Genomic DNA, 55895 nt, shown 5'->3' on the forward strand with positions numbered 1-55895 from the left:
AGCGCGGGGACGCAAGCGCGGGGACGCAAGCGCGGGGACGCAAGCGCGGGGACGCAAGCGCGGGGACGCAAGCGCGGGGACGCAAGCGCGGGGACGCAAGCGCGGGGACGGGGGGTAGCCGAGCGCGAAAGACGCGAGGTAGGCGAGCGCGTAGGACGCGAGGTGGGTGAGCAGGATCGGTCCGCGGCAAGTGGGCGCGGGAGCCGGGGTGGGAGCCCTAAGATCGTGGATGTGTCCGCTCCCGAGCCGATTCCCGGTGCTCGGCTGCTGTTCTCGCACGACGCAGCCGTCGCGCACCTGAACCACGGCGCCTTCGGGATGGTGCCGGTCGCGGTGCAACGGGCTCAGCAGCGGGTACGCGAGGAGATGGAAGCCAACCCGCACCGGTTCTTCGCCGTCGGGCTCGAGGAGCGCATCGCCCACGTGCGGCGCCATCTCGCCGCGTTCGTCGGGGCCGACCCCGAGGGCACGGCGCTGGTCGAGAACGCCTCCACCGCAACGTCGATCGTGCTCGGGAGCCTTGATCTCGGTACCGAGGACGAAATCGTGACGACCGATCACGGCTATGGTGCCGTTGACCTGGCGATCGCCGCGACGTGCCGGCGCACCGGCGCGGTGCATCGAGTCGCGCGGGTGCCGCTGGAGGCCGGCGACACGGCGGTCACGGCGGCGGTGCTGGAGGCGACCACGCCCCGGACCCGGCTGGTGATCGTCGACCACATCACCGCCGCGACCGCGCGCGTGTTCCCGGTGCGGCGCATCGTCGAGGCGGTGCGGGAGCGCTGGGGTGAGCAGGTGGCGGTGCACGTCGACGCCGCGCACGTGCCGGGCATCATCGACCCGCGGGTGAGCGACCTCGGGGCCGACTTCTGGGCCGGGAACCTGCACAAGTGGGCGTACGCGCCGCGCGGCACCGCGCTGCTCGCCGTCGCGCCCGCGCGGAGGGCACGCATCCGGCCGCTGGTCCTGTCGTGGTCCACCGAGGCCGGCTTCCCCGCGAACCTGGAGTGGCTCGGGTCGCACGACTACACGCCCTGGCTGGCCGCGACCACGGGACTGTTCGTGCTGCGCTCGCTGGGGATCGAGGCGGTGCGGCGGCACAACGCGGCGCTGGCGGACTACGGGCAGCACGTGGTCGCGGAGGCGCTCGGGGCCGAGGTGCCGGCGGCGACCGGGCTCCCGATGACGTTGATCCCGCTGCGCCCGGGCGTGGCGAGCGACCCGGAGGCGGCGGCCGCGCTGCGCCGGCGGATCTCGGACGAGCTCTCGGCCGAGGTCGGGCTGGCGGCGTGGCGCGGGCGGGGGTATCTGCGGTTGTCCGGCCAGATCTACAACCGGGCCGAGGACTATCAGCGGCTGGCGGCGGGGCTGCCGAAGCTTCTCGCATGAGGCGCTCGAACGAGGCGAAGGAGCCCGGGTCAGCGCAGCGGTAGGAGGCGCACGCGCGCGGGGCGGAGCAGTGTCATCGGGTCGAGGTACACGCTGCCGTCGGTTCTCAGGCCCCAATGCAGGCACGCCGCCACCGGGCAGTTGGGGTGGCCCGGTCTCAGCGTGCCGAGGGGCGTTCCGCGCGAGACCACCTGGCCCCGGACCACGGTCGCGGAGACCGGCTCGTACGTGGTACGCACGCCGCCCGGATGCTCCACGCTCACCACCGGCCGGCCGCCCACCATTCCGGCGAAGACGACCGTGCCCTCCCCGGCGCTGCGCACGGTCTGGCCGGGGGCGCCCGCGAGGTCCACGCCCCGGTGGCCCGCGGCATAGCGGTCCGAGGGCGGCTCGAAGCCTCTCGTCACGGTCACCGGGCCGTCGAGCGGCGCCTGGAACACGCCGTCCGCCGGAGTCTCGGCCGGCGCCTCGGCAACGCCGGCCGCGAAGGAGGAGGCCGCGGCACGTCTGGGCGTGGACAGGACCGAGGCAGCGGCGGCGATGGCCGTCGAGGCGGCGGCGACGGCGGTGGCGGCGAGGACGAGGAGCCCGATGCGGGAGAGGTTCTTCAACATGGCCGCGAGCGTCGCGGATTCCGGCCGCCGGGGCAAACGCGATCTTGCTGCCTGTGGATAACTGGACCCGGCCTGCACAGGGACTGACAGGCCGGGTCGCGGTGTGCTAACGCACCCGCCGCAGACGCATCAGCCGCCGAAGCCGTTGTCGGGCAGCGAGATGTCGGGCTTCTCGAGCTCCTCGACGTTGACGTCCTTGAAGGTCATCACGCGGACGTTCTTCACGAAGCGAGCCGGCCGGTACATGTCCCAGACCCAGGCGTCGTGCATCTCGACCTCGAAGTAGACCTCGCCGTCCGAGTTGCGCACGTGCAGGTCGACCTGGTTGGCCAGGTAGAACCGGCGCTCGGTCTCCACCACGTAGGAGAACTGGCGGACGATGTCGCGGTACTCCCGGTAGAGCTGGAGCTCCATCTCGGTTTCGTACTTCTCGAGATCTTCGGCGCTCATCGCGGTCCGCCTTCCATAGCCACATTGTCGCCCACTTGCGCCGGAACCCGTGCGGCCTCGCCGGGCGCCACGCCGACGTTACCGCGCCGTGAGCCCGGCCGCCCCACCGCCGCCACGTTCGCGTAGGAGAAACGGTGCTCGGGGCATGGCCCGTGGGCCAGCAGCGCCGCGCCGTGCACCGGAGTCGCGTAGCCTTTGTGCTCGTCGAAGCCGTATTGCGGGTACGTCTCGTGCAGTTGCTCCATGATCCGGTCCCGCGTGACCTTCGCCACGACGCTCGCGGCCGCGACGCACGCGGCGACCTGGTCACCCTTCCAGACCGCGAGGCCGGGGATGCCCAGGCCGTCGACCTTGAAGCCGTCGGTGAGCGCGTACTCCGGCCGCACCGACAGGCTCGCGAGGGCGCGCCGCATGCCGGCCAGGTTGCACACGTGCAGCCCGCGGCGGTCGATGTCGCCGGGTGGAATCACGATCGCGGTCCACGCCTCCGCGCGCCGGATCACCTGTTCGTAGACGCGCTCCCGCGCGGCCGCCGTCAGCAGCTTGGAGTCGTTGAGTTCCTCGATCTCGCCGCGGCGGCCCTGCGGCAGGATGACGGCGCCCACGACGAGGGGCCCCGCGCAGGCCCCACGGCCCGCCTCGTCGGCGCCGGCGACCCGGTTGAACCCGCGCCGCTGCAGGGCCCGCTCGAGGGCCCACAGGCCCGCGGCGCGATGCACGACGGTGCGCGGAGGCGCGAGCATCTCAGGCCACCTCCCGCAGGAGGCCGGGGAGGTCGGCGGGGTAGAAGCGCTCCGACGTCGCGGCGAGCTCGTCCGCCGACCACCACCTGGTGCTGTCGACGGTGGTCGCCTCGTAGTCGGCGAGGTGGGAGAGGTCCGCGGTGAACGCCTCCGAGCGCACGACGAAGAACGTCTGCTCCTGCGAGTACCAACGGCCATCGAAGGGGAACTCGACCCGATCGGTGCGGACGGGCCCGAGCAGGTCGGACCCGGTGATGCGCAGCCCGGTCTCCTCGTAGACCTCGCGCACGGCCGCGTCGGCGAGCGACTCCCCCGCCTCCAGGCCGCCGCCCACGGTGAACCAGTAGCGGTGCTCGGGCCGCGCCGGGTCGCATCCGCGCATGAGCAGGACGCGCCCGGACGGGTCGAGCAGCAGCACCCGCGCCGCCCGGCGGTCGATGTCTGCCGCGGCCTCCGTCATACCGACGAGACTACGACGCAATCACTTGGAGGTCGGATCCGGCACCTTGTCGAAGGTGTCGGGGACGCTGAGCCACTTGGCCCGGTTGAAGGGCCAGAAGACCACGAAGGCGCGGCCGATCACGGCGTCCTCGGGGATCGTGGCCTGGTTGGGATCCTTGGTGCGGATGAAGTTGTACCGCGAGTCGCCCGAGCGGGACCGGTGGTCGCCCATCACCCAGAGGCGGTCCTTGGGCACCGTGACGTCGAACTGCTCCTCGCTCGGGAGGTCCTGCAGCCCGTCGGCGTTGGCGTAGATGTAGGACTCGTCCAGCGGCGTGCCGTTGATCGTGATGCGCTGCTTGTCGTCGCAGCACACGACGTGGTCGCCCCCGACGGCGATCACGCGCTTGATGAAGTCCTCTTCGGACGGGTCGTTGCGCCACGAATCCGGCGCCGTGAAGACGATGACCTCGCCGCGATGCGGGGAGCGGAAGTCGTACACCAGCTTGTTGACGAGCACGCGATCCTTGATGAGCAGCGTGTTCTCCATCGACTCGGACGGGATGAAGAACGTCTGCAGGACGAAGGCGCGTACGACGACGGCGACGATGATCGCCACGCCCAGCAACACCGGCAGTTCGCGCCAGAAGCTACTGGGTTTCTTGGTCTGCTCGTCAATCACGCCCTGAAGGGTACGTGCTCGTCACCATCGGCGACGCCTCAACCGCTCCTGACGCGCCGAACGGGTCGAAAGCGAGAACGAGACAGCGATCGGTACAAGTACCATATCCGGGACCAACGGACTGTTGTGCGCACGCGTGACGTGCGGCCCAGGTGGTGCCAAAGCCGCTGGTTTCGGGACGTTCTTGAATGTGTCGGGCACGGGTAGCCAGCCCCAGCGACTGCTCGGCCAGAGGATCACGAACGCGCGGCCGATGACGTTGTCGATCGGCACCTGGCCCTGGCAGCGCGAGTCCTGGGAGACGCCGCGGTGGTCGCCCATCACGAACATCTGCCCGGCCTGGACCTTGATCGGCCCGAACCGGCGCGCCGTGCACTGCTTCGGGTTCGGGGCGGCGTCCAGCGGGGAGTTGTCGTAGAGGTACGCCGACTCGTCGAGCGGATAACCGTTGACCGTGACGCGCCCGTCGACGTCGCAGCAGGCGACGGTGTCGCCCGGGAGCCCGATCACCCGTTTGATGAAGTCCTTCTCGCCGGGCTGGCCGAACCCGACGAGGTCGCCGACGGTCTTGCCGAGCTCGGCGAAGAAGCCGGCGTCATTGTCGACATGGTTCTCGGGCACCCACGTGTCCGGGCCGGTGAACACGACGACCTCGCCGCGCTCGGGCTCCCGCACGTCGTACAGCACCTTGTTGACCAGCACCCGGTCGCCGACGAGGAGGGTCTCCTCCATCGAGCCCGACGGGATGAAGAACGCCTGCACCAGGAACGTGCGGATGAGCACGGCCAGGCAGAACGCGACGATCAGCAGCAGCGGCAGCTCCTGCCACAGCGGCATGTTCTTGCGCTTGCGGCGGACCTTGCTGCGCCAGGTGGACACCGAGTCGTCCTCGAGCGGGACACCCCGGCGGGGCCGGGCACCCGAGCCCGTCGAGCGCTCGCCACGGTCATAGCTGCGTTCGTACCGCTCCGCGCGCTCCCGCTCGCGACGTTCCCGCGGATCGTCGTACCCGGGCTCGTCGTAGCCGCGGTCGCGCTCGAACGCGCGGTCGCGCACCATCGGCGGCTCGTCGCGGTCCCATTGGCCGCGCCGAGAGCCGTACGGATCGTCGTCCCAGGAGCGCCCGCGGTTCCAGTCGCCCTGATCGCCCCGGCCGCCGCGATCGTCGCCACGGCTCCAGCCGCGCTCCGGTTCGCGACCCCAGTCGCCCCGGCCGCCGCCGCCCGAGTTCCAGTCGTCGTCGCGCTGGTGGCCACCCCGGCCCGGAGCGGGGTCGCGCCCGGGCTCCACGTCACGACGACCGGGCACGACGTCGCGGCCGGGCGGCGCCTCGCCACGCCCGTAGGCGTCGCGATCGTCGCGCGGCCAGCCGCCGTCGTAGGCGCGCTGCCCCTCTTCGGCGTCCGAGCGTCCCGAGGTCGACCAGTAGTCGTGGCCCGGGTAGTTGACGCCGCCGAAGGGTTGCTGCTGCCCGCGCTGTCCGCCCGCCTGATCCAGGGGGCGATCGCGCGGGCGTTGGTCGTCGGCGCGATCGTCGTAACCATCGCGGCCGTAGGGGTCACTTGCCATCGGCGTCAGCCTAGATGCACAAGACCACTTTGGGGAGACCGGCTCCAGATGACCGAAAGATCCGATCCCGGACGCGACGCAGGGAGGGTGCGCACCGCGCCCCTCCCCGTCGGCGATCCAGCGAAGCGCGAGGTCAGCTGCTGACCTTGGTCTCGCGCTTCTCCTTGATCTTGGCCTTCTTGCCCCGCAGGTCACGCAGGTAGTAGAGCTTCGCGCGGCGCACGTCGCCGCGGGTCACGACCTCGATCCGGTCGACGGCCGGGCTGTTCACCGGGTAGGTGCGCTCGACGCCAACGCCGAAGCTCACCTTCCGGACCGAGAAGGTCTCCCGCAGGCCGGCGCCCTGGCGACGGATCACGACGCCCTGGAAGACCTGGACCCGGGACCGGTTGCCCTCGACGACCCGGGCGTGCACCTTGACGGTGTCACCGGCGCGGAAGCTCGGGATATCGGTCCGCTGCGACTGTGCGTCCAGCGCGTCCAGCGTGTTCATCGCGGCTGTTCCTCGTCACTCAAGGCACGCCCGATCTCCGCGGCGCGCGAGGGTTTGTGATCATGGTGCCGGACACGTCAGGCCGCGGCAACCTCACCACTTTGCCACATCGACGCGCCGAACCTGAAATCAGGCCCCTTGATCACCGTCGGCGGCCCGCCGTTCGAGGGCGGCGATGAGGTCCGGGCGGCGCTCGGCGGTGCGCTGCAGGGCCTGCTCACGGCGCCACCGCGCGATGCGGCCGTGGTCGCCCGAGCGGAGGATGTCGGGCACGTCCAGGCCGCGCCAGCTGGGCGGCTTGGTGTACATCGGCGCCTCGAGGACCCCGTCGGCGTGCGACTCCTCCAGCAGCGAGTCGGCGTTGCCCAGCACGCCCGGAAGCAGCCGGGTGACCGCCTCGAGCACCACGAGGACCGCGACCTCGCCCCCGAAGAGCACATAGTCGCCGAGGGAGACCTCGCTCACGCGCATCCGCGCGGCGGCGTGGTCGAAGACGCGCTGGTCGATGCCCTCGTAGCGGCCGCACGCGAACATCAGGTGCTCCTCGCCCGCCAGGGCGCGCGCGGTCGCCTGGGTGAACGGAGCGCCGGCCGGGCTCGGCACGATCAGATGGGTCTCGGGGCCGGCCAGCGCGTCGAGAGCCTGGCCCCACGGCTCGGGCCGCATCACCATGCCGGGGCCGCCGCCGTACGGCGTGTCGTCCACGGTGCGATGGACGTCATGCGTCCATTTCCGCAGATCGTGTACCGCCAGCCGGAGCGTCCCGTTCGCGCGCGCCTTGCCGATCAGGGACAGGTCGAGCGGCGCGAGGTACTCCGGAAAGATCGTGACGACGTCGACCCTCATAGGTCGAAGAGGCCTTCCGGCGGGGTGATCACGATGCGCCGCCCGGGCACGTCGACCTCGGGAACGATCTCGCGCACGAACGGCACCAGGCCGTTGCGCCCGTCGGCGAGCCGCACGACGAGCAGGTCATGCGCGGGCGCGTGGTCGATGCGCAGCAGCTCGCCCACGTGCTCCCCCGCGGCGTCGACGACGTCGAGCCCGACCAGCTCGTGGTCGTTGAACTCGTCCGGGTCGTCGCTCGGCGGGATCGTGGCGCTGTCCACGCACAGCAGGACGCCGCGCATGTCCTCGGCGAGGTTGCGGTCGTAGATGCCCTCGAAGACCACCAGGAGGCGGCCCTGGTGCGGGCGGACCGTTTCGACGGTGAGCGTCGGCGGCGGCCGCCACGCGCCCGCAGGGACGGTCTGCAGATGCCGCACCGCCGTCGAGTCGGTCTCGAGGACCGACCCGACGGCGAAACGCTCAGCTGGCGCGTCCGTGCGCACGTCCACGACGACTTCGCCGCGGACGCCGTGCGCGCGGAAGACCTGACCGACGACGAGCAGCATGCGTCAGTACGCGTCGACGATCTCGACGCGCACGCCGCGGCCGCCGATCGACGTGATGACCTGCCGCAGCGCCTTGGCCGTGCGGCCGCCGCGCCCGATCACGGTGCCGAGGTCCTCCGGGTTGACCCGGACCTCCAGCCGCTGACCGCGGCGGGAGTCGACCATCCGCACCCGGACATCGTCGGGGTTGTCGACGATGCCCTTGACCAGGTGCTCGAGCGCCGGGCGCAGCACGTCAGGCCTCCGCGCCGGCGCCGGCACCGGACTGCTCCTCCGCCTGCGCGGCCGGAGCCTCGGCCTCGGCCTTCTTCTTCGGTTCGGCGGCCTTCTTCGCCTTCGGCGCGTCGGCGAGACCGGCGGCGGCCTGCGCCTCGGCCTCGTAGGCGGCCTTGCGGTCGGGAGCCGCGGCACGGACCTTCAGCGGCTCGGTCGGGGCCGGCAGACCCTTGAACTTCTGCCAGTCGCCGGTCTTGGACAGGATGGCCTGCACGGCCTCGCTCGGCTGCGCGCCGACGGAGAGCCAGTGCTGGACGCGGTCGGAGTTGACCTCGATACGCGAGGGCTCCTCCTTCGGGTGGTACAGCCCGACGAACTCGATCGCCCGACCATCACGCTTGGTGCGCGAGTCGGCGACGACGATGCGGTACTGCGGGTTGCGGATCTTGCCCATCCGCAGGAGCCGGATCTTGACGGCCACTTGGTTGCTCGCTCCTGGATCTGTTGGAAGCCGAGCGACCGCCCGGACACCGTGGGGATGGCGCCGTCGGCTGCTCTGTTGGACTGGCGCGACGCCGGGTTAGAGGGCTCGGACGCACACCGGATACCAGCAGACCATTGTGCCAGACCCGCTACCGTGCGCAAAAACGACCCCGCGTGAGCCCATCCTCTCCCGCGGCGCGGCCACTTTTTCCATTTTCGGACCTTTTCGCCGGTACCACCGATGCAGCCCGCCGCCCCTCACCCGAATTCGGCCGCCCGACACCCTCGGCCATGAACGTTTCACGGCTGATCTCACGCGCGGACGCGCTCGGCTACCGCTCGGGGCTGCGTGCCGGCCGCCGGCTCACCCGGGTCGCTCAGACGCCCCGCTCGCTCGGACGCCCAGTAGCCCGGGCGCGCGGATCGCTCGGGTGGGAGGGTCGCTTGGCCGCCTCGCTCGCTCCGACGCCCAGTGGCTCGGGCGCGCGGGTCGCTCGGACGCCCGGGTCACTCGGATGGGCGATTCGCTCGGAGGCCCGGTTGCTCGGACGCGCCCGGCCGGGCGTCAGCGCAGCGGGGGCCGATCCCAGCCGGCTTCGAGGCCGGGTAGCTCCCACCCGGGCGGCGGCATGAAGTCGGTCCAGGTGCCGTCGAACGGAAAGCCCCCGGCCTCGATCTCCTTGACGACCCGCAGGCCTTCCTCGCGCACCGCCGCCTCGTCCGCGACCCAGTAGTGCTCCGGCAGCGCGAGCCGCTCGAGGAACTCCTCCTCGTCCTTCCACTCCCACGTACGGTCCGGCGCCACGAGGATGTCGAGGTCCTCGTCGGTCACGTCGACGCCGGACGCGGCACCCGGATCGCACCAGCGGATCGCCGGGCGCTCCAGGTTGACGTACCACCCGGTGAACTCGTCCACATCGTTGCGAAACCACCACACCGAGTGCGCGGGATCACCGGGCCGGTGCAGCTTCAGCACTCCCGGCCCGTTCCAGGTGCCCTGCTTGAGCGAGGTCCCGCGCGTGACGTAGTCGGCGAAGGGCATCGTCCGCATCCCGTACCCGTCGCCGGACACCTCGTTCACCACGGGCGTGTGCCGCGCGATCCACAGCAGCAACCCGCGCTCGTCGTCGGACACGACGCGAGCGGGCCGCACCCATCCGATCCGTCCCCGCCGCACATTGCGGTGCATGATCACCTGGCCGGGCGTGAAGACGACGCTCAACCGCGCTCCCTGGGTAGGCCCCGCCCCGCGGGGTTCCGGTGACACCTGCATTTCACTCGCGCTCGGGAGCGGTCACGCGCGCTGCCCGGGCCGGTCCCAGCCCCGGTCACCGCTGGCGGGGCCGGTCCCAGCCGTCAGTCACCGCTGCCGGGGCCGGTCCCAGCCCTCGACAACGGGCTCCGGGATCGTCCACTCGTCCGGCGGCCGGAAGTCGGTCCACGTGCCGTCGAAGGGCCACTCCCCCGCCTCGATCATCGGGACGATCGCGTGGCCTTGGGCCCAGACGGCCTCGGGGTCACTCACCCAGTACGCGTCCGGGTGCGCCAGCCGCTCCTCGAACTCGTCCTCGTCCTTCCAGCCCCAGCGCCGGTCGGGCCAGATCCACATGTCGAGGTCCTGGTCGGTGAGGTCGACCCCCGCGACCTGGCCGTCGTCCCAGGTGACCCCCGGCTCCTCGAGGTTCACGTACCACGCGCGGAAGCGCAGCTCGGGGTCGAACAGCCACCACACCGAGTACGCGGCCCCGCGCGGGTGGAACTTCAGCGTGCTCGGCCCGCGGTACACGTCATGGATGATCTTCTTCGGCTCGGCGATCCACCGCTCGAACGGCATCCCGCGCGGCCCGTCGCCGTCCTCGTTGACCTGCCGGATGACGGGGCTGCCGGTCGCGAGCCAGAGGCTGGTGCCCTGCTCGTCGTCGGAGACCACGCGCGTCAGCGGCGCCCAGACCAGCGTGTCATGGGTGAAATGCCGGTGCAGGACCGGTCTTCCGGGACGCAACGGCACGCGGTCAGTGTATCGGCTTCGCGCTCCCGAGCCCGCTCCGGACGGCCGCCCAGCAGGTCACACCGGGCGGCGGCCGGCAGGTGGCGCTCCGCCGCTCGGACGCGCTCCTGCAGCCCGACGGGGCCGGTCGCCACACCGGGTCCGCGGCACCCAGATCGTCTCGCAGACCTGGCTGAGGATCACCTCAATGAGGGACGACCGGCGGAACGCGGACGCGCGGGCGCATCGCCCGGTCGGCGCGCGGAGGGCTCAGCGGACCACTCGACCGCACAGCACGAAGCGGCGAGGCCGGGGCATGGCGGGTCAGTTGGTCCCAGCACGTCGGCCGCCGGTGCTCGAATGCCCAGCAGACCGCTCGGGCGCGGGGGCGCGTCGCCCGGCCAGGCGCGCGGAGGGCTCAGCGGACCACTCGGCCGCGCAGCACGATGCGGCGGGGCCGGAGCAGGGTGGTCAGGTCGGTGCGGGGGTCCTCGGCGTACACGACGAGGTCGGCCAGGCCGCCCTCGACCAGGCCCGGGAAGCCCAGCCACTCGCGGGCGCCCCACGAGCCCGCGCGCAGCACGGCCTCGGCCGGCAGGCCCGCCTCGCGGTGCAGCAGGATCATCTCCTCGGCGGCCAGGCCGTGGTCGATGCCGCCGCCCGCATCGCTGCCGACGTAGATCGGGACGCCGGCCTCGTGGGCGGCGCGCACGATCGACGGGAAGCGGTCGCGGAGGGCGAGCATGTGCTGGGCGTACGTCGGGAACTTGTCCTCGGCCTGGGCCGCGATGCCCCCGAACGTCGCGATGTTGATCATCGTGGGCACGAGGGCCGTGTTGCGGCGGGCCATCTCGTCGATGTCGGACTCGTTCAGGCCGGTACCGTGCTCGACGGAGTCCACGCCCGCGCGGACCAGCGCGGCGACCGACTCCTCGGCGAAGGTGTGGACCGCGACCCGTGCGCCGGCGGCGTGCGCGGCCTCGATCGCGCCGGCCATCGCGGCGACGTCCCACGCGGGCGCGAGGTCGCCGACGCCGCGGTCGATCCAGTCGCCCACGAGCTTGACCCAGCCGCTGCCGAGGCCGGCCTGGCGGGTGATCTCGCCGGGCAGGTCCGCCTCGCCGACCTCGACGCCGATGTCCCGCAGGTACCGCTTCGGGGGCGCGACGTGCCGCCCGGCGCGCACGAGGCGGGGGACGTCGGGGTCGTCGTCGAGGGAGGCGTACGGGATCGGAGACCCGGCGTCACGAATCGCGAGGACGCCCGCGTCGCGATCCACGACCGCGAGCGACCGCGCCTGGTCGATTCCCTCGGACGGTCGGCCGCCGGGCTGGATGCCCAGGTGGCAGTGGGCGTCCACGAGCCCGGGCAGGATGTAGCCCTCGTCCGCGATCGTGAGCGCACCCGCGACCGGTGTGAAGGTCACGCGGTCGCCGACCAGCCAGAGATCGCGCCGCTCGCCGGAGGGCAGCAGCGTCCCCCGCACGTGGAGCGCCGGACCGCCGTCGTTCCCGCGCGCGGACGCGTCGCGGGATGCACGCGCGGATGCGCTGCGGGCGGCGGGCACGGGCGCGTTGGCATTGCCAGTCGCGGACGCGCTGCCGGCGGCGCGCACGGACGCGCTAGCAGTGTCGGTCGCGGACGCGCTGCCGACGCCATGCTCGGACGCGTCGCGGGAAGCGAGCGTGGACGCACTGCCAGCGGCGGGCACGGACGCGCTGCCGGCGCCAGTCGCAGACGCGCTGCCGACGCCTCGCTCGGACGCGTCGCGGGAAGCGAACGCCGACGCGCTGTCTCCGCTGGTCGCCGACCCGGCGCCCGCATCGCGGGCGGGCACGCCCGAGGAGTCGCCGCCGCGCGCGGGTGGCGCGTCGGGGCTGTCGGTGGGGCGGGGGCTGGAGCCGGATGCGGGCAGCGGGTCAGGAGTCCTTGTCACGCTTCTGCAGCTTCGAGAAGTCGATCTTCGGGAGGCGGAAGCCCGGGGGCATGCCCGCGGCGTTGGGGTCCATGGCGGCCGGGTCGAAGCCCGGCGGGAGCTGCGGCATGCCGCCGGCGCCGAGGCGGGGCTGGCGCATGCCGGAGTTGCCGCCCTTGGTGCCCTTGCGCTTGTTCTTCGGGCTCTTGGTCGCCTTCCGGCGGCCGCCGGGCAAGCCCATCATGCCGCCCATCTGCTTCATCATCTTCTGCGCGTCGGCGAAGCGGGTGAGCAGCTGGTTGACGTCGGTGACCGAGACGCCGGAGCCGTTGGCGATGCGCACGCGGCGGGAGGCGTTGAGGATCTTCGGGTTGGTGCGCTCCTTCGGGGTCATCGAGCGGATGATCGCGGTGACCCGGTCGAAGTGCTTGTCGTCGATCTCGGCCAGCTGGTCCTTCATCTGGTTCATGCCCGGCATCATGGCGAGCACGTTGGCGATGGGGCCCATGCGGCGGACCGCCTGGAGCTGCTCGAGGAAGTCCTCGAGGGTGAAGTCCTGGCCGCCCATGAGCTTGGCGGCCATCCGCTCCTTCTCGTCGTCGGCGAAGGCCTGCTCGGCCTGCTCGATAAGGGTGAGCACGTCGCCCATGCCGAGGATGCGCGAGGCCATCCGGTCGGGGTGGAAGACGTCGAAGTCCTCGAGCTTCTCGCCGGTGGACGCGAACATGATCGGCTGGCCGGTGACGTGGCGCACGGAGAGCGCGGCACCACCGCGGGCGTCGCCGTCGAGCTTGGAGAGCACGACGCCGGTGATGCCGACGCCGTCGCGGAACGCCTCGGCGGTGGTGACCGCGTCCTGGCCGACCATGGCGTCGATGACGAACAGGACCTCGTCGGGGTCGACGGCGTCGCGGATGTCGGCGGCCTGCTGCATCATCTCGGCGTCGATGCCGAGGCGGCCGGCGGTGTCGACGATGACGATGTCGCGCATCTGGCGCTTCGCGTGCTCGATGGAGTCGCGGGCGACCTGGACGGGGTTGCCGGTGCCGTTGCCGGGCTCGGGCGCGTAGACCTCGACGCCCGCGCGGCCGCCGAGGACCTGGAGCTGGTTGACGGCGTTGGGGCGCTGGAGGTCGGCGGCGACCAGCAGCGGCTGGTGGCCCTGGCCCTTGAGCCAGCGGGCGAGCTTGCCGGCGAGCGTGGTCTTTCCGGAACCCTGCAGACCGGCGAGCATGATCACGGTCGGCGGGTTCTTGGCGAACTGCAGCCGGCGGGCCTCGCCACCGAGCGTCGCCACGAGCTCCTCGTGAACGATCTTGATGACCTGCTGGGCCGGGTTGAGCGCCTGCGACACCTCGACGCCCCGCGCGCGCTCCTTGAGCCGGGCGATGAACGCCTTGACCACGGGCAGCGCGACGTCGGCCTCGAGCAGCGCCAGGCGGATCTCCCGCGCGGTCGCGTCGACGTCGGCGTCGGTGAGCCGCCCCTTGCTCCGCAGCTTCGAGAAGATGCCGGATAGGCGGTCACTCAAGGTGTCAAACACGACGGATCCGTCCTCGGTGTAGGAGTCCCTTGAAGGGTACGCGACCGCGGACAGTGCGTCGCGGCCCGCGGCGCAGCGCGGTGGCGGAGCGTAAAGGGACGGAGGGCCACAAAGCGAAAGAGGGCGTCAGCCGAAGCGCGGGAGCAGGAGGCGCGGAGCCAGGGTCCGGGAGCAGGAGGCGCGGGGCGGCAGGGTCCGAGGGCAGAAGGCGCGGGGCGGCAGGGTGCAAGGGCAGGAGGCGCGGAAGGCAGAGTCCGGGAGCAGGAGGCCCGGGGCAGGAGATGCGAAGGCTAGGAAGGCGTGGCGGCCGCGAGGACGGCTGACTCCACGCGCAGGCGCGCGGGCGCGTCCCACTCGCCCTCCAGGTAGAAGGCGTCCACCACCTCGCCGCCGAGGGTGGAGATGCGCGCCGAGCGTACGTCGGCGCCGACATCCTCCAGCGCGCTCGCCACCCGGAACAGCAGCCCCGGCGTGTCCGTGGCGCGCAGTTCCAGCACCGTCGCGTCCGTGGCCGCCGTCGGGGGCTGCCACACCACGCGCGGGGGCGCGGACGCGGTGCTCCGGCGGGCCGAGCGTTCGCGGGCGGCCAGGCGCTCGGCTACCGGCAGGTCGCCGGTCACGGCGCGGCGCAAGTCGGACACGACGGCGTCGCGGTCGATCTCGCCGTAGCGGGGCTGGACGGCGCAGACCATGCGGGCGAGGCCGTCGACCGTCACGGTGTCGGCGGTCACCACGTCGAGGCGGTGCAGCGAGAGGCAGCCGGCGACGGCCGCCAGCAGGCCGCGGCGGTCGGGGGCGGTCACGGAGACGGAGTCGGTGTCGAGCAGGACCGCCGGGAGCCGGGCCGGGACCGCGAGCTGGGCGGCGGGCGAGGGCGGCGGGGCCACGACGCCGGTGTCCAGGGCGCGCTCGACGTGGCGCACGAGCTCGGCGATGAGCCGGCCCTTCCAGTCCGACCAGGCGGCCGGGCCGGTCGCGGCCGCGTCCGCGCGGGCGAGGGCGTGCAGCAGGGAGAGGGTGGAGGCCTCGCCCACGGCGCCGGCGACGGTGGCGATGGTCTGCGGGTCGGACAGGTCGCGGCGCGTGGCGGTGTCGGGGATGAGCAGGTGGAGGCGCACCACCTTCTCGATCTGCGCCACGTCGGCGGGGCTGAGGCCCAGGCGCTCGGCCGCGGCGGCGGCGATCGGGGCCCCGACGATGCTGTGGTCGCCGGGCAGGCCCTTGCCGATGTCGTGCAGGAGGGCGGCGAGGACCAGCAGGTCGGGGCGGTCGACGTCGCGGGTGAGGCGGGCGGCCTCGCGGGCGGTCTCGACCAGGTGGCGGTCGACGGTGAAGAGGTGGACCGGGTTGTGCTGGGGCAGGCTGCGCACCCGCGCCCACTCGGGGAGCCAGTTGACGACGAGGCCGTACCGGTCGCAGGCCTCCCAGACCGAGATCATCGCGGGGCCGCTGCCCAGCAGGGTGAGCAGGGCGTCGCGCGCGGGGGCGGGCCACGGGTTCGGCATGGGGCCGGCGAAGCCGCCGAGCCACTCCAGGGTGGCGTGGGCGATCGGCAGGTCCGCGCGGGCGGCGGCCGCGGCGACGCGCAGGGGCAGGGCCGGGTCCGGGCGCGGGGTGACGGCGGCGCGGGCGAGCACCACCTCGCCGCGCTGCTCGACCACGTCGCGGGCGAGGGGGCGGCGCTCGGTGTGGCCGCGGGTGCTCGGGGCGGCCCAGCGCTCCACGGCGCGCCAGGCGTCGTCGCTGGCGTAGGCGATGGTGCGCGCGGACTCGGCGATGCGGCGCAGGACGTCGTCGCGGTCGCCGTAGCCCAGCATCTCGGCGACCTCGTCGCGGTCCTGGGCGAGGAGGCGGTCGACGCGGCGTCCGCGCACCGTGTGGAGGGCGTCGCGCACGTCGAGGAGGGTCCGATGGGCGCCGCGGACGGCGGGGCGCGGGCCGTCGGCGACCCCGGCGAAGCCGATGCCGCGCAGCACGCCGAAGTCGCGCAGGCCTCCGCGCGACTCCTTGACGTCGCCCTCCAGGAGGAACGCCAGCTCGCCGTGGGCCTTCCAGCGGTCCTGGGTGAGGGTGCGCAGGGACGGCAGCAGGTGACGGGCCTCTCGGCGCCACTGGGCGACGGCGTCGGCGTGCAGCGTGGCGAGCATCTGCGGGTCGCCGGCGATCAGGCGGGCGTCGAGCAGGCCGAGCGCCACCTTGAGGTCCTGGCGGGCCAGGTCGAGGGCCTGGCCGGGGCGGCGGGTGGAGTGGTCGAGGGCGAACTTGGCGTCCCAGATCTGGTACCAGATGAGGCTGCCGAGCTCGTCGGCCGCCGCCTCGTCGCCGGGGCCGCCCGGGTGCAGCAGCACCAGGTCGAGGTCGCTGCGCGGGGCGCATTCGCGACGGCCCAGGCCGCCTACGGCGACGAGCGAGGCATTGGAGGTACAACCGCCGGCTTTTTGAAAGATCTCGACGAGCCACTCGTCGATCGCGTCCGAGCGCTCGGCTCGCGCGTCGGCGCCCGCCCCGGCGGAAAGGACCGGTGCGGGCGCCGACGGTTGTGTCATGTGATGAGGATAGAGATCAGCAGCGGCTTAGAGCGCGTCGAGCCCGCGCTCGCCGGTGCGGACCCGGACCACCTCGTCGACCGAGGTGACCCATACCTTGCCGTCACCGATCTTGCCGGTGCGGGCGGCGGTCACGATGGCGTCCACGACCTTCTCGAAGTCGAGCTCGTCGGTGACGATCTCGACCCGGATCTTGGGGACGAACTCCACCGTGTACTCCGCACCGCGGTAGACCTCGGTGTGGCCCTTCTGACGGCCGTAGCCCTGAACCTCGCTCACGGTGAGGCCCGCCACGCCGAGCGCGTGGAGCGCCTCCTTCACCGCGTCGAGCTGATACGGCTTGATGACCGCGGTCACCAGCTTCATGCCCATTCCCTCCGACATCCCTCGACGCTATCCGGCAACCTTTTCCGACGCCGGGGCTTCCGCCGCCGGCGCGGGGGCCTTGCTCGTGCCAACGCCCGCCATCGCGAACGCACCCGTACCGCCACCGCTGCCGGTGCCCGGAGTCAGGTCGTAGGCGCTCTCCGCGTGCTCCGCGATGTCGATGCCCTCGACCTCGGCCTCGGTGTTGACCCGGAAGCCGACCGTCTTCTGGATGATGAAGGCGAGCGCGAAGGCGATGACGAACGAGTAGATCGTGACGATAGCGCTCGCGCCCGCCTGGGCGCCGAGCTGGCCCACGCCGCCGCCCATGAACAGGCCGTTCTTGGCCCCGAGGCCGCCGCTGATGGCCGAGTTGAGCTTGTCGTTGGCGAAGAAGCCCAGCCACAGGGAGCCGATCCACCCGCCGACGAAGTGCACGCCGACCACGTCGAGCGAGTCGTCGAAGCCGAAGCGGTACTTGAGGCTGACCGCCAGGGCGCAGACGAGGCCCGCGACGAGGCCGAGGAGCACGGCCGCCCACGAGTCGATGAAGCCACAGGCGGGGGTGATCGCGACGAGGCCCGCGACCGCGCCGGACGAGGCGCCGACGAGGGTGGGCTTGCGGTCGCGAATCCACTCGACGATGACCCAGCCGAGGACGGCGGCGGCGGTGGCGACCTGGGTGTTGACGAAGGCGAGGCCGGTGACGCCGTCGACGGTCAGCTCGGAGCCGGCGTTGAAGCCGAACCAGCCGAACCACAGCAGACCGGCGCCGAGGGCGACGAAGGGCACGTTGTGCGGCTTCATGCTCTCCCGCGGCCAGCCGACGCGCTTGCCGAGGACCAGGGCGACACCGAGCGCGGCCGCGCCGGCGTTGATGTGCACGGCGGTACCACCGGCGAAGTCGAGCGGGTGCAGGTGCTGGGCGATCCAGCCGCCGCCCCACACGTTGTGGGCGACGGGGAAGTAGACCAGGGTGGCCCAGCCGAACGCGAACAGCAGCCAGCCGCCGAACTTGGCGCGGTCGGAGATCGCGCCGCTGATGAGCGCGACGGTGATCACGGCGAACGTCATCTGGAAGACCATGAAGACGTACGTCGGGATGCCGATCCCGCTCGCGTTGTCGGCGGTCGCGCCCCACATCTGGTCGATATAGGTCTTGCTGCCGAAGTACTGCCCGAGGTCACCGAACAGCCCACCGGCCGTGTCGGAGCCGAACGAGGCGCTGAAGCCGTAGAACAGCCAGAGGACGCTGACGAGCCCGATCGTCGAGAAGCTCATCATCATCATGTTGAGGACGCCCTTGGAGCGGTTCAGGCCACCGTAGAACAGTGCCAGACCCGGCGTCATGAGCAGCACGAGAGCGGTCGACACGAGCAGCCATGCGGTATGGCCGGTATCGATGGTCGCTTCAGGCACGCTGGCCTCCTAGTAGTCGAGATCCTCCCTCCCGACCTTCGAGGCAGCATTGCCCTTCAGCCGGTTGCGCGAGAGCTTCGCGGGCTCAGGTTTCGCGCACCGGCGCTGCGCGGTTTCTACCGCGTCACGTCATGTTTCCAGCGTGTGAAGAAGGGCTCACACTCTGAAAACGTCCTATCGAAGCGCGTACTCCAGCGTGTGCCGCTCATAGTCGATGAGCCGCAGGTCACGCACGGGACGCCGGAGATGCCCCTTGTGCACGATGCGCACGAAAGCCGGGTCGCCCGCGGCCGCCATCCGTCGAATGCCCTCGATGTGATCGACGATGCGTTTCCGGATGACGCGCACGAGGCGGTGCCGGTCGCGCGGGGTCAGGCCGTAGGCGTCGGCGAACATGCGCAGCCGGCGCGGGCGGTTCGGGCGCTTCCAGCCCAGGGTGTAGGAGTCGCGGTCGGAGAACAGCGGCACCCAGGTCCAGGCGGCATACGCGACGTCGTAGATCCGCGCGCCGGGCGAGGCGAGGTCGAAGTCGATCAGCGACAGGGTCCCGTCCGGGCGCCAGATGACGTTGTGCGGGGCCGCGTCGTGGTGGCAGATGACCTCGGTGTCCGGCGGCGGGGGGCCGAACGAGCGCCAGACGGCGGTCGGGGGCGGCCGGAAGCCCGCCTGGGCGTCGTGGAACATCCGCAGCATGGTCGCGACGGTGACCATCGCCTCGTCGGTCACCCAGTGCGGGGCCAGCGGGTATTCGCCGCACTCCCCCTCGAGGTACTGCAGCACCTCGCGCCCGCGCTCGTCGATGCCGAAGGCGCGCGGGGCGCCGGTGAAGCCGACGTATTCCAGGTGGCGCAGCAGCGCGTGCACCGCGGGCGTCCACGGCCCCGCGTTGCGGCGCACGGTGTCGCCCGAGCGCACCACGACGGAGGTGTTCCCGCCGTGGAGCGGGATCTCCTGCTGCGTCACGTCTTCGTCCTTCGCTGACCTGACCGGGGAACCGAGCTGTCCTGCCTTGCACCGGCCGCCTGAAGTGCGCGGCCGGGCCTTACCGTCCCAAGGTACCGTCCGAGGTTACGCGTCCGCGCCAACGAGGGCGTCCACGAACTGTCGGGCATCGAACGGAGCCAGGTCGTCGGGGCCCTCGCCCAGGCCGACCAGCTTCACCGGAATACCCAGTTTGCGCTGAACCGCGATGACGATGCCACCCTTCGCGGTCCCGTCGAGCTTGGTCAGCACGACGCCGGTCACATCGACCACCTCGGTGAACACCCGCGCCTGCTCCAGGCCGTTCTGCCCGGTCGTGGCGTCGAGGATGAGCAGCGTCTCGTCCACGGGCCCGTGCTTCTCCACGACCCGCTTGACCTTGCCGAGCTCGTCCATCAGGCCGACCTTGTTCTGCAGCCGGCCGGCCGTGTCGATGAGCACCGTGTCCACACCCGCGTCAATACCCCGTTTGACCGCGTCGAACGCGACCGAGGCGGGATCCGCCCCTTCGGGGCCCCGCACGACGTCGGCGCCGACCCGCCCGGCCCAGGTGGCCAGCTGCTCGGCCGCGGCCGCGCGGAAGGTGTCGGCGGCGCCGAGGACCACGCTGTGGCCGTCGGCGACGAGCACCCGGGCGATCTTGCCGCAGGTGGTGGTCTTGCCGGCGCCGTTGACGCCCACGACGAGCAGCACCGCGGGGCGGCCGTCGCGCGGGGTGGCGGCCAGGGAGCGGTCCAGGTCCGGCTGCAGGGCCGCGACGAGCTCGTCGGTGAGCATCGTGCGCAGGTCGGCCGCGGTGGCGGTGCCGTGGACGCGGGCCCGCTCGCGCAGCTTGGCGACGATGTCCGTGGTCGCCTGGACGCCGACGTCGGCGCCGATCAGCGTCTCCTCGATCTCGTCCCAGGTGTCGTCGTCGAGCTTGTCGCGCGACAGCAGGGCGAGCAGGCCCTTGCCGAGGACGTTCTGCGAGCGGCTCAGGCGCGCGCGGAGGCGAACGAGGCGGCCGGCGGTGGGCTCGGGCCGCTCGATCTCGACGACCGGCGGGGCTTCGACGACCGGAGGAGCCTCTTCGGCCGGCGGGGCCTCGATGACCGGAGGAGCCTCGATGACCGGAGGAGCCTCGGCGACCGGAGGCTCCTTGACCACCACCGGGGCGGAAGGCTCCTTGGGCGGGGCCGACGGCGGCAGCGTCGGGGGCTTGCGGAAACGGGGCGCGATCAGCGCCAGTGTGGCCCCGACAATGACGACGAGCAGCACCAGGCCGAAGACGATGTACGACTCCATGGCACGAATCCTCCCAGACGCGGCCCGCGGTGGCCTGCGGTGGCGCCGAGACGGGCCGGGCAGGATCATTCGGGATGCAGTCCGGATCACCCCGCAACGCCCCGGAGGTCGCAACAGCATGTCCGAAACCGAGCTCGACAACGACCGCGGTCCGCTCGTACTCGGCCCCGTGCTGCGACGCGTCGAGGGCGACCGGGCGACGGTCTGGGTGGAGACGGCGCGTGCGGCGACCGTCGAGATCGACGCCGGACCCGCGGGCGGGGCGGCCCGGACGTTCAGCGTGCACGGGCACCACTACGCCCTGGTCGTGGTCGCCGGGCTGCCGGAGGGCGCGGTCACGCCGTACCGCGTCAAGATCGACGGCGCCGAGGTGTGGCCGCTGCCGGACGACCCGTGCCCACCCCCGGTGATCCGCACCCGCCGCGCGGGGGCGCCCGTGCGGCTGGTGTTCGGTTCGTGCCGCGAGGCGAGTCCGCTCAGCGTGACCCGCTACCCCCCGGACGCTCTCGACGCCTACGCGGGACGACTGATCGAGTCCATCCGCTCGGACGCACCCACCGAGTGGCCCGATCTCATGGTCCTGCTCGGTGACCAAGTTTACGCCGACGAGACCCCCGAGAAGATCCAGCGCTGGCTCAAGCGGCGCCGCAAGGAGCGCCGCGCGGACGCGCCCACGACGCAGGTGGTGGACTTCCACGAGTACACGAAGCTGTACCTCGACTCGTGGGGCGACCCCGAGATCCGCTGGCTGCTGTCGACCGTCCCGAGCGTGATGATCTTCGACGACCACGAGATCATCGACGACTGGAACACGTCGCAGCGGTGGCGCGAGCAGATGTCGGACCTGAGCTGGTGGCCGCAGCGCATCCAGGCGGGGCTGGCGTCGTACTGGGTGTATCAGCACATGGGCAACCTGGCCCCGAGCGCTCTGGCCGAGTGCTCCGTCTACGCGGCCGTGAGCTCGGCCGGGGACGCGACCGAGATCCTCGACGACTTCGGCGCGCGGGCGGATCGCGACCGCGCGGTGGCGTACCGATGGAGCTATGCCCTCGACATCGACCGCACGCGCCTCGTCGTGGTCGACAACCGGGCCGCGCGGGAGCTCGAGCAGGGCCGGCGCGCGATGCTGCCGGACAGCGAGTGGGCCTGGCTCGCCAAGCAGCTCCCGGGCGACTACGACCACCTGCTCATCGGCTCCTCGCTGCCGTGGCTGCTGCCGCCGGCCATCCACCACCTGGAGGCCGCGACCGAGCGCCTGGCCGAGTCCCCGCGGGGCTGGGTGGGCCGGTTCGGCGAGAAGCTGCGCCAGGCCGTGGACCTGGAGCACTGGGCCGCGTTCGGGCGCTCCTTCGACGCGCTGAGCGCCCTGCTGACCCAGATCGGCGCCGGGCACGGCGGCGTGTCACCCGCGCCCGCCACGATCAGCGTCCTGTCGGGTGACGTTCACCACTCCTACGCCGCGCGGGCCGACCTCGGGCCGGAGGTCGAGAGCGCGGTCCACCAGCTCACCTGCTCGCCGGTGCACAACGACATGCCGAAGCTCGTCCGGCCGGCGATGAAGTTCGGCTGGAACCCGCCGGCGGCCCGGATGATGCGCTCCCTGGCGCGCACGGTGGGACTGCGCAAGCCGGTCGTGCGGTGGAAGAAGACCGCGGGCCCGTACTTCGGCAACGCCGTCGGCCTGCTGCTGATCGAGGGCCGGTCGGCGCACGTGTCGATCGAGGGCACCCGGCCGGACAAGACCCTGGGCGAGGTGGCGTCGCTCAAGCTGAGCTGACGTGCGGGTGCGTCACCGCCGGCTCGTTGAGGTCGGTCCACGTCCACAGCGTCGCCACCCGGGCCCGGCCGGTGAGATACGCCACAGCCGGCTCCCGGATCGGGGCGAACCACATGCGGCTCAGGCGGTCCACGGCCTCGGGCAGGGGCACCCACGCGCCCGAGCCGTCGTGCGGCCCGACGCCGGTCACCTCGAAGCCCAGCATCTCGTACTCCACCCCGCCCGCGGGGTAGCGCGCGACCCATAGCAGCCGCTCAGCGAGCACGGATGCGTAGCCCGCCTCCTGACCGACCCGGGCCAGCAGCGGCTCCCCCGCCTCCACGGCGCCGCCCGGGAGCGCCCAGTCCGGCGGGTCGCTGATCAGCAGGACGTCCTTGCCACGGCGCAGCACGGCGCCGACCGCGAGTTGGTGACCGGTCACGCTTCACCCTAGGCCCCGCGCGGTGCGGCATACGATCACACGCATGAGCTTTTATGACGTCGAAATCGCCGATCTGCAGGGCAAGCCCCTCGATCTCGGCCAGTTCCGCGGGCGGCCGGTCCTCGTGGTCAACGTCGCGTCCCGGTGCGGGCTGACGCCCCAGTACGCCGACCTCGAGGCGCTGCACAAGGAGTACGAGGGCCGCGGCTTCTCGGTGCTGGGCGTGCCCTGCAACCAGTTCGCCGGGCAGGAGCCGGGCACCTCCGAGGAGATCGCCGAGTTCTGCAGCACCACCTACGGTGTGACGTTCCCCATGACCGAGAAGATCGAGGTCAACGGCGAGGGGCGGCACCCGCTCTACGACCTGCTGACCCCGGTGCCGGACGCCGAGGGGCACACCGGCGACATCCGGTGGAACTTCGAGAAGTTCCTGGTCGCGTCCGACGGCACCGTCGCCGGCCGCTTCGGCCCGCGCACGGAGCCGAAGTCGGCCGAGGTCGTCCAGGCCGTCGAGGCCGGCCTCTGACGGGCTACAGGCCCAGCGCCCGGCGCGGATAGGTGAGATCGTCGCCGGGCGTGTAGCGGTACGCCGAGAGGCCCGCCGCCCGTGCGCCGCGGATCATGCGGTCGGTGTCGTCGACCAGCAGGCAGCGCGGCGGCGGGGTGCCGATGAGGGCACAGGCGGCCTGGAAGTACTCCTTGGCGGGCTTGTGCACCCCGAGCTCGGCCGAGAGCGCGACCGCGTCGAACTCGTCGGTGAGGCCGAACGAGGCGAGCACGTCGGGGAACTCGATCGTCGAGTTGGTCGCAAGGCACACGGGCAGGCCGGCGGCGCGCACGTCGCGGACGAAGGCCAGGACGTCCGCCGCGACGTCGCCCGGGTAGACCTGCCACTCCGCCATCAGCTCGGTGGCGCGCTCCGGGCCGCCGACCCGCGGTGCGAGGTCCGCGGCCACGGTCGCGAGCCACTCGGCGCGCGTCATGCGGCCCGTGATGGCCGGCAGCAGGCGATCCCACTCGAGGGCGGTGTCGAGGACCGTCCCGGGCTCCAGACCGTACCGTTGCTCGATCTTGGCGTTTGTCGAGGGGTCGAACGTGCGCAGGACCCCGTCGAAGTCGATGAGCAGGGCCGTGGGCCGTTGGATCACGCTGCCTCTTCCGTCCGCAGGCGCTGGGAGATGACCTCCGTGACGCCGGATCGCATGGTGACGCCGTAGAGGGCGTCGGCGACCTCCATCGTGCGCTTCTGGTGGGTGATGATGATCAGCTGGCTGCGCTCGCGCAACTGCTCGAAGAGGGTGATGAGGCGGCCCAGGTTGACGTCGTCCAGGGCGGCCTCGACCTCGTCCATGATGTAGAACGGGCTGGGGCGGGCGCGGAAGATCGCGCACAGCAGGGCGACGGCGGTCAGCGAGCGCTCGCCGCCGGACAGCAGCGAGAGGCGCTTGATCTTCTTGCCGGGCGGCCGCGCCTCGACCTCGATGCCGGTCGTGAGCATGTCCTCCGGGTCGGTGAGCACGAGGCGGCCCTCGCCGCCCGGGAACAGCACCGAGAAGACCTGCTCGAACTCGCGCGCGGTGTCGTGGTAGGCGCTGGTGAACACCTCGAGGATGCGGTCGTCGACGTCCTTGACCACGGTGAGCAGGTCGCGGCGCGTGGCCTTGAGGTCCTCGAGCTGGTCGGAGAGGAACTTGTAGCGCTCCTCCATCGCCGCGAACTCCTCCAGCGCCAGCGGGTTGACCTTGCCGAGCAGGTTCAGCTCGCGCTCGGCCTTGGCGGCGCGCTTCTCCTGGGTGGCGCGGTCGAAGGGGACCGGCTCGGGCACGGGCCGCTTGTCGGCCTCGGCCGCGGCGACCTCGGGCGCGGTCGGCGGGACGGGCAGGTGGGGGCCGTACTCGGCGACGAGGGTGTCGGCGTCGAGGCCGAACTCCTCGGCCGAGCGGCTCTCGAGCTGCTCGATGCGCATGCGCTGCTCGGCCCGGGCCACCTCGTCGCGGTGCACGGCGTTGGTGAGCCGGTCGAGCTCGGCGTTGAGGTGCTTGGCGCGCCCGCGCACGTCGGTGAGGGCGGACTCGCGCTCGGCGCGCGTGGCGGCGAGGGTGTCGCGGGTCTCCTGCGCCTCGGCGATCGAGTCGACGAGCCGCTCCAGGGCGAACGCGGCACCGTCGGCCACGGCCTCGGCGATGCGGGCGCCCCGGGCGCGGGTGGCCTTGCGGGCGGCGGCGCGCTCCCGGGCGGCCCGCTCGGCGGCGGCCTGGCGCAGCAGCGCGTCCGCGCGGCCGGCGAGAGCGCCGACGCGCTCCTCGGCGGTGCGCACCGCGAGGCGGACCTCCATCTCCTGCTGCCGCGCGACCGGCACCTCGCCGGCGAGGTCGTCGCGCTCCTGCGTGGAGGGGTCGTCGTCGATCGGGGTCTCCTCGGCCAGCGCCAGGCGCTCCTCGAGGTCGGCGAGGCTGGCGCGGCCGGACTCCCGGGCCGCCTCCGCCTTGGCCTTCGCCGCGGCGTGGCGCTCGACCTCGGCCCGGGCCGACTTCGCGGCCGCGCCCAGCTCGGCGAGGCGGCGCGCGGCCGCGTTGCGGACGGTGTCGGCCTCCTTCTTGGCCGCGGCGGTCTCGGCGACGACCTGCTTGGCCGCGGCGGCCGCGCCGCGGGCCAGGCCCAGCAGCTCCCGCGCCTCGGCGACGCGGCGCTCGGCGTCGACCTTCTGCTGGCGGGCCTCCTCGACGGCCGCCTGGACCTCGATGAAGCTGTGCTGCTTGCCGGAGCCGCCGGCCGCGGCGTAGGCGCCGATGACGTCGCCCTCGGGCGTGACGGCGCGCAGCGCGGGCGCGTAGGACACGATGCGGCGCGCGGTCGCGAGGTCGGGGGCGAACACCACGTCGCCGAGGGCGCGCTCCAGGGCCGGGCGCAGCTCCTCGGGGGCGCGCACCAGGTCCATCGCCCACGCCGCGCCCGGGGGCAGCGGCACCCGCTCGACCGGCGGGGCGTCGAGCATGGGCGCGGAGGCGATGAGCAGCGCGGCGCGGCCGGCGTCGTCCTGCTTGAGCATCTCGACCGCGGCGACCGCGCCCTCGACGCCGGAGACGGCGACGGCATCGGCCAGGACGCCCAGCGCGGCGGCGAGGGCCGCCTCGTGGCCCGCCTCGACCGACAGCAGGGCGGCGACGCTGCCGAGCAGGCCGGGCACGCGGTCGGAGCGGGCCAGCAGGGTGCCGGCGCCGTCCTTGCGGCGCAGGCCCATGGCGAGCGCCTCCTCGCGGGCCTTCCACTGCGCGGCGTCCTTCTCCGCGGCGCGCTCGGCGTCGTTGTGCTGGCGCACCTCGTTGTTGATCGAGTCGAGCTCGCGGGTCGCCTCCTGGTGGCGCATCTCCAGGTCGGCGCCCGCGTTGTCGGCGACCGACGCGCCCGCGCTCGCCTCGTCGTAGAGGCCCTGGGCCGCCTCCGAGCGCGCCTCGGCCTCGGCGAGCTGGACGGCGAGCCGCTCGATCTCGTCGCCGGCGGCGTTCGCGCGGGAGCGGGCGGACTCGACCTGGCCGGTGAGCTTGGCCAGGCCCTCGCGGCGGTCGGCGATGGCCTTGTGGGCCGCGACGATGGCCTTCTCGGCGAAGGCGAGGCGGCGCTCGAGGTCCTGGCGGCGCTCCACGGCCTCGGCGAGGCGCTCCTGGCTCGCCTCCAGCGCGGCGCGCAGCTCCTCCTCCTGCTCGCGGACCTTGTCGGCCTCGGCGGTGAGCTGGTCGGGGTCGCGCCCGGGGCGCTCGTCGACGGGGGCGGCGGCGAGGTTGCGGTGGCGCTCGGCGGCGAGCTGGTGCAGGGAGCGGTACCGCTCCTGCAGCGTCGACAGCTGATACCACGTGTCCTGGGCCGCGGCCAGGGCCGGGGCGTCGGCGGCGTGCTCGGCCTCGAGGGTGCTCAGGCGCTCGCTGATCGCCTCGACCTCGGCCTCGACCTCCTCGCGCCGCGCGCGCAGGGCCGTCTCGTCGGCGATCTCGCGGTCGAGGGTCTCGCGCAGCGTGTGCAGGTCGTCGGCGAGCAGCCGCAGCCGGGCGTCGCGCAGGTCGGCCTGGATGCCCGCGGCGCGCCGGGCGACCTCGGCCTGGCGCCCGAGCGGCTTGAGCTGGCGGCGCAGCTCGGTGGTGAGGTCACCGAGGCGGTTGAGGTTGGCCGCCATCGCCTCGAGCTTGCGGATGGCCTTCTCTTTGCGCTTGCGGTGCTTGAGGACGCCGGCCGCCTCCTCGATGAAGGCGCGGCGGTCCTCGGGCCGGGCGTGCAGGACGCCGTCGAGGCGGTTCTGGCCGACGATCACGTGCATCTCGCGGCCGATGCCGGAGTCGGAGAGCAGCTCCTGGATGTCGAGCAGGCGGCAGGAGTTGCCGTTGATCTCGTACTCGCTCTCACCCGAGCGGAACATGCGGCGGGTGATCGACACCTCGGTGTAGTCGATCGGCAGCGCACCGTCGTTGTTGTCGATCGTGAGGGTGACCTCGGCGCGTCCCAGGGGGGCACGGCTCGCGGTCCCGGCGAAGATGACGTCTTCCATCTTGCCGCCGCGCAGCGCCTTCGCGCCCTGCTCGCCGAGCACCCAGGCGATGGCGTCGACCACGTTGGACTTGCCGGAGCCGTTCGGCCCGACGACACAGGTGATGCCCGGCTCGAGCTTCAGCGTGGTGGTCGACGCGAAGGACTTGAAGCCCTTGGCCGTCAGGGTCTTGAGGTGCACGGATCTCCACGGTGGTCGAGGTGTGTTACCGGGCAGGCTACCGCCGGGACACTACCCTCCCCTGCAGCACCGCACACCATAATGCGCGTGTCGTGCTCACACCGCCCACTCGGGCCACTCAAACCACGTGCGCAACCAACCGGACGATCGGATCGTTACATGACTGCGCGCCGAGACCCAGAGGATGTCGGCGCGCGGGTTTACTGTGCAGTTCTGCGCAGGCTGCGGTGACCTGAAAAAAATCAGGCCATCGCCGGCTCGGCGAGACGGACCAGGTGGTCCGCTTCCGATGCCGCCGCGGCGAGCCGGTCGTTTTCGGCGCGGAGCCGAACGACCTCGAACTCGAGCGCCCGAAGCTTGGCACGCAGTTGGGTGACCTCGTCGACGAGGCGCCGGTCGGGCGCGCTGCCTACGTGGCCGTAGAGGGCCTTAGCCATATCGTCTCCTTGTTAAGCGCAGCCGGTCGACTCCGGCAAACGCGCGCCCAGCACCCGCGACCGAAGCACAAGGGCATGAATGGGCGCGACTGGCGACCTCTCTATGTTCCTTCCGGGGCGCGACTTAGTCAAGCGCAGAGGCACGCCAAACGTGCTGGCCAGGGTGTTCTCACTCACCCGGGTGCGTGATCATCACGCCGCGCCGATCGTGGCAGTGTGCCACCGGTTGCCCCGCGGCGCCACTGCAAAGTAGCGTCATGTCCGGGAATTCTGGGGACAACGGGCCGGGAGAGTGCGATGACGGGTCTCACGGCGAGACTCGGTCCGACCGGAATCGCCGCGATCGTCACCGCCGTTCTCATCGTCTTCGGCCTCGGCGCCGTGATCATCCCGTCGCTCAGCGGCGGCGGCGACGCGTCGGCCCCGCACGCGGCCGGTCCCCCGCCCGACGTCGCGCCCCCGAGCGCCGCCGACACGAACAGCGCGCCCGCGCCCGCGCCGACCACCGAGACCCCGACGCCGACCACGGCCCAGACCACGCTCGTGGCCGCGAACTTCAACGCCGGCTACGAGGACCGCGTCGTGCAGCAGATCAACGGCGAGCGGCGCAAGCACAAGTGCGACGCGTTGCAGGTCGACGGCAAGCTGCGCACCGCCGCGCGGGGGCACGCGGCGGACATGGCGGCCCGGGACTTCACCGGCACCCAGGGCAGCGACGGCAGCAGCCCGCAGGACCGGATCAGCGCGGCCGGCTTCAGCGGTGGGTTCGCCGACGAGCTGACCGCCAAGGGCGGCGACGCCGGCGACGTCGTCAAGCGCTGGATGCACGACGACGACACGAAGGACATGCTGCTCGACTGCGACATCACATCGATCGGTGTCGGGGCCGCCATGCGCGGCCGCACGGCCTACTGGACCGTGGACACCGGCCGTGCTTGAGGGGGCCCAGCATCGTTAGTCCGGTCGTGGACCGGGTTCCGACGCTCCTGCCACTGCGGGCGCATCCGCTCGCCCGGCCACACGCATGGGAGATCGTCGCGGGACACGGTCCGGCGTTCACCGTCGTCGTCGACGTCGCGAGCGGGCCCGGCAGCGGCCGGGACCCGGTCTGGACCGCGGCCATGAGCCGCCTGGCCGCGGCGGGCGTCCGGCTGCTCGGCTACGTGGACGTCGACTACGGCACGCGCCCGGTCGCGCAGATCCGCGCGGACGTGTACCGCTGGAGCGGGTACCCGGTGCGCGGCGTGTTCCTCGACCGCACGCCGGTCAGCCCGTACGCGATCGGCCCGGTCGCGGTCGTCGCGCAGTCCGCCGCCCGTGCCGACCTGCCCGACGTGGTGCTGAACCCGGGTGAGCCGCCGGACGAGGCGTACCGCGACCTCGGCCTGCCGGTGTGCGTGTTCGACGGCAGCTGGCGGGAGTACCGGCGCTGGTCCGGCGAGGGCGCGCGCCCGGGCGACGGGCACCTGGTGCACGCCGTGCCGCCGTGGGAGCTCGACGAGGCCGCGCGGATGCAGGTGAGCCGCGGGGCCGGCTTCGGGCTCGTCACCGACCTCGGCGCGCCCGACCCCTACGCGGACCTGCCCGCCTGGTGCGGCCTCGTGCCCGGCCTGGCGGAGCTCGGCGCCGAGCGCGACCGGCCCACCCCGGCGCCCCGGCGCCCGCGCCCCTACCGCGCGCTCAGCGTGGTGCGAGACGGGGCCGCGGCTGGCAGCGCGGGCAGGAGTACGAGGACCGGTTCATGAACGCCTCCCGCCGGATCGGGCTGCCGCACCGGTTGCAGGGCAGGCCCTCGCGGCCGTAGGCGTTCAGGGAGCGCTCGAAGTAGCCGCTCTCGCCGTTGACGTTCACGTACAGCGCGTCGAAGCTCGTCCCGCCCTGCCCGATGGCCTCGTTGAGCACGTCGCGGACGTGGGCGAGCAGGCGGCGTACGACGGGCCGGGACAGCTGCGACGTGTCGCGCGCGCCGTGCAGCCGGGCCCGCCACAGCGCCTCGTCCGCGTAGATGTTGCCCACGCCCGAGATGAGCGTCTGGTCGAGCAGCGCCCGCTTGACCTCGGTGCGCCGCTTGCGCAGTCGCTCCACGAACGCGTCGTCGGCGAACAGCGGGTCGACCGGGTCGAGCGCGATGTGCGCGAGCTCGCCCGGCAGCACGGCGCCCCCGAGCGAGACGCTCAGGCCGCCGAACGTGCGCTGGTCGACGAAGCGCAGCTCGGGCCCGTCGTCGTCGAAGGTGAGCCGCACCCGCAGGTGGATCTCGGCCGCGGCCTCGACGGGCTGCATGAGCAGCTGGCCGGACATGCCGAGGTGGCCGACGAGGGCGTCCTCGTCGTCGAGGGGCAGCCAGAGGTACTTGCCCCGGCGCATCACCGAGCCCACGCGCCGGCCCGCGAGGATGCCCGCGAAGTGCTCGGGCCCGGGGACGTGGCGGCGGATCGCGCGCGGATGCAGCACCTCGACCGTGGCGATGCGCCGGCCGGACACCCACTTGTCGAGGCCGCGGCGGACGGTCTCGACCTCGGGCAGCTCAGGCATGGAGGCCCCTCTAGATCGCGTAGTGCCAGACGGTGATCAGGTACGAGCCGTACCACAGCCCGAACGCACCGCAGGCGGCCAACACTAGCGCCGCGGTGCGCGGCCGCGCGCGTCCGAGCGCCACCGCGGGCGGCACCAGGATCAGCAGCGCGGGCACGAGCAGGCGCGGCTTGGAGTGGTAGTACCCGGCCTGGCCGAGCACCAGGACGAGCACGATCAGGCCATACACGGCCAGCGGCGGCCAGACCCGCCGGACCAGCGCGACGACGGCCAGGATCACAACGCCGATGAGCATCCACGCGATGCTGACCTGGATCCAGCCGTCGCCGGCCTTGAACGCGTCGCGCAGGAACGTCAGCGTCGAGTCGCCGTAGTCGAACGTCGTGCCCCAGCCCGCGGTCTGGATGTCGAACCACGCGCGCAGGTCCCCCACCCGCAGCCCGACCCACAGCAGGTAGGCCGGCACGCCCGCGAGCGCGACGACGGCGCCCAGAATCGGTTTCCAGACCCCGTCCCCCGCGGCCGCGCGGCGCTTGTTGACGATGGCGATCACCGCGGCCACGGCGAGCGCGATCGCCGCGGCCGCGCCCGTGGGCCGGGTCAGCCCCGCCGCGAGCCCGAGGACGCCGGCGAGGAGCCAGGCGCCCCGGTGCGCGCACAGCAGCATGCCCACGACGAACGCGGTGAACAGCGCCTCGGAGTACCCCATCGACAGCGCCATCGACATCGGCTGCACGCAGAACAGCGCGGTGAGGGCCAGGCCGGTCCGCTCGTCGTAGAGCCGCGTGCCGAGCGCGCACAGCAGTACGGCCGCGACCCCGCCCGCGATCCAGGACACCGTGATCGCGGCGGTGCCGTAGTCCAGGCGGGTGATGAGGTGCACGAGGCGGACCGTCATCGGGTAGCCGGGGAAGAACGCCAGGCCGTTGCCGGTCAGGTGGCCCTCGCCGTCGTAGCTGTACCCGGTCGGGTAACCCTCCTCGGCGACGCGGACGAAGTGCCCGCCGTCCCAGGCGAGGAGGCGGTCGCGGATCTTGTCGTCGGGCGACATCCACCACAGCAGCGCCAGCTGCACCAGGCGGCTCAGCGCATAGATGCCCAGCGGGAATGCGATGAGCGTGGTGCGGACGCGCTGGGTGATCTCATTGACCGGCGTCATCGTCGTCATCGGGGCGCGGTTCCTCGGCGGTGTCGGTCTCGGTGATGTCCGCGTTCGTGTGCTTGATCTTGCTGCCCTTGCTGACCTTGTGCGTGTCACCGGCTGCCTCGGCGATGGCGTAGGCGGCGGACTCCGGCTGGACCCCGGACAGCTCCCGCCAGGCCGCCTCGGCCGCGCGCTGCTCGGCCTCCTTCTTGCTGCCGCCCTGCGACCCGCCGTAGCGCTTCCCCGCGACGATCACCCAGGCGGTGAACCGCTTGGCGTGGTCGGGGCCCTCCTCGTCGATGCGGTACTCGGGCACCCCGAGCCCGCGCCCGGCGGTCAGCTCCTGCAGGCTGGTCTTCCAGTCGAGACCGGCCCCGCGCATCGCCGCCTCGGCCATCAGCCCGTCGAAGAGCTTGTGGATCACCTGGGCGGTGGTGTCCAGGCCGTACTGCAGGTAGATGGCGCCGATCAGCGCCTCCAGCGTATCCGCGAGGATGCTGGCCTTGTCGCGGCCGCCCGTCGCCTCCTCGCCGCGGCCGAGCAGCAGGAACGGCCCGATGCCACCGGGTCCGAGCCGCCGCGCGACGTCCGCGAGGGCGCGCATGTTCACGACGCTGGCGCGCAGCTTCGCGAGCTGGCCCTCGGCGAGCTTCGGGTGGTTCTGGAACAGGGCGGTCGTGATGACCACCCCGAGCACCGCGTCGCCGAGGAACTCCAGCCGCTCGTTGGTGGGCAGACCCCCGTTCTCGTACGCGTACGAGCGGTGGGTCAGCGCCCGCTTGAGCATGTCCGGATCGAAGTCGACGCCGAAGGCGGCCTCGAGGCTGTTCTGGTTCTTCACGAGCGCTCTCCCAGTGCGTCACGGATGGTGAGGCCGCCGGCCGAGGAGAGTTCGGTCAGCAGATCGTCGGCGAGTCCCGCGACCGCGGGGGTGATGCGGTCGCGGTGTAGGCGTGCGGCGAGGGCGATACCGTCGGCGATCTCCGCGCCGGCGGCCGAGCCGTGGCAGACGACGACGTCGCCCGCCACTCCGAGCAGTACGGCCGCGGCCTCGTGCCGCGCGGGCGCGTCGGGGGTGCTGTGCGCCGCGCCGTCGGGGGACCCGTCGGCCGCGGCCGAGCGCTGCGCCGGCGCGAACGCCGGGCGAGTCACGGCCATCGCGCCCTCGAGCCCCTTGAGCAGGACGTTTCCGGTGAATCCGTCGGTCACGACGACGTCGGCGGGGCCTCCGCGCGGTACGTCGAAACCCTCGACGAGACCGACGTAGCGTCCGCCTGCGGGCAACGGGATGTCCGACAGCGCGATCGACACCGCGCGGCGCAGCCGGTCGCCCTTGCCCGGCTCGCTGCCGATGGACAGCAGCCCGACGCGCGGGCGCGCAATGCCCAGGCCCACGGACGCGTAGGCGGTGCCGAGGACGGCGTGCTGGACGAGCTCGAGCATGGTCGCGTCGAGGGTCACCCCGACGTCGATCAGGAGCACGGGCCCACGGGCGGTGGGCAGCTGCGCGGCGAGCCCGGGGCGGCGCACGCCGCGCATGCGCCCGAGCACGTGCGCGGACGCGGCGACGGCGGCGCCGCTGGAGCCCGCGGAGACCATCGCGTCCGCGCGGCCGGTGTAGACCGCCTCCGCGGCCGCGCGCACCGATGTGGAGCGGCGGATGTTGCGCAGCGGCGAGTCGGCCATGCCGATGGCGGCGTCGATGACGCTGACACTGACGCGCTCGCGGTCAGCGACCGGGAGCGCGCCGATGACCTCGTCGGCCACATCCCGTGGGCCGGCGAGGAGAAGGTGGAGGTCTGGATCGGCGCTGCATGCGCGCAGAGCGCCGTCAACCACGACGGCGGGAGCCCCGTCCCCGCCGAGGAGGTCGACGGCGATCCGCGCGACGCCGGACGGGATTTCCCCGCCGTGCGGCGATCGGTCGGATCGCGTCACCCGGATCCGGTAATCAGACCTCGATGACCTGGCGGCCGTTGTACGTGCCGCAGACCGAGCACGCCGCGTGAGGCAGCTTGGGCGAGCGGCACTGCGGGCACGGCTGAGTGGAGACCGCGACCGCTTTCCACTGGCTCCGGCGCGACCGGGTGTTGCTGCGCGACATCTTCCGCTTGGGAACAGCCACTGGACCTTACTCCTCTGACGTCTTGATCTGGGACAGGGCGGCCCAGCGCGGGTCGATCTGCTCGTGGGTGTGGCCCTCGGGCAGTTCGTCGATCGGTGTCCCGCATTCGGGGCACAGACCTGGGCAGTCTTCACGGCACACGGGATTGGCGGCCAGGGAGAGCACCACCGCGTCCCGCAGTGCCGGCTCCAGGTCGATCAGGTCGCCCTGTAGCCGTCCGACCTCGTCCTCATCGGTCGTCTCGTCCGTCGTGCTGTGCTCGTAGGCATAGAACTCTTGGATCGGGACGTCCAGCGTGTCGCTGATCGGGCGTAGGCAGCGCCCGCACTCGCCGGTCAGCGGGCCGGTGACGGTGCCGGAGACGAGCACGCCTTCGGACACCGACTCCATTCGCAGCTGGAGGTCGAGTTCGGCGCCATGGGGCACGCCGATCAGCTCCAGGCCGAGGTCCTTGGGCGCCGGCACGCTCCGCTGCACCGCATGCAGAGCTCCCGGTCGGCGTGGGAGGTCTCTCGTCTCGAGGACCAGCGGCGACCGGGGATCCAGGTGCGGGTGCTGTGGTTGATGTGGCATCTTCAGACTCCGGCCAGGTAGGGCCGACGGACTAGGGTACCCGAGCGGCAGATCTCGCGTCGAATCGCCCCCAACGGTACCGCGCCCGTCAGAACGGCAACGGCCGGTCGTCTTCACCGTGCGGGGTGAACGAGCCGATCTCCCGCAGCGCGTGCATCTTGTCGCGCCCGCGCTCGATCGAGGCCAGCGACCGGGTGAGGAACTGCTCGAAGTTGGCCAGCGCCGTGTCGACGTAGTCGTCGACCTCGTCACGCAGCCGCTGCGTCTCCGCGCGGGCCTCGTTGATCATTCGCGACGCCTCGTGCTCGGCCGAGACCACGATCTCGTTGATCGACACCAGACGCGTGTGCTCGGCCTCGGCCTCGGCAATGATGCGCTCCGCCTCGCGCCGCCCGGCGTCGACGATCTTGTCCCGCTCGTCGAGCAGCGCACTCGCGCGCCGCAGCTCACCCGGCAGGTCGGCACGCAGCTGGTCGAGCAGGTTGATCATGTCGGCGCGATCGAACACGAAGTTGCTCCGCGACATCGGCGCCGACCGTGCACTCTCGACCATCGCGATGATCTGGTCGATGCTCTCGAGCGGGTCCACCTGCGGTCACTCCTGTTCCAATGTCGAACGACGTAACCATCATGCGGCCCGGAACCCCGGGCCGCTTCCATCGCCACTCGGGTTTCGCAGTTAGTTTCGGACCGATGCGAATCGTTCACGCAGGCGATTCGCCACGAGATCGGGTACATGCGGCGAAACGTCGCCGCCCCACTTGGCGACCTCTTTGATGAGGCTCGACGAAACGAAGGAGTACTTCGGATTGGTCGGCATGAACAGCGTCTCGATGCCGCCCAGGCCGTAGTTCATCTGGGCCATCTGCAGTTCGTAGTCGAAGTCCCCGGCCACGCGTACGCCCTTGACGATGGCGCCGATGTCGTTGGCGTGGCAGAAGTCGACCAGCAGCCCCTGGAAGGCATCGACCCGGACATTGGCGTACGGCGCGGTCACCGTCGCGAGCATCTCCAGCCGCTCGTCGACCGTGAACAGCCCCGCCTTGCTCTGATTGATCAGCACCGCAACGACGACCTCATCGAACATCTGCGATGCCCGACCCACGATGTCCAGGTGCCCGTTCGTGACCGGATCGAACGAACCCGGACAGACCGCGCGCCTCATTGCACCAGCCCAAGCCTCATGAGCGGGGACCGTACCAAAGGTTCGCTTAACTCGTGCGCGAGCCGTCCTGATCAAGTCGGGCGTACCACAGGGCCGTCTCCCCGTAGCGCCGCTCCGCGACCGGGCGCAGCCCGTCCGGCCAGGCCATCGGCGCGCCGCGGCTGGAGCGCTCGACCACCACGACGGCGTCCGGGGCGAGCCAGCGCGCGGCCAGCGCCTCGAGCACCGCGCGGACACGCTCGTCGGTCACGGCGTAGGGCGGGTCGATGAACACCGCGTCGTAGGCCCCGTCCGGTTCGCCCGCGAGGAGGCGCTCGACCTTGTCCGTCACCAGTCGTACGCGTCCGGCCACCCCGAGCGCCGCGATGTTGCCCCGGATCACGCGGGCCGCCTTGGCGTCGGCCTCGGCGAGCAGCACCTGCACGGCCCCGCGCGAGCACGCCTCGAGCCCGACCGCGCCCGAGCCCGCGTACAGGTCGGCGAACCGTGCCCCGTCGAGGTCGAGCAGGTTGTCGAGGCTGCTGAACAGCGCCTCGCGCACCCGGTCCGACGTCGGGCGCGTGCCCTGGCCGGCCGGCACGGTCAGCCGGCGACCACCGAGCGCTCCGGCCACGATCCGCGTCACACGATCCACAGTAGGCGGTGACGTACGCCACTCCGCGCCGCGTCCTCGTCGCCCGCCGCGATCGATGTGATCCGCGTCACCCCTTCTCGAGGTACTCGGCCCGCTCCTCGTCCACCAGCCGCGCGATCGTCGCGGCCAGCGCCGGGTGCCGCTCCAGCTCCCGGTCCTCCGCGATCAGCTCCGCCGCCTCCGCGCGGGCCTCCCCGATCAGCTCCGAGTCGCGCAGGAGCGACAGCAGCCGCAGGTGCGAGCGGTGCCCGGACTGCGAGGCCCCGAGCACGTCGCCTTCGCGGCGCTGCTCCAGATCGAGCTCGGCCAGCTTGAACCCGTCGGTGGTCGAGGCGACCGCGTCCAGGCGCGCCCGCGCGGGCGTGCCCTCGCCGGACTCGGTGACGAGCAGGCACAGGCCCGGCGCGCTGCCCCGGCCGACGCGTCCGCGCAGCTGGTGCAGCTGGGAGACGCCGAAGCGGTCGGCGTCGAGAATCATCATCATCGTCGAGTTCGGCACGTCCACGCCGACCTCGATGACCGTGGTGGCGACGAGCACGTCGAGGCGGCCCTCGGAGAAGGTACGCATGATCGCGTCCTTCTCCTCGGCCGGCAGGCGCCCGTGCAGAACCCCGATGCGCAGGCCGTGCAGCGGGCCCTCCTCCAGCTGCGGCGCGACGTCCAGCACCGCGACCGGCGGACGGCGCCCGTCGTCGTTGGCGGGCGGCACGTCCTCGCCGTCGGACTTGGCGGCGTCGCCGATGCGGGGGCACACGATGTAGGCCTGGTGCCCCTTCGCCACCTCCTCGCGCAGCCGCCGCCAGCCCCGGTCCAGGAACGCGGGCTTCTCGGTGACGGGCACGACGTGCGACGCGATCGGCGAGCGCCCGCGCGGCAACTGGCTGAGCACCGAGGTCTCCAGGTCGCCGAAGACGGTCATCGCGACCGTGCGCGGGATCGGCGTCGCCGTCATGACGAGCACGTGCGGCGGCTGGTCGGCCTTGGTGCGCAGCGCGTCGCGCTGCTCGACGCCGAAGCGGTGCTGCTCGTCGACGACGACGAGGCCCAGGTCGGCGAAGTCGACGCCCTCGTAGAGCAGGGCGTGGGTGCCGACGACGATGCCCGCGGTGCCGCTGCGCAGGTCCTCGAGCACCTTCCGCCGCGCGGCCGCGCCCAGGGACCCCGTCAGCAGGGTGACCCGGGTCGCCTCCGGCGCGGCGTCCAGCTCGCCGGCCCGGGCCATCGCGCCGAGCAGGTCCGTGACGTTGCGATGGTGCTGGACGGCCAGCACCTCGGTCGGGGCCAGCATCGCCGCCTGGCCGCCGGCGTCGACGACCTGGAGCATGGCGCGCAGGGCGCACAGGGTCTTGCCGGAGCCGACCTCGCCCTGCAGCAGGCGGTGCATCGGGTGGGCGCGCTCCATGTCGGCCGCGATCTCGTCGCCGACGTCGCGCTGGCCCCGGGTCAGCTCGTAGGGCAGCCCGGCGTCGAACGCCGCGAGCAGCCCGTCGGCGCGGCGCGGGCGCGGCACCGCCGGCCAGTCCTCGGCGCGCTTCTTGCGCTGGACCAGGGTCAGCTGGAGCGCGAACGCCTCGTCCCACTTCAGCCGCCTCCGCGCGACGGCGAGCGACTGCTGGGACTCGGGCCGGTGGATCTCGCGCAGCGCCTTGTCCAGCGAGCTCAGCCGCCGCGTGGCGCGCGTCGCGGCCGGCACCGGGTCGGACGTCGGCGGCAGCACGTCGAGCACGGTGCGCACGGCCGCGGCGATGCGCCACGTGGGCACGCGCGCGGTCGCGGGGTACACGGGAATGATCGCCCCGGCGAACTCCTCGACCGCCTCCTCGCCCTCGCCCGCGTCGAGCAGGACGTAGTCGGGCTGGTTGAGCTGCAGCTTCTGGTTGAACCGGCCGACCTTGCCGGAGAAGAGGCCCCACCGGCCCGGGCGCAGCTGGTTCTCCCGCCACGGCTGGTTGAAGAACGTGACGCTGATCTCGCCGCCGCCGTCGTCGCCGATGACCGCCTCGACCAGCGAGCCCCGCTTGCCCCGGGTGTTGCCGCGCTGCTGCACGAACGTCCGGGAGTTGACGCGTTTGACCTGCCCGAACACGGTGACGTCGGTGTCGATCTCCAGCGCGCGGATGTCGGTGTGCTCGCCGCGCTCCTCGTACCGGCGCGGGAAGTGGTACACGAGGTCGCCCACCGTGTGCAGGTCGAGGTGCTCGGCGAGCAGCTTCGCGCCGTTGCCCCCGAGGACCTTCGACAGCGGTGTGCTCAGGTCGATGTCGGCCAACTCCAGGTTTCCTCTACTCGACGCCCACCAGGAGTGGGTAGTGCGGCTGGCCCCCTTCGTAGCACTGGACCTCCACGAACGGCCACGAGCCCTCGACGTGGGCGCGCAGGGCCGCGCCGAGCCCCTCGGGCGCGTCGCGGCCGGCGATGAGCGTGACGAGCTCGCCGCCGCCGGCGAGCATCCGGTCCAGCAGCCGGAAGGCGGTCTGCGGCAGGTCCTGGCCGATGAGGTTGACCTCGCCGTCGACGATCGCGAGCACGTCACCGGGCTGGCAGCGCCCGGCGACCGTCAGCGCCTCCCGCCCGGCGATGGTGACCTCGGCGGACCGGCACCGCGCGGCCGCCTCGGCCATGGCGATCACGTCGTCCTCGAAGCGCCGCGCCGGGTCGCGCACGGCCATGGCGGCGAGCGCCTGCACCGGGGAGCGGGTGGGCACCACGCCCGCGCGGACGCCTGCGGCGCGCGCCTCGCCCGCGGCGGCCGCGGCGACGGCCAGCACGTTCGCGTCGTTGGGCAGCACGACGACGCGCTCCGCCCCCGCGCCCACGATCGCGTCGAGGAGCTGGCGCGTGGACGGGTTGCCGGTCAGCACCGTCGCCCCCTCGGACTCGAGCAGCTGCGCGAGCCCGCGCCCGTTGCACACGACCACGACGGCGCGATCCGGGTGCCCGCCGCCCTCGCCCGCCGGGCCGGAGGCGTCCGCGCGCGCCGCGATCTGGTCCTCGAAGCGGGTCACGGTGATCCGGCTCGGGCGCCCCGCGGCGATGCCGGCCTCGATCGCCGCCCCGACGTCGTTGACGTGCACGTGGACGTGCCAGGTCGGCTCGTCGCCGACGATCACCAGGGAGTCGCCGAGCGCGGCGAGGGCGCCGCGCAGCGTCTCCACCGCGTCCGCGGGCGCCTCGAGCAGGTACTGCACCTCGTAGGCGAAGTCGGCCGACCCGGTCTCCCGTTCGACCGCCGCGCCCGGGCGGCCACCGGCCGGCACGGCCGCGGTGACCGGGCCGTCGGGCGGCTCGTCGCCGGTCAGGGTCTCCACCAGCGCGTCGAGCAGCACCACGAGGCCGCGCCCGCCCGCGTCGACGACCCCGGCCCGGGCCAGCGCCGGCAGCTGCTCGGGCGTCCGCGCGAGCGCCTCCCGCGCGCCCTGCGAGGCCGCCCGGGCCACGGCGACCACGCCCCCGCGCGCCCCGGCGGCGACGGCGGCCTTCGCGGCGGCGACCCCGACGGTCAGCACGGTGCCCTCGACCGGCGCGGCGACCGCGTCGTAGGCCCCGCGGGCCGCGTCGTCGAGCGCCCCGGCCAGCACGGCGCCGGTCACCGGGGCCGCGCCCGCGCGCTCCAGGCCGGCCGCGAGCCCCTTGAAGAGCTGGGCCAGGATGATCCCCGAGTTCCCGCGCGCGCCGAGCAGCGCGCCCCGGGCGGCGCCGCGCATGGTCTCGGCGGCCGTCGCGCCCACGGCCGCCTCGACGGCCGAGGACATCGTGAGCACCAGGTTGGTGCCGGTGTCGCCGTCCGGCACGGGGTACACATTGAGCGCGTCGATCTCGGCCTGATGGCGCCGCAGCGCGGCCAGGCCACCGGCACACCACCGGCGGACGGCGGCGGCGTCCACACTGTCTGGCACGCGGCAGAGCCTAACGGTGAAGGCGGTCATTCCCCACCGATGCGGGCGCCGACAGGGCCGATTGGGTGTCGAGGGGTCGCATCAGGTAGCCTTACCGGGTTGCCCGCCGTTCACCCGGCCGGTGACGCCTGGAACGAGAGCCGCGGCGCGGGTCCGTTCCCGCCCCAAGACTGCAATCAACCCAGGAGATCCCCGTGGCTAGCGTGTGCGACGTCTGCGGCAAGGGACCGGGCTTCGGCCACAACGTGTCCCACTCGCACCGGCGGACCAACCGCCGTTGGAACCCCAACATTCAGACGGTGCGCACCCCGGCCGGTGGCGGCACCACGCGGAAGGTGCAGGTCTGCACCTCCTGCCTCAAGGCCGGCAAGGTCGTCCGGGGCTGACCCCAGGCACGACGAAAGGCCCCGTGACACGGTCACGGGGCCTTTCGTCGTGCCCGGGCAGGCCTCAGAGGTCCCGTCCGAACGAGCGGACCTCGGGGTAGCCCTTGTAGTGGCCGAAGTCCTCGATCCGCGCGTATCCGCTGCGCTCGTACAGCCCGATCGCCTCCGGCTGCGCGGTGCCCGTCTCCAGCCACATCCGCTTGCGGCCCGCCTCCCGCGCGGCGTCCTCGACCGCCCGCAGGAGCGCCTTGGCGATCCCGAGGCCGCGGAACTGCGGCGCGACGTACATGCGTTTGAGCTCGGCCGTCGTCTCGTCCTCGGCGAACGTGCGGAAGCCGACGCAGCCGGCCGGCACGTGGTCCACGTAGGCGACGAGGAACGCCCCCTCGGGCGGGTCGAACTCAACGGGCTCAACGGGGGTGGAGTCACCCTCGCCGCCGTACCGCTCGCTCAGGTCGGCGAGCGCGGCGGTGGTCAGGTCGGAGGCGACCCGCGCGCCGTAGCGGGTCATCCGGATGTCGATCTCTGTCACGAGCGTCGAGCGTACCGGCCCTTACTTGAAGTGATCCCACCCCGGGGCGCCGCCCGTGTACCGGCGACCGTCCACGGTCACGCCCTCACCCGTGGTGAACACGCTGGCGGTCACCACGGAGCCGACGACGAGCCACTCGTCGCCCAGCTCGACGTCGGGCGGGAAGGTGGCGGCCAGCGCGTGGTCGTCGCCGCCGGCCAGTAGCCAGCCGTACGGGTCGACGCCCAGCGCGGTCGCGGCGGCATGCATGGCCTCGGGCACCGTGAACGCGTCGCGGCGCACGTCGATGCCGACGCCGCTGGCCGTGGCGATGTGACCGAGATCGGCCAGCAGCCCATCGGAGATGTCGATCATGGACGTCGCGCCCATCCGCGCGGCGACGGGGCCGAGGTGGTACGGCACGTCGGGGCGCCGGTGCGCGTCGACGAGCAGCTTCGGGGAGCGGAAGCCGCGGGAGAGGATCGTGTACCCCGCCGCGGCGTGCCCGATCCGCCCCGCGACGGCCACCACGTCGCCCGGGTGCGCGCCCGAGCGCAGGACCGGCGCCTGCCCGTCCAGGTCCCCGAGCGCGGTCACCGCAATGGTCAGCGTCGGGCTCGACGACGTGTCCCCGCCCACGACCGTCGCGCCGGTCTTCGCCGCCTCCGCGGCCAGGCCGTCGGCGAGCTCCTCGGCCCACGAGATCTGCAGGTTCGCCGGGGCGCACAGGGCCACCAGGAGGGCCGTGGGCCGGGCGCCCATGGCCGCGATGTCGGCGAGGTTGGCCGCGGCCGCGCGGTGGCCGACGTCACGCGCGCTGGACCAGTCGCGGCGGAAGTGGCGCCCGTCCACGAGCACGTCGGTGCTCGCGACGACGCGCGCGTCCGGGGTCGCGACGATCGCGCCGTCGTCCCCCGGTCCGAGCAGTACGAAGGGCGACGCCGCCCCGAGCCGGGCCGTCACCCGTGAGATGAGCCCGAACTCTCCGGCGGTTGAAACGGTCACCCGTCCTCCAAGCTGATGCTCGATAGTGTCGCCGCCGCCGCGTGTCGTGGCATGATCACGCACGGCGGTTGATTTGCCGATTCCATTCTTGCGGTAGGTTGACGCCTGATCAGCGTGCGGACGGCAGGGAGGGAGTCGTGTCGTGGTACAGGCATACATCCTGATCCAAACAGAGGTCGGCAAGGCCCGCGATGTGGCCATGGCCATTCAGGGGCTCAACGGGGTGGTCCGCGTCGACGCGGTCACCGGGCCTTACGACGTCGTGGTCCTCACCGAGGCCCGCAACATCGACGAACTGGGTCAGCTCATCGTCTCGAAGGTCCAGCTGGTGCCGGGCATCACGCGCACGGTCACCTGCTCGGTGGTGCACTTGTAGTGCCGGCCGTAACGAGCCCGGACGCGCCCGCGCGCCCCTCGCCGAGCCCGGCGAAGCTCGCGACCTTCGCCGCACTGCCCCTGGCGCTGGTCGCGGGCATCGTCGCGTTCTGGGTCCTGGGCGGTTTCCCTTCGGCGCCGAGCACCGCACCGGTATCGGCTGAGGCGCCCGGGCTCGACCCGTCCCCGGCCGCTGTGTGCCGCGCGCTGGTGTCCCGGCTGCCCGAGGACCTCGGCGGCCTGCACCGTCGCCAGGTGACCGCCGGGGGCGAGCAGAACGCCGCGTTCGGCGACCCGGCGATCGTCCTGTCGTGCGGCCGCGCCGCCCCGGCGGTTCCGCAAAACCCGCAGCTGCTGGGGCTGTCGGACGTATGTTGGTGGGCGGACGAGCAGTCCGGGCAGACGGTCTGGCACACCGTCGACCGCCAGGTCCCGCTCCAGGTCGTGGTTCCGAAGGGCGCAGAGGGCTCGTGGCTGGTGAATCTTTCACCGGCGATCGTGGCCACCGTCCCGTCCGCGCCGGCCGGCGACCTGCACTGCTGAGCTCCGCCGCATCACCCTTGTGCCACTGAGCCCTCCCCGGTTCGGATCACCGCGCCTCCGGGCGCACCGATCTCGAGGAGGCTGCCTCATGCCCGCCAAGTCCGTGCTGTTCACGGTGCTCGCGTCCGCCGCTCTGCTGACCCCCGCCGCGCCGGCCGCGGCCGCGCCCGCCCCGCCGCGGCAGCAGCAGGTGAACCTGGTCGCGGCGCTTAGCGGCAAGCAGGAGGTGCCCAGGAACAGCGGCGACCCCGACGCGACCGGTGTGGCCCTGCTGACCCTGCACCGCAACGGCCGCCTCTGCTACGTGCTCCACGTGCGCGACGTCGACGGCGACATCACCCAGGCCCACATCCACCGGGGCCTCTCCGGCCACGACGGCCCGGTGGCGACCGCCCTCAGCGAGCCGATGTGGCACGGCTCGGCCGCGGCCTGCACGAACCTCGGCCGCCGGCAGACGGAGCGGCTGTGGAACGCCCCGCAGCGGTACTACGTGAACGTCCACTCGTCGAAGTACCCGGACGGCGCCCTGCGCGGCCAGCTCCGCCTCACCTGACCGCGTGCGCCGCTGCCGCGGAGCACGCTCCCGCGCGGCGCCCCGGACTCGAACCGGTGCGCCGCGCGGTGGCGTTCAGCGCAGCGTGGCGTCCAGCGCCCGGCGCACGTCCGCGACCAGGTCCGCGGTGTCCTCGACCCCGCACGAGAAGCGCACGAGCCCGTCGGGCGCGTCGTCGCCCCACTGCGCCCGCCGGTCCGCCGAGGAGTGCAGGCCGCCGAACGACGTCGCGGCGAACACCAGCTCGGACGCCTCCAGGAAGCGGTCGACGGCCGCCTTGTCGGCCAGCACGAACGTCACGACGCCCGGGATGCGGCGCATCTGCCGGACCGCCGCCTCGAACGCGGGGTCGCCCGGGCGCCCGGGCCACCGCACGGATGCGACCGCCGGGTGCCCGGCCAGCAGCTCCGTCACCGCCGCCGCGTTCGCCGTCTGGCGGCTCAGGCGCAGGTCGAGCGTCCCGAGCGAGCGGTGCGCGAGCCACGCCTCGAACGCGCCGGGGATGCCGCCCGTCCGCGCTCGCCACGTGCGGATCGACTCGACCAGCTGCGGGTCGCGGGCGCAGACGTAGCCGAGCAGCATGTCGGAGTGCCCGGTCAGCGCCTTGGTGGCCGAGGCGACCGAGAAGTCCGCACCGAGGTCGAGCGGCCGCTGCCCGAGCGGCGTCGGCGTGGTGTTGTCGACCGCGACGAGGCCGCCACCGGCGTGCGCCCGCGCGGCGAGCCCGGCGATGTCGCACACGTCCAGCCCCGGGTTGGAGGGCGTCTCGAGCAGCAGCAGCCGCACGTCGTCCAGCGACGGGTACGGTCCCGCCGTCGGCATCGTCCGCACCTCGATCCCGCGCCCGGGCAGGTGCTCGCCGGCGAAGGCGCGGGTCAGGAAGTACCCGTCGGAGGGCAGCACGACGGTCTCACCCGCGCGCAGCGTGGCGAGCAGGACCGCGGTGATGGCCGCCATGCCGGAGGCGAAGACGACGCACTCGCCGCCCTCGAGGTCCCCGATCGCCTTTTCCAGGTTTCGGTACGTCCGGTTGTCCGACCGCCCGTATCCGTCCACGCCCGGCTTCGGGCCCGCGACCGGATCGAGGTGATACGGCGCCACGAACACCGGCGACGGCAGGAACGGCTCTCCCGCCACGGCCGCCGGCACCCCGGCGTGCACGACCCGCGTCCCGTCCCCGCGCCCGGGCGTCCCGTTCTCGCTCGCATCCACGCTGCTGTCCCCCTTCATCAGGCGTCTCACTCCCCCACGCTCGTTGCGCACGCGCGCCGTCGCCCCTCGCCGCGCGGAGGCGTCGTCAATCGGGGCGGGCAGGTGGCTCGGGTGCGGGCGCGCCGCTGCTCGGGTGCGGGCGGCGCCGCTGCTCGGGTGTGGGCGCGCCGCGTGTCACTGACCGGTCGACGGGACGCCCGGGCGCTCCGGCTTCGTCTCGCGGGCCATCAGCGCCGCCAGGGCCTTGAGCGGGTCGACGCCCTCGTGGCAGACCTGCTCGACCTGCTCGGTGATGGGCATCTCCACGCCGACGCTGTGCGCGAGGTCGCGGATCGACTTGCAGCTCTTGACGCCCTCGGCGGTCTGGCGGGTCGCGGCCTGCGCCTGCTCCAGGGTCTCGCCGCGGCCGAGGCGCTCGCCGAAGGTACGGTTGCGCGACAGGGGCGACGAGCACGTCGCGATGAGGTCGCCCAGGCCGGCCAGACCCGCGAACGTCATCGGGTTGGCGCCGAGCGCCGCGCCGAGGCGGGCGGTCTCGGCCAGGCCGCGCGTGATCAGGGTCGCCTTGGTGTTGTCGCCGAACCCGAGCGCGGAGGCCATCCCGTAGGCGAGGGCGATCGCGTTCTTCACGGCGCCGCCGAGCTCGCAGCCGACGACGTCGTCGTTGGTGTACGGCCGCAGGTAGCGCGTGCTGATCGCCCGCTGGACGAGCTCGGCGCGGCGGATGTCCCGGCAGGCCACCACGGTGCCCGCGATCTGCTCGGCGGCGATCTCCGGGGCCAGGTTCGGCCCGGTGACGACGGCGACCCGCTCCGGCTCCACGCCGGCGACCTCGACGATCACCTCGCTCATGCGCTTGAGGGTGTCGAGCTCGATGCCCTTCATGAGGCTCACGAGCGTCGCGTCCGCGCCGATGGTGCCGCGCCACGCGGAGAGATTGGCGCGGAGGGTCTGCGACGGTACCGCCAGCACGACCAGATCCGCCCCGTCGATCGCCTCGAACGCGTCGGAGGTGGCCGTGACCGCGCCCGGGAGCCACGTCCCGGGCAGGTAGTCGGGGTTGTGGTGCTCGTCGCGGATGGCGGCGGCGAGCTCGGGCCGGCGCGCCCAGACGGTGACGGAGGGCGTGCCGGCGTCGGCGAGCACCTTGGCGAACGCCGTGCCCCAGGAGCCCGCCCCGAGGACGGCCGCGCGCTGGATGCTCATGCCGTCTGCTCTTCGGGGCGCTGGGCGGGCCGCGTCTCTCCCGGGCGCTGGGCGGACTGCCGCTCGTCAGAGCCCGGGGCGGAGCGCTTCGGCGTCCACAGCGGTGGCGGGGTGCCGCCGCGGATCTCCACCAGCATGTCGCGCAGGTGCAGCATGATGTGGTCGGTGATCTCGTTCAGCGTCTGGGCCGTCGGCTGCGAGCCCGACCAGGCCGACAGGTCGAGCGGCGCGCCGGTGACGACGGTGACCTTCGCGCGCGGGAGCAGCTTGAGCTTCTTCGTCCGCGGGTCGTAGATCTGCTCCGGGCCCCACATGACGATCGGGATCATCGGCGCGCCGGTGTCCAGCCAGAGCCGCGCCGCGCCGGTCTTGCCGCGCATGGGCCACAGGTCCGGCTCCCGCGTCGTGGTGCCCTCGGGGTAGATGACCACGGCCTCGCCCGCGCGGACGCCCGCCCGGGCGGCCTCGAGCGCCTTCACGGCGTCGGTGGTGCCGCGGCGCACCGGGATCTGGTGGACGGCCTTGAGCAGGTAGCCCAGCACCGGCACCTCGAACAGGCTCGACTTGGCCAGGAACGACGGCCACCGCCCGGCGTCGTAGATGTAGTGCGCGACGGCCAGCGGGTCGGCGTGGGAGATGTGGTTCACGACGATGATCACCCCACCGTCGCCCGGGATGTGCTCCATCCCTCGCCAGGTGCGGCGGGTCAGCACCTGGATCGCGGGCTTGACGGTCATGACGGCGAAACGCCGCCAGAAGCCGAGCCTCCGGCGCACCATCTCACCCTCCCCTCACGGTTCTGCTGCGAATCATGCCACTGCCAGGCGCCCGGTGGCCGTGTCAGGATGGCTCATGCATTGCCACGGCCAGTCGACGACCCAGCTGACGGCGCCCGAGCGGGCGGCCGCCTGGGTGGCGGTGGTCCCGGTCAAGCCGCTGCGAGCGGCCAAGACGCGCCTGCGCGGCGCCGTTCCCGAGGCCGTCCACCCCGATCTCGTCCTGGCCATGGCACGCGACACGGTAGCCGCCGCGCTCGCCTGCCGCGCGGTCGCCCGCGTCGTGGTCATCTGCGACGACCCGGCGGTGTGCTCGGAGCTGACCGAGCTCGGCGCGTTCTGCCTGCCCGACGCGCCCGCGGCGGGCCTGAACGCGGCCCTCGCCTACGGCGCCCAGGCCGCCTGGCAGCCCGGCCCGGCCCGCGTGCGCGCGGACGCGCAGGCCGGCCGGCCGGAGCCGGGCGCTCGCGGGGACCGGCTCCCCGAGGCGCGGCAGCCCGGCATCGATGCGGCGGCGCGCGTGGGCGGCGGCTCGGACAGCTGCTCGGACGACGGCTCGGACGCCGCCGGGGACGTCGGTGGGCGGGGGCTCGGCGTAGTCGCGCTGACCGCCGACCTGCCCGCGATGCGGCCCGACGATCTTGAGGCGGCGCTGGTCGCGGCCGCGCGTGCCGGGCGACGGGCGTTCGTGCCGGACCTGGAGGGCACCGGGACGGTGCTGCTCGCGGCGCCCGCCGGGGAGGCGCTCGCGCCGCAGTTCGGGCCCGGGTCCGCGGTGGCGCATCTGCGCTCGGGCGCGATACGGCTCGATGGGGCCTGGCCGAGCCTGCGCCGCGACGTCGACACCGCGGCCGATCTCGATGCCGCGTCGCGACTGGGACTCGGCGCACATACCGGACAAGTCCTCTGCACGGTAGCGTGATCGGTATGCAGGGCACGGTCGCGACGTTCGATGACGCGAGCCGCACCGGGACGGTGCTGCTCGACGACGGGGTCGAGGTGACCTTCCCGGCCGCGGCGTTCGACGCGTCCGGGCTGCGTCATCTGCGGCTGGGCCAGCGGGTGCGGCTCGACCACGACGATGTGGGCACGATCACGAAGGTCACACTGCCCACGCTCCCGTAGGGGAGATCAGGTAGCGGCAAAAGCCCGCCCGGGCCGGCGGGCGCGACGATGTGGGCACGATCACGAACATCTCGCGCACAACGTTCCGTCGCGGCCAAGCAGCGGGAAGTTCATGTTCAGACCGGCACAAACGGGCCATGATGATCCGGTGGACGAGAGCACAACCGGTCGAAGCCGCCCGCGCAGCGCCGCCCAGCGGCCCGAACCGGAGAGTCCGCCCAAGACGACCAGGTCCGGTGGGGACGGGGCCCCGGCCCGGGCTCGTCGCTCCACCAAGGCCGCGCGCCCGGCGCCGGCCGACGAAGCCACGGTGAGCGAGGTCACGGTGAACGAGGCCACGACAGAGTCGGCGAAGGCGTCCGAGCGGGTGCCGACTCAGAAGTCCCCGACCAAGGCGCCGGCCGCCAAGCCAGCCGAGCCGGATCCCTCCCCGGCCGAGCCGGCACCCACCTCGGCAGCCGCTCCCACCCCGGCCGCTCCGACCGAACCCGCCGCGGCTGAGACGGGCCCGACTGAGTCTGCCGCGACGAAGCCGGCCGCCACCGCGCGTCCGGCCGCCCGGCCCGCGACCACCGCCAAGGCCACGGGCGCGGCCGCGAAGCCGGTGACCGCCGCGGCCAACGGAACTGCTCCCGCCAAACCGGCGACCAGCGCAGCCGCGACCAAGCCGGCGCCTGCCGCGACCAAGCCGGCGCCTGCCGCCACGAACGGAGCCGCTTCCGCCAAGCCGGTGACCACCGCCGCGAACGGGACCGCCGCCGCCAAGAGCACCGCGGGCAAGACGAGCGCTGCGGACAAGACGAGCGGCGCGAGCGACGGACCGCCCGCGGCCCCTGCGAAGCCGGTCGAGAGCGCCGCACAGGGCACGGGCCGGCCCGAGGCAGGCACGGGTGACCCCGCAGCGGCTCAGCCCCGTCAGGACACGAACGAGACGGGCGCGGACGCGACCGAGGAGGACGCGGCCACGCGCGACGGGGATGCCGTCACGGAGTGGTTCGGTTCAGAAGGGAGCGCTGTGCAGGTACAGGAGGAAGAAAAGCCGCTGCCCGAGGACCGGTATCTCAACCGTGAGCTGTCGTGGCTGGACTTCAACGCCCGGGTGCTGACCCTCGCCGAGGACCCCGCGACGCCGCTGCTGGAGCGGGCCAAGTTCCTGGCCATCTTCGCCAGCAACCTCGACGAGTTCTACATGGTGCGCGTCGCCGGGCTGAAGCGGCGCCTGCAGACCGGCCTGCCGGTGCGCCGTCCCCCGGGCTTCCTGCCGCCGACGGAGCAGCTCGAGCAGATCGCCGAGCGCACGACGGGCCTGATGGCGCGCCAGTCGCGGGTCTTCGCCGAGGAGATCGCGCCCGCGATGGCGGCGGAGAACATCCACATCGTGCGCTGGACGGAGCTGGACCCGGCCGAACGCGAGCGGATGCGCGCCTCGTTCCGCGAGCAGATCTTCCCGGTGCTCACGCCGCTGGCGGTCGACCCCGCGCACCCGTTCCCGTACATCTCCGGCCTGTCGCTGAACCTCGCCGTCGTGGTGCGCGAGAAGGACGGCGGCCCCGAGCTGTTCGCGCGGATCAAGGTGCCCAACAACGTGCCGCGGTTCTTCGCCCTGCACGCCGCGCGCGACGGGGCGCGGGTGATGCGCTTCCTGCCGGTCGAGGAGCTCATCGCGGCGCACCTCGGGCAGCTGTTCTCGGGCATGCAGGTGGTCGAGCACCACCTGTTCCGCGTCACGCGCAACGCCGAGGTCGAGCTCGACGAGGACCGCGACGAGGATCTGCTGCAGGCGCTGGAGCGCGAGCTCGCGCGGAGGCGCTTCGGGCCGCCGGTGCGGCTGGAGGTCGCGGCGTCCATCTCCGACCACGTGCTCGAGCTGCTCGTCCGCGAGCTCGACATGGACTCCCACGACGTGCTGCGCGTGCCCGGGTGGCTGGACCTGACCGCGCTGTGGGAGGTCTACAACGGCGTCGACCGTCCGGATCTGAAGGACCCGCCGTTCGTACCGGCGACGCATCCGCACTTCGCCGAGGGCGAGACGCCGCGCAGCGTCTTCGCGCGGCTGCGCGACCACGACATCCTGGTGCATCACCCCTACCACTCGTTCTCCACGAGCGTGCAGCGCTTCATCGAGCAGGCCGCGGCCGACCCGAACGTGCTGGCGATCAAGCTGACGCTGTACCGCACCAGCGGCGACTCCCCCATCGTCGACGCGCTCGTCGACGCAGCCGAGGCCGGCAAGCAGGTCGTGGTGCTGGTCGAGGTCAAGGCGCGCTTCGACGAGAAGGCGAACATCGGCTGGGCGCGGACGCTGGAGCGGGCGGGCTGCCACGTGGTGTACGGCCTCGTGGGCCTCAAGACGCACACGAAGACGGCCCTCGTGGTGCGCCAGGAGGGCAACCACATCCGCCGCTACTGCCACATCGGCACCGGCAACTACCACCCGAAGACCGCGCGGCTCTACGAGGACTACGGGCTGCTGACGGCCGACCCCGAGGTGGGCGCCGACCTGACCGACCTGTTCAACGTGCTCACCGGCTACAGCCGTCAGACGTCGTACCGCCGGCTGCTGGTCGCCCCGCACGGGGTGCGCCGGGGCATCATCGAGCGGATCGAGCGCGAGGTCGCGTACGGCGCGGACGGGCTCGTCCAGCTCAAGGTGAACTCGCTGGTCGACGAGGAGGTCATCGACTCGCTGTACCGGGCGAGCCGCGCGGGGACGCGCGTGGACCTGATCGTGCGCGGCATCTGCGCGCTGCGCCCGGGCGTGCCGGACCTCTCGGAGAACATCCGGGTCCGCTCGGTCCTGGGCCGGTTCCTGGAGCACTCGCGGGTGTTCCGGTTCGGCCACGGCGCCCGCGCGGAGTACTGGATCGGCTCGGCCGACCTGATGCACCGCAACCTGGACCGCCGCGTGGAGGCGCTGGTCCAGGTGACCGACCCGGCCTCGACGGACGAGCTGCACCGGGTGCTGAGCCTGATGATGAGCGGCGACACCGGCGCCTTCGAGCTCTCGGGCAACGGCGAGTGGCACCGTCGGGCGGGCAAGAATCCGCAGGAGGCGCTGCTGCGCCGCATCGTCGACCGGGTGGAGTGAGCCCGTCTGACCTCTTTAGGGTGACTGGATGCTGGAGGAAGAGCGCAAGTACCTCGCCGACGACGGGTTCACGATGCCGGACCTCGGCGCCGCCGGCCTGGTGAGCGCGCGGGAGCCGGTGACGCTGCGGGCGACCTACTACGACACTCCCGAGCGGCTGCTCGCGCGCCACGGCGTTTCGCTGCGGTACCGCAAGGGCGACGCGTCCTCGAAGGTGTGGACGGTGAAGCTGCCTTCCTCGCGGGCGGGGACTCGCCACGAGTACTCGCGCCCGTCGCAGGGCTCGGGTGTAATACCCCCGCAGCTGCTCGATCTCGTCACCGCGTACCGGCGCGGGCGCCCGCTCGACCCGGCGGCGATCCTGTACACGGTGCGCACCGTGTACGAGGTCGCCGACGCCGACGGGCAGCTGCTGGCGGAGGTCGCCGACGACACGGTGAGCGTGCTCGACGGCCGCGAGGTGGTGCTGCGCTTCCGCGAGATCGAGGTGGAGCGCGCCGGCGGTGACCGGCGGCTGCTCGACGGGATCGAGGAGCTGCTGCTGGGCGCGGGCGCGCGGGCCGGCGCGTTCGTGGCCAAGCACATGCGCGCGATGGAGGCGGCCGCGCCGCTGGACGCGCCGGTGCTGGTCGCGCCCGCGCGGCGGCGCACCGCGTACGCGGGTGACGTGGTCACCGAGGCGATCCGCCGCGACGTCGCGCGGATCTTCAAGCACGACCCGTTCGCGCGGCTGCGCGAGACGATGCCCAACGGCGACACCCCGGTGCACCAGATGCGGGTCGGCACCCGGCGCCTGCGCAGCGACCTGCAGACGTTCCAGGCGCTGCTCGACCCGCACTGGACGGCCAAGCTGCGCGGCGAGCTGGCGTGGCTGGCCGGCGCGCTCGGGGGCGCCCGCGACGTGGAGGTGCTGCGGGAGCGGCTGCACCGCACGGCCGCGGCCGACCCGCTCGTGCCGGCCGACCCGCGCGCGGTGGCGCGCATCGACGCGGCGCTGGCCGCCCAGCAGGACGCGGCGCTGCGGGAGCTGGACGAGGCGCTGCACTCGCGGCGGTACGTGAAGCTGCTCAACGCCCTCGTCGGCGCGGTGGAGGAGCCCCGCCTCGCCCCGCCGGCCTGGGAGCGGGCCGAGGACGTCCTGCCGGGCATCGTGCGCAAGCCGTGGCGGCGCCTGGTCGAGGGCGGTGGCGGCGTGGTCGGCGCGGGCGAGCTGACCCCGGACCTGCCCGACGACGACTGGCACGAGGTGCGCAAGCGGGCCAAGCGCGCCCGCTACGCCGCGGACGCGGTCGCCGCGGTCGTCGGCCCGGAGGCGCAGCTGCTGGCCAAGTCGGTGGCGCGGGCGCAGGGAGTGCTCGGCGAGCACCAGGACGCGGCGATCGCCGCGGACGCGTGGCTGACCGCGGCCGCTGCCGAGCCGGGCGACCACGACCTCGCGGTGACGGCCGGGCGGCTCTTCGAGCGCGAGCGCGCCGCGGTGACACGGGCCCGCGCGGACTTCCCGGCGGTGTGGGCGACGGTCGTGGAGGATAGAAACATCGCATGGCTGAAGTGAACTCGGTGGTCCGCGCGGCGGGCGGCGTGGTGTGGCGGCGGTCCGCCGATGGGGTCGCGGAGATCGTGCTGGTGCACCGGCCGCGGTACAACGACTGGTCGCTGCCGAAGGGCAAGCTCGATCCGGGCGAGCACGAGCTGACCGCCGCGGTGCGGGAGGTCTTCGAGGAGACGTCGGTCGAGGCGGTGCCGCAGGTGCGGCTGCCGTCGGTGCGGTACCTGACGGGCGAGCCGGGCGTCGAGAAGAGCGTGGACTTCTGGTCGATGCGCGCGACCGCGTGGGCGCCGCGGGCGGCCGACCACGAGATCGAGGAGGCCCGGTGGGTGCCCGCGACCGGCGCGCACACGATGCTGAGCTACGCGCACGACCGCGGTGTCGTGCGGGCCTTCCTCGACGTGCCGCCGGTGACCGGGGTCGTCGCGCTGGTACGCCACGCCAAGGCCGGCAAACGCAAGGAGTGGACGGGCCCGGACACCGAACGGCCCCTGGAGGCCGCCGGGGAACGCGATGCGAGGGGCCTGAGCGGCCTGCTGGCGCTGCTTCGGCCCGACCGGGTGGTCTCGGCCACCCCCCTGCGCTGCCGGCAGACGATGGAGCCGCTGGGGCTGCCGGTCGCGGTCGACCCGGCCTTCGACGAGCTCGCCCCGGTGGACCCGGCCGCGGAGGCGCTTTCGGAACTGGCGCTGCAGGGCGGTACGACGGTGATCTGCAGTCAGGGAAAACTCATGCCGCCACTGCTCACCGCGCTCACGAAGCGGGCCGACGTCAACTTCCACACCCGTAAGGGCGCCGGCTGGGTGTTGTGTTTCGCGGGCGGCCGCGTGGTCGGGAGGGATCGCCTCGCGCCGCTGACGCTGCGATAGCGCCACGAATGGCGAAAGGGCGGCCCCGCAATCGCGGGGCCGCCCTTTGCTGTTGCCTGACCTACTTGGCGGCGGCCTTCTTGGCCGGCGCCTTCTTGGCGGCGGTCGTGGTCTTGGCGGCGGCGGTGGCCGTCGCCGTCTTGCGAGCCGTCGTGGAAGCGGCGGCGCGGGTCGTCTTGGCGGCGGCCTTCTTCGCCGGAGCGGCCTTCGTGGCGGCCTTCGCCGGCGCCGTCTTGGTCGCGGCGGCCTTGGCCGGAGCGGCCTTCGCCGTCGTCGCCTTGGCGGTGGTGGCCTTCGCGGTGGTGGCCTTCGCGGTCGTCGCCTTCGCGGCGGTGGTCTTCGTCGCGACGGCCTTCTTCGCGGCGGCGGCGACCTTCGGCACCTTGCCGCTGGCGACCATCTCGCGGAAGCTGGCGCCCGCGCGGAAGGCGGGAACCGACGTCTTCTTCACCTTCACCGCTTCACCGGTGCGCGGGTTGCGGGCGGTTCTCGCACCGCGAATGCGCTTCTCGAAGACACCGAAACCGGTGATGGCAACCTTGTCGCCCTTGGTCACGGCGGCCTGGATCTCGGCCAGCACCGCGTCCAGCGCCGCGTTCGCCGACTTCTTGTCGCCCAGGCGAGCGCTGAGCGCCTCGATGAGCTCGGCCTTGTTCACGTTTCCTCCCGTACCAGAATTAAAGTCCCTGTGGGCAAGGTATCCCAACGCACACAGGATACAAACATATGACGGAAAAGAAATCGTTGTGGAGTAACGGATTCGGCCGAAGGCTCATCGAGACGCCCTGCGAGGGCTAGTGAACGACGGGTGTCCACTCCGGACGGCCTTGTTCGAACTCGGTGATAGCGCCTTCGTGGCGAAGGGTGAGGCCGATGTCGTCGAGGCCTTCCAGCAGCCGCCAGCGACTGAAATCGTCCAGCGGGAAGTCCCATTCGTGGGCGCCCGCGCGCAACTGGCGGCTCTCGAGGTCGACCGTTACCTCAAGCTTCGGGTCGGCCTCGATCGCAGCCCACAGGGTCTCGATGTTTTCGCTGCCGATCTCGACCGGCAGCAGGCCGCCCTTGAGCGCGTTGCCCCGGAAGATGTCGCCGAAACGCGGCGCCACGACGGCCCGGAAACCGTAGTCCTGCAAAGCCCATACGGCGTGCTCACGCGATGATCCGGTGCCGAACTCGGGCCCGGTGACGAGGATCGAGGCGCCCTCGTACGCGGGATTGTTGAGCACGAATTCGGGGTCGGACCGCCAGGCGTTGAACAGTCCGTCGGCGAACCCGGTGCGGGTGACGCGCTTGAGGTAGACGGCGGGGATGATCTGGTCGGTGTCCACGTTGGACCGGCGCAGCGGAACTGCCGTGCCGGTGTGGACGGTGAACTTCTCCATGAGTGTCCGTGTCCCTTTTAGTTCAGGTCGGCAGGGGCGGCGAGATGACCGGCGACAGCGGTCGCGGCGGCGACCGGGGGCGAAACCAGGTGGGTGCGGCCACCGCGGCCCTGGCGGCCCTCGAAGTTGCGGTTGGACGTCGAGGCGGAGCGCTCGCCGGGCTTCAGTGTGTCGGGATTCATACCCAGGCACATGGAGCAGCCCGCGAAGCGCCACTCGGCACCGGCCTCGGTGAAGACCTTGTCGAGGCCCTCCTCCTCCGCGGCCGCGCGTACGGACGCGGAGCCGGGCACGACGAGCATGCGGACGCTCTCGGCGACGCGGCGCCCGCGCAGCACGTCGGCCGCGGCGCGCAGGTCTTCGAGCCGGCCGTTGGTGCAGGAGCCCAGGAAGACCACGTCGATCGCGACGTCGCGCAGCGCCGTGCCGGGGGTCAGCGCCATGTACTCCAGCGCCTTCTCCGCCGCGACCCGCTCCGCGTTCTCGGTGAAGTCCTCCGGGCTGGGCACGAAGCCGCCCAGCGGCGCGCCCTGGCCGGGGTTGGTGCCCCAGGTGACGAACGGGGTCAGCTGGGAGATGTCCAGCGTCACCTCGGTGTCGAACTTGGCGCCGTCGTCGGTGCTCAGGCTCGCCCAGTACTCCTTCGCGCGGTCCCAGGCCTCGCCCTTCGGCGCGTACTCGCGACCCTCGATGTAGGCGAAGGTCGTCTCGTCCGGCGCGATCATGCCGGCCTTGGCGCCCCACTCGATCGACATGTTGGAGATGGTCATCCGACCCTCCATGGACAGCTTCTCGATCGCGGGGCCGCGGTACTCCACCACGTGCCCGCGCCCGCCGCCCGTGCCGACCTGGCTGATGAGCGCCAGCACCAGGTCCTTCGCGGTGACGCCGGGGCCGAGCTCGCCGACGACGTTGACCGCCATGGTGCGCGGGCGCGCCTGGGACAGCGTCTGGGTCGCCAGGACGTGCTCGACCTCGGAGGTGCCGATGCCGAACGCGAGGGCGCCGAACGCGCCGTGGGTGGAGGTGTGCGAGTCGCCGCACACGATGGTCATGCCCGGCTGGGAGAGGCCCAGCTGCGGTCCCATGACGTGGACCACGCCCTGCTGGGCGTCGCCCAGCGAGTGCACGCGGATGCCGAACTCCTCGGTGTTGCGCCGCAGCGTCTCGATCTGCGTGCGCGAGACCGGATCGCTGATGGTCAGCAGGTTGTCGGTCGGCGTGTTGTGATCTTCGGTCGCGATCGTCAGGTCGGGCCGGCGCACCGGCCGGCCGGTCATGCGCAGGCCGTCGAAGGCCTGCGGGCTGGTGACCTCGTGCACCAGGTGCAGGTCGATGTAGAGCAGGTCAGGCTCACCGGCGGCGGACCGCACGAC

General features: G+C 72.7%; 57 protein-coding genes (1 of these 57 cut by a window edge). 14 read left to right on the forward strand and 43 right to left on the reverse strand.

All coding sequences use genetic code 11. The features are described 5' to 3' along the window. The first annotated feature begins 231 nt into the window (after window positions 1-231). Window positions 232-1389, forward strand: coding sequence for an aminotransferase class V-fold PLP-dependent enzyme (locus ABT369_RS41435; protein WP_350621042.1), 1158 nt, complete (start codon window positions 232-234; stop codon window positions 1387-1389). A 29-nt stretch (window positions 1390-1418) separates the two neighbouring features. On the opposite strand, the gene ABT369_RS41440 is transcribed toward ABT369_RS41435, so the two are convergent. The 20 genes from ABT369_RS41440 to ftsY all read right to left on the reverse strand — a co-directional run bounded on the left by ABT369_RS41440 (window position 1419) and on the right by ftsY (window position 20515). Further along, on the reverse strand, window positions 1419-2003 hold the full coding sequence (locus tag ABT369_RS41440; protein WP_350621044.1) for a M23 family metallopeptidase: 585 nt from the start codon (window positions 2001-2003) through the stop codon (window positions 1419-1421). Between the two features lie 129 nt (window positions 2004-2132). After that, window positions 2133-2453: a DUF2469 domain-containing protein gene (locus ABT369_RS41445; protein WP_033357832.1), complete on the reverse strand. Its 321-nt coding sequence runs from the start codon at window positions 2451-2453 to the stop codon at window positions 2133-2135. Continuing rightward, window positions 2450-3196 (reverse strand): ribonuclease HII, encoded by a 747-nt coding sequence (locus tag ABT369_RS41450; RefSeq protein WP_350621046.1) that lies wholly within the window; start codon window positions 3194-3196, stop codon window positions 2450-2452. Before ABT369_RS41450 ends, ABT369_RS41445 begins: the two co-directional genes overlap by 4 nt. A gap of 1 nt (window position 3197) precedes the next feature. Next, entirely contained in the window at window positions 3198-3656 is a 459-nt protein-coding gene (locus ABT369_RS41455; RefSeq protein ID WP_350621048.1) for an NUDIX hydrolase, read from the reverse strand. Window positions 3657-3677: 21 nt separating this feature from the next. Beyond that, a complete protein-coding gene (gene lepB, locus ABT369_RS41460) occupies window positions 3678-4319 on the reverse strand; it encodes a signal peptidase I (protein ID WP_350621050.1) in 642 nt (213 codons plus the stop codon). A gap of 21 nt (window positions 4320-4340) precedes the next feature. Further along, complete coding sequence (gene lepB / locus ABT369_RS41465) at window positions 4341-5198, reverse strand: signal peptidase I (RefSeq protein WP_350621156.1); 858 nt, start codon at window positions 5196-5198, stop codon at window positions 4341-4343. 823 nt (window positions 5199-6021) lie between these two features. Then, the gene (gene rplS / locus ABT369_RS41470) at window positions 6022-6381 is read right to left on the reverse strand and encodes a 50S ribosomal protein L19 (RefSeq protein WP_350621052.1); all 360 of its coding nucleotides are present in this window, start codon (window positions 6379-6381) and stop codon (window positions 6022-6024) included. Window positions 6382-6510: 129 nt separating this feature from the next. Then, on the reverse strand, window positions 6511-7227 hold the full coding sequence (gene trmD / locus ABT369_RS41475; protein WP_350621054.1) for a tRNA (guanosine(37)-N1)-methyltransferase TrmD: 717 nt from the start codon (window positions 7225-7227) through the stop codon (window positions 6511-6513). Continuing rightward, window positions 7224-7772, reverse strand: a complete 549-nt coding sequence (gene rimM, locus ABT369_RS41480; protein WP_350621158.1) for a ribosome maturation factor RimM — start codon at window positions 7770-7772, stop codon at window positions 7224-7226. Before rimM ends, trmD begins: the two co-directional genes overlap by 4 nt. 6 nt (window positions 7773-7778) lie before the next feature. Next, the gene (locus ABT369_RS41485) at window positions 7779-8036 is read right to left on the reverse strand and encodes an RNA-binding protein (RefSeq protein WP_033357826.1); all 258 of its coding nucleotides are present in this window, start codon (window positions 8034-8036) and stop codon (window positions 7779-7781) included. Next, window positions 8011-8472 (reverse strand): 30S ribosomal protein S16, encoded by a 462-nt coding sequence (rpsP, locus tag ABT369_RS41490; protein WP_350621056.1) that lies wholly within the window; start codon window positions 8470-8472, stop codon window positions 8011-8013. The genes ABT369_RS41485 and rpsP overlap by 26 nt, the downstream gene beginning before the upstream one ends. 567 nt (window positions 8473-9039) lie before the next feature. Further along, window positions 9040-9663: a ribonuclease FAU-1 family protein gene (locus ABT369_RS41495; protein ID WP_350621160.1), complete on the reverse strand. Its 624-nt coding sequence runs from the start codon at window positions 9661-9663 to the stop codon at window positions 9040-9042. A gap of 171 nt (window positions 9664-9834) precedes the next feature. Next, a complete protein-coding gene (locus ABT369_RS41500; RefSeq protein WP_350621058.1) occupies window positions 9835-10482 on the reverse strand; it encodes a ribonuclease FAU-1 family protein in 648 nt (215 codons plus the stop codon). Between the two features lie 397 nt (window positions 10483-10879). Further along, window positions 10880-11947 (reverse strand): amidohydrolase family protein, encoded by a 1068-nt coding sequence (locus tag ABT369_RS41505; RefSeq protein WP_350621060.1) that lies wholly within the window; start codon window positions 11945-11947, stop codon window positions 10880-10882. A 433-nt stretch (window positions 11948-12380) separates the two neighbouring features. Then, a complete protein-coding gene (gene ffh, locus ABT369_RS41510) occupies window positions 12381-13919 on the reverse strand; it encodes a signal recognition particle protein (RefSeq protein ID WP_350621062.1) in 1539 nt (512 codons plus the stop codon). 290 nt (window positions 13920-14209) lie between these two features. Further along, entirely contained in the window at window positions 14210-16465 is a 2256-nt protein-coding gene (locus ABT369_RS41515; RefSeq protein WP_350621064.1) for a [protein-PII] uridylyltransferase, read from the reverse strand. Between the two features lie 27 nt (window positions 16466-16492). Next, complete coding sequence (locus tag ABT369_RS41520) at window positions 16493-16831, reverse strand: P-II family nitrogen regulator (RefSeq protein ID WP_190249674.1); 339 nt, start codon at window positions 16829-16831, stop codon at window positions 16493-16495. A 27-nt stretch (window positions 16832-16858) separates the two neighbouring features. Continuing rightward, window positions 16859-18250 (reverse strand): ammonium transporter, encoded by a 1392-nt coding sequence (locus ABT369_RS41525; RefSeq protein ID WP_350621066.1) that lies wholly within the window; start codon window positions 18248-18250, stop codon window positions 16859-16861. Between the two features lie 174 nt (window positions 18251-18424). After that, complete coding sequence (locus ABT369_RS41530; RefSeq protein ID WP_350621068.1) at window positions 18425-19213, reverse strand: phosphotransferase; 789 nt, start codon at window positions 19211-19213, stop codon at window positions 18425-18427. 105 nt (window positions 19214-19318) lie between these two features. After that, the gene (gene ftsY, locus ABT369_RS41535) at window positions 19319-20515 is read right to left on the reverse strand and encodes a signal recognition particle-docking protein FtsY (RefSeq protein WP_350621070.1); all 1197 of its coding nucleotides are present in this window, start codon (window positions 20513-20515) and stop codon (window positions 19319-19321) included. A 118-nt stretch (window positions 20516-20633) separates the two neighbouring features. On the opposite strand from ftsY, the gene ABT369_RS41540 reads away from it, so the two are divergent. Continuing rightward, the gene (locus ABT369_RS41540; RefSeq protein WP_350621072.1) at window positions 20634-22292 is read left to right on the forward strand and encodes an alkaline phosphatase D family protein; all 1659 of its coding nucleotides are present in this window, start codon (window positions 20634-20636) and stop codon (window positions 22290-22292) included. Here ABT369_RS41540 and ABT369_RS41545 read toward each other — a convergent pair. Further along, window positions 22279-22713, reverse strand: a complete 435-nt coding sequence (locus ABT369_RS41545; protein ID WP_350621074.1) for an NUDIX hydrolase — start codon at window positions 22711-22713, stop codon at window positions 22279-22281. The two genes, ABT369_RS41540 and ABT369_RS41545, sit on opposite strands and share 14 nt — an antisense overlap. Window positions 22714-22756: 43 nt before the next feature. On the opposite strand from ABT369_RS41545, the gene ABT369_RS41550 reads away from it, so the two are divergent. Further along, window positions 22757-23239: a glutathione peroxidase gene (locus ABT369_RS41550; RefSeq protein ID WP_350621076.1), complete on the forward strand. Its 483-nt coding sequence runs from the start codon at window positions 22757-22759 to the stop codon at window positions 23237-23239. A 4-nt stretch (window positions 23240-23243) separates the two neighbouring features. On the opposite strand, the gene ABT369_RS41555 is transcribed toward ABT369_RS41550, so the two are convergent. From ABT369_RS41555 to ABT369_RS41565, 3 genes are all read right to left on the reverse strand, one after another. Continuing rightward, a complete protein-coding gene (locus ABT369_RS41555) occupies window positions 23244-23861 on the reverse strand; it encodes an HAD family hydrolase (RefSeq protein ID WP_350621078.1) in 618 nt (205 codons plus the stop codon). Further along, window positions 23858-27430 carry a chromosome segregation protein SMC gene (gene smc / locus ABT369_RS41560; protein WP_350621080.1) on the reverse strand — a complete coding sequence of 1191 codons (3573 nt, stop codon included), beginning with the start codon at window positions 27428-27430 and terminating at the stop codon, window positions 23858-23860. Before smc ends, ABT369_RS41555 begins: the two co-directional genes overlap by 4 nt. 242 nt (window positions 27431-27672) lie before the next feature. Beyond that, window positions 27673-27867: a hypothetical protein gene (locus tag ABT369_RS41565; RefSeq protein ID WP_350621082.1), complete on the reverse strand. Its 195-nt coding sequence runs from the start codon at window positions 27865-27867 to the stop codon at window positions 27673-27675. Window positions 27868-28164: 297 nt separating this feature from the next. Between ABT369_RS41565 and ABT369_RS41570 the strand changes: the two genes are divergently transcribed. Then, window positions 28165-28806 carry a CAP domain-containing protein gene (locus ABT369_RS41570; RefSeq protein ID WP_350621084.1) on the forward strand — a complete coding sequence of 214 codons (642 nt, stop codon included), beginning with the start codon at window positions 28165-28167 and terminating at the stop codon, window positions 28804-28806. 26 nt (window positions 28807-28832) lie between these two features. Continuing rightward, window positions 28833-29612, forward strand: coding sequence for a spherulation-specific family 4 protein (locus ABT369_RS41575; RefSeq protein ID WP_350621086.1), 780 nt, complete (start codon window positions 28833-28835; stop codon window positions 29610-29612). Here ABT369_RS41575 and mutM read toward each other — a convergent pair. The 11 genes from mutM to ABT369_RS41630 all read right to left on the reverse strand — a co-directional run bounded on the left by mutM (window position 29548) and on the right by ABT369_RS41630 (window position 39939). Then, complete coding sequence (gene mutM, locus ABT369_RS41580; RefSeq protein WP_350621088.1) at window positions 29548-30402, reverse strand: bifunctional DNA-formamidopyrimidine glycosylase/DNA-(apurinic or apyrimidinic site) lyase; 855 nt, start codon at window positions 30400-30402, stop codon at window positions 29548-29550. The genes ABT369_RS41575 and mutM overlap by 65 nt on opposite strands. Before the next feature lie 10 nt (window positions 30403-30412). Continuing rightward, window positions 30413-31561 carry a mannosyltransferase family protein gene (locus tag ABT369_RS41585; protein ID WP_350621090.1) on the reverse strand — a complete coding sequence of 383 codons (1149 nt, stop codon included), beginning with the start codon at window positions 31559-31561 and terminating at the stop codon, window positions 30413-30415. Next, window positions 31545-32333 (reverse strand): ribonuclease III, encoded by a 789-nt coding sequence (gene rnc, locus ABT369_RS41590; protein WP_502891885.1) that lies wholly within the window; start codon window positions 32331-32333, stop codon window positions 31545-31547. The genes ABT369_RS41585 and rnc overlap by 17 nt, the downstream gene beginning before the upstream one ends. A 50-nt stretch (window positions 32334-32383) precedes the next feature. Next, entirely contained in the window at window positions 32384-33484 is a 1101-nt protein-coding gene (locus tag ABT369_RS41595; RefSeq protein ID WP_350621094.1) for a phosphate acyltransferase PlsX, read from the reverse strand. A 13-nt stretch (window positions 33485-33497) separates the two neighbouring features. Next, window positions 33498-33671 (reverse strand): 50S ribosomal protein L32, encoded by a 174-nt coding sequence (gene rpmF, locus ABT369_RS41600; protein ID WP_259861936.1) that lies wholly within the window; start codon window positions 33669-33671, stop codon window positions 33498-33500. 6 nt (window positions 33672-33677) lie between these two features. Then, the gene (locus ABT369_RS41605; protein WP_350621096.1) at window positions 33678-34244 is read right to left on the reverse strand and encodes a YceD family protein; all 567 of its coding nucleotides are present in this window, start codon (window positions 34242-34244) and stop codon (window positions 33678-33680) included. 88 nt (window positions 34245-34332) lie between these two features. Beyond that, window positions 34333-34833 carry an ATP synthase subunit B family protein gene (locus tag ABT369_RS41610; RefSeq protein ID WP_350621098.1) on the reverse strand — a complete coding sequence of 167 codons (501 nt, stop codon included), beginning with the start codon at window positions 34831-34833 and terminating at the stop codon, window positions 34333-34335. Window positions 34834-34923: 90 nt separating this feature from the next. Then, window positions 34924-35409 (reverse strand): pantetheine-phosphate adenylyltransferase, encoded by a 486-nt coding sequence (coaD, locus tag ABT369_RS41615; RefSeq protein WP_350621100.1) that lies wholly within the window; start codon window positions 35407-35409, stop codon window positions 34924-34926. Window positions 35410-35455: 46 nt separating this feature from the next. After that, window positions 35456-36034, reverse strand: a complete 579-nt coding sequence (rsmD, locus tag ABT369_RS41620; protein ID WP_350621102.1) for a 16S rRNA (guanine(966)-N(2))-methyltransferase RsmD — start codon at window positions 36032-36034, stop codon at window positions 35456-35458. Window positions 36035-36110: 76 nt separating this feature from the next. Then, window positions 36111-38318, reverse strand: a complete 2208-nt coding sequence (gene recG, locus ABT369_RS41625) for an ATP-dependent DNA helicase RecG (RefSeq protein WP_350621162.1) — start codon at window positions 38316-38318, stop codon at window positions 36111-36113. A gap of 7 nt (window positions 38319-38325) precedes the next feature. Continuing rightward, window positions 38326-39939, reverse strand: coding sequence for a DAK2 domain-containing protein (locus tag ABT369_RS41630; protein WP_350621104.1), 1614 nt, complete (start codon window positions 39937-39939; stop codon window positions 38326-38328). A gap of 194 nt (window positions 39940-40133) precedes the next feature. Here ABT369_RS41630 and rpmB point away from each other — a divergent pair, with 194 nt between their 5' ends. After that, window positions 40134-40325, forward strand: coding sequence for a 50S ribosomal protein L28 (rpmB, locus tag ABT369_RS41635; protein WP_190249618.1), 192 nt, complete (start codon window positions 40134-40136; stop codon window positions 40323-40325). A gap of 64 nt (window positions 40326-40389) precedes the next feature. Here the strand turns inward: rpmB and ABT369_RS41640 are convergent, their stop codons facing one another. After that, a complete protein-coding gene (locus tag ABT369_RS41640; RefSeq protein WP_502891886.1) occupies window positions 40390-40836 on the reverse strand; it encodes a GNAT family N-acetyltransferase in 447 nt (148 codons plus the stop codon). 42 nt (window positions 40837-40878) lie between these two features. Next, the gene (locus ABT369_RS41645; RefSeq protein ID WP_350621108.1) at window positions 40879-41841 is read right to left on the reverse strand and encodes a thiamine-phosphate kinase; all 963 of its coding nucleotides are present in this window, start codon (window positions 41839-41841) and stop codon (window positions 40879-40881) included. Window positions 41842-41983: 142 nt separating this feature from the next. Between ABT369_RS41645 and ABT369_RS41650 the strand changes: the two genes are divergently transcribed. The 3 genes from ABT369_RS41650 (at window position 41984) to ABT369_RS41660 (ending at window position 43312) form a co-directional block, all read left to right on the forward strand. Continuing rightward, on the forward strand, window positions 41984-42217 hold the full coding sequence (locus tag ABT369_RS41650) for an Lrp/AsnC ligand binding domain-containing protein (protein WP_350621110.1): 234 nt from the start codon (window positions 41984-41986) through the stop codon (window positions 42215-42217). After that, window positions 42217-42759: a DUF3515 family protein gene (locus ABT369_RS41655; RefSeq protein ID WP_350621112.1), complete on the forward strand. Its 543-nt coding sequence runs from the start codon at window positions 42217-42219 to the stop codon at window positions 42757-42759. The genes ABT369_RS41650 and ABT369_RS41655 overlap by 1 nt, the downstream gene beginning before the upstream one ends. Window positions 42760-42847: 88 nt before the next feature. Continuing rightward, window positions 42848-43312: a CHRD domain-containing protein gene (locus ABT369_RS41660; RefSeq protein WP_350621114.1), complete on the forward strand. Its 465-nt coding sequence runs from the start codon at window positions 42848-42850 to the stop codon at window positions 43310-43312. Window positions 43313-43387: 75 nt separating this feature from the next. Here the strand turns inward: ABT369_RS41660 and ABT369_RS41665 are convergent, their stop codons facing one another. The 3 genes from ABT369_RS41665 to ABT369_RS41675 all read right to left on the reverse strand — a co-directional run bounded on the left by ABT369_RS41665 (window position 43388) and on the right by ABT369_RS41675 (window position 46509). Continuing rightward, window positions 43388-44542 (reverse strand): cystathionine gamma-lyase, encoded by a 1155-nt coding sequence (locus tag ABT369_RS41665; protein WP_350621164.1) that lies wholly within the window; start codon window positions 44540-44542, stop codon window positions 43388-43390. A 156-nt stretch (window positions 44543-44698) separates the two neighbouring features. Then, entirely contained in the window at window positions 44699-45730 is a 1032-nt protein-coding gene (locus tag ABT369_RS41670) for an NAD(P)H-dependent glycerol-3-phosphate dehydrogenase (protein ID WP_350621116.1), read from the reverse strand. Further along, window positions 45727-46509, reverse strand: coding sequence for a lysophospholipid acyltransferase family protein (locus tag ABT369_RS41675; protein ID WP_350621118.1), 783 nt, complete (start codon window positions 46507-46509; stop codon window positions 45727-45729). Before ABT369_RS41675 ends, ABT369_RS41670 begins: the two co-directional genes overlap by 4 nt. Before the next feature lie 73 nt (window positions 46510-46582). Here ABT369_RS41675 and ABT369_RS41680 point away from each other — a divergent pair, with 73 nt between their 5' ends. From ABT369_RS41680 to ABT369_RS41700, 5 genes are all read left to right on the forward strand, one after another. Further along, a complete protein-coding gene (locus ABT369_RS41680; protein ID WP_350621119.1) occupies window positions 46583-47428 on the forward strand; it encodes a CofC family guanylyltransferase in 846 nt (281 codons plus the stop codon). A gap of 5 nt (window positions 47429-47433) precedes the next feature. Then, window positions 47434-47631: a cold-shock protein gene (locus ABT369_RS41685; protein ID WP_350621121.1), complete on the forward strand. Its 198-nt coding sequence runs from the start codon at window positions 47434-47436 to the stop codon at window positions 47629-47631. 730 nt (window positions 47632-48361) lie between these two features. Continuing rightward, the gene (locus ABT369_RS41690) at window positions 48362-50719 is read left to right on the forward strand and encodes an RNA degradosome polyphosphate kinase (RefSeq protein ID WP_502891887.1); all 2358 of its coding nucleotides are present in this window, start codon (window positions 48362-48364) and stop codon (window positions 50717-50719) included. Window positions 50720-50747: 28 nt separating this feature from the next. Then, window positions 50748-52274 (forward strand): CYTH and CHAD domain-containing protein, encoded by a 1527-nt coding sequence (locus ABT369_RS41695; protein WP_350621125.1) that lies wholly within the window; start codon window positions 50748-50750, stop codon window positions 52272-52274. Next, window positions 52262-53137 (forward strand): NUDIX hydrolase, encoded by an 876-nt coding sequence (locus ABT369_RS41700; RefSeq protein WP_350621127.1) that lies wholly within the window; start codon window positions 52262-52264, stop codon window positions 53135-53137. Before ABT369_RS41695 ends, ABT369_RS41700 begins: the two co-directional genes overlap by 13 nt. Before the next feature lie 61 nt (window positions 53138-53198). Here the strand turns inward: ABT369_RS41700 and ABT369_RS41705 are convergent, their stop codons facing one another. The 3 genes from ABT369_RS41705 to leuC all read right to left on the reverse strand — a co-directional run. After that, the gene (locus tag ABT369_RS41705) at window positions 53199-53795 is read right to left on the reverse strand and encodes an HU family DNA-binding protein (protein WP_350621166.1); all 597 of its coding nucleotides are present in this window, start codon (window positions 53793-53795) and stop codon (window positions 53199-53201) included. Window positions 53796-53931: 136 nt separating this feature from the next. Beyond that, a complete protein-coding gene (gene leuD / locus ABT369_RS41710; protein ID WP_350621129.1) occupies window positions 53932-54519 on the reverse strand; it encodes a 3-isopropylmalate dehydratase small subunit in 588 nt (195 codons plus the stop codon). A 17-nt stretch (window positions 54520-54536) separates the two neighbouring features. Next, on the reverse strand, window positions 54537-55895 hold the 3' portion of the coding sequence (gene leuC, locus ABT369_RS41715) for a 3-isopropylmalate dehydratase large subunit (RefSeq protein WP_350621132.1). 60 nt of this gene lie beyond the right edge of the window; 1359 of the gene's 1419 nt are visible here — the last part of the coding sequence; its start codon lies off the right edge, out of view — the gene reads right to left on this strand; its stop codon occupies window positions 54537-54539.

The organism is Dactylosporangium sp. NPDC000244 (assembly GCF_040300725.1).
Taxonomy (GTDB): Bacteria; Actinomycetota; Actinomycetes; order Mycobacteriales; family Micromonosporaceae; genus Dactylosporangium.

Bases quoted from the DNA above. Each gene is read 5' to 3' on its own strand.
- coaD (WP_350621100.1), bottom strand. From the start codon at position 35,409: ATGAGGCGCGCGGTCTGTCCGGGTTCGTTCGATCCGGTCACGAACGGG.
- ABT369_RS41685 (WP_350621121.1), top strand. From the start codon at position 47,434: ATGCAGGGCACGGTCGCGACGTTCGATGACGCGAGCCGCACCGGGACG.
- ABT369_RS41515 (WP_350621064.1), bottom strand. From the start codon at position 16,465: ATGACACAACCGTCGGCGCCCGCACCGGTCCTTTCCGCCGGGGCGGGC.
- ABT369_RS41585 (WP_350621090.1), bottom strand. From the start codon at position 31,561: ATGACGCCGGTCAATGAGATCACCCAGCGCGTCCGCACCACGCTCATC.
- ABT369_RS41565 (WP_350621082.1), bottom strand. From the start codon at position 27,867: ATGGCTAAGGCCCTCTACGGCCACGTAGGCAGCGCGCCCGACCGGCGC.
- ABT369_RS41700 (WP_350621127.1), top strand. From the start codon at position 52,262: ATGGCTGAAGTGAACTCGGTGGTCCGCGCGGCGGGCGGCGTGGTGTGG.
- leuD (WP_350621129.1), bottom strand. From the start codon at position 54,519: ATGGAGAAGTTCACCGTCCACACCGGCACGGCAGTTCCGCTGCGCCGG.
- ABT369_RS41455 (WP_350621048.1), bottom strand. From the start codon at position 3,656: ATGACGGAGGCCGCGGCAGACATCGACCGCCGGGCGGCGCGGGTGCTG.
- rnc (WP_502891885.1), bottom strand. From the start codon at position 32,333: ATGCTCAAGCGGGCGCTGACCCACCGCTCGTACGCGTACGAGAACGGG.
- ABT369_RS41665 (WP_350621164.1), bottom strand. From the start codon at position 44,542: ATGAAGGGGGACAGCAGCGTGGATGCGAGCGAGAACGGGACGCCCGGG.
- ABT369_RS41695 (WP_350621125.1), top strand. From the start codon at position 50,748: ATGCTGGAGGAAGAGCGCAAGTACCTCGCCGACGACGGGTTCACGATG.
- ABT369_RS41550 (WP_350621076.1), top strand. From the start codon at position 22,757: ATGAGCTTTTATGACGTCGAAATCGCCGATCTGCAGGGCAAGCCCCTC.
- ABT369_RS41445 (WP_033357832.1), bottom strand. From the start codon at position 2,453: ATGAGCGCCGAAGATCTCGAGAAGTACGAAACCGAGATGGAGCTCCAG.
- ABT369_RS41450 (WP_350621046.1), bottom strand. From the start codon at position 3,196: ATGCTCGCGCCTCCGCGCACCGTCGTGCATCGCGCCGCGGGCCTGTGG.
- ftsY (WP_350621070.1), bottom strand. From the start codon at position 20,515: ATGGAGTCGTACATCGTCTTCGGCCTGGTGCTGCTCGTCGTCATTGTC.
- mutM (WP_350621088.1), bottom strand. From the start codon at position 30,402: ATGCCTGAGCTGCCCGAGGTCGAGACCGTCCGCCGCGGCCTCGACAAG.
- ABT369_RS41570 (WP_350621084.1), top strand. From the start codon at position 28,165: ATGACGGGTCTCACGGCGAGACTCGGTCCGACCGGAATCGCCGCGATC.
- ABT369_RS41540 (WP_350621072.1), top strand. From the start codon at position 20,634: ATGTCCGAAACCGAGCTCGACAACGACCGCGGTCCGCTCGTACTCGGC.
- ABT369_RS41495 (WP_350621160.1), bottom strand. From the start codon at position 9,663: ATGCACCGCAATGTGCGGCGGGGACGGATCGGATGGGTGCGGCCCGCT.
- ABT369_RS41440 (WP_350621044.1), bottom strand. From the start codon at position 2,003: ATGTTGAAGAACCTCTCCCGCATCGGGCTCCTCGTCCTCGCCGCCACC.
- ABT369_RS41675 (WP_350621118.1), bottom strand. From the start codon at position 46,509: ATGGTGCGCCGGAGGCTCGGCTTCTGGCGGCGTTTCGCCGTCATGACC.
- ABT369_RS41660 (WP_350621114.1), top strand. From the start codon at position 42,848: ATGCCCGCCAAGTCCGTGCTGTTCACGGTGCTCGCGTCCGCCGCTCTG.
- ABT369_RS41520 (WP_190249674.1), bottom strand. From the start codon at position 16,831: ATGAAGCTGGTGACCGCGGTCATCAAGCCGTATCAGCTCGACGCGGTG.
- ABT369_RS41670 (WP_350621116.1), bottom strand. From the start codon at position 45,730: ATGAGCATCCAGCGCGCGGCCGTCCTCGGGGCGGGCTCCTGGGGCACG.
- trmD (WP_350621054.1), bottom strand. From the start codon at position 7,227: ATGAGGGTCGACGTCGTCACGATCTTTCCGGAGTACCTCGCGCCGCTC.
- ABT369_RS41605 (WP_350621096.1), bottom strand. From the start codon at position 34,244: ATGCCACATCAACCACAGCACCCGCACCTGGATCCCCGGTCGCCGCTG.
- rplS (WP_350621052.1), bottom strand. From the start codon at position 6,381: ATGAACACGCTGGACGCGCTGGACGCACAGTCGCAGCGGACCGATATC.
- ABT369_RS41680 (WP_350621119.1), top strand. From the start codon at position 46,583: ATGCATTGCCACGGCCAGTCGACGACCCAGCTGACGGCGCCCGAGCGG.
- ABT369_RS41640 (WP_502891886.1), bottom strand. From the start codon at position 40,836: ATGACCCGCTACGGCGCGCGGGTCGCCTCCGACCTGACCACCGCCGCG.